This is a genomic window from Burkholderia sp. Nafp2/4-1b (assembly GCF_003635165.1).
GTDB lineage: Bacteria > Pseudomonadota > Gammaproteobacteria > Burkholderiales > Burkholderiaceae > Burkholderia.
Window position 1 is genome coordinate 567331 of the sequence record NZ_ML058597.1, and the last position, 57671, is coordinate 625001.

The following is a 57671-nucleotide window of genomic DNA, read 5'->3' on the forward strand; positions in this document are numbered from 1 at the left end:
ACACGAAGTAGTCGTCGAAGCGTTCCGACTGACTGCATTCGTGCTTCGGTTCGAATGGTCCGTCGAGCTTCAGCAGGCCCTGTGCATCGGTCTTGCCGGACGCGATTTCGTCGCCGTTGCAGTCCGACACGCGGATCTGCGCGTTCGGCACGGGCTTGCCCTTGTCGAGCGTCGTGACCCACACGAAGTTGTTCTCGCGGCCCTGTTTCAGGTGCACGCCGAGGTTCGTGACGAGCACGGTGGTGCGCACGTACATGCTCGACGGCTTCGCGAGCAGCGAGCGGCCGAGTGCGGGCGACGCGAGTTCGAGCACGTAGAAGCCCGGTTTTTCGATCGGCACGCCGACGATCTCGAACGGACGCAGCGTCTTCGGATCGGCCTTCGGCAGCGTCAGCGCCTGCGCACCCGGTTCGCCGGTGAGCAGCGACAGCGAGCGCACGTCGATGCGGCGATCCTGCGGCGCGGGCATCTTCTCGCCGGCCGCGAGCGGCACGTAGACCGGGTGCTGTCCCTTGCGCCGGAGCAGGCCCGGAATTCGCTCGTCGATCGTGCCGGCCGTCATCGACCAGTTGTCGAAGCGGTCGACGGTTCGCATCCATTGACGGATCGCGGTGTCGTCATCGACCTTCAGGTTCGCGAATTGCGCACCGCTCGTATTCAGGCCCGCTATATGGAGATCGGCTTCGACGTTGCGCAGCGTGACCGGCACGAGGGCCGGCGTATCGGGTTCGGCGAAGCGCTCGACGATCCCGAACGTGCCCGACGAGAATTTTGCCAGCGGCGGCATCGGGGCGGTGCGGGTCGCGAGCGGGAACAGGTCGGCGTTCGACAGCGAGCGGTCGGTCACGTCGTGCAAGCCGGACGGCAGCTCGAGCGTCAGGTTCGCCTGCGCGGGCAGCGGCGGATCGAACTTGACGGTCGTCACTTCGTCGCTGTGGTCGTCGGCCGCGAAGGCCGGCGAAAGCGAACCGTCAGGGCCGCGCAGCTTGATCGCCTCGGCGTTCTTGCGCGAGATCGGCGCGTTGAACGTCAGCGTCAGCGGACGCAGCGGCGTGCAGGGCGCCTTCGCGTTCTCGCGCTCGCACGAGAAGCTCGCGGCGAACGGCGCGCGCACGGTGAAGTCGAAGCGGCGCTCGGTGTCGTTCGCGATGCCGCTCGGGCTCGCGACGCCCTTGCCGTACACGAGTTGCATCTTCGCGCTCGCCGGCAGCGCCTGCGCGCACGACAGCGTCAGCACGCGCGCGGCGTCCTTCTTCAACCCGAAGTGATCGAGCAGCGCGTTGCGCGTCTCGTCGTCGGCGGCCGTGACGGGGATGCGGTTGCCGATGCCGGCCGCTTCGCACCAGATGTTCGCGAGCGCCGAACGCGGCTCGGCCGGGCCGTTCAGCTTCAGCACGAATGTCTGGCGTTCCTCGATTTCGCGCGAGCCGGGGCGCACCGTCACCGGGAACGGGCCGCCGGTTTGAAACGTGAAGCGGCGCGGGCCGCTGACCGCATTGCCGGCGACCGAGCGCAACGTGTCGTTGAGCGCGACCGAGCAACGGACGCCCGGCGGCAGGTCGTTCTCGAAGTCGTACACCCACGTCTTGTCGTCGAGCCAGTGGCCCTGGCCGCGTGCGGCGGTGGAATCGTTGCAGGTCATGCGCGCGGGATTCGGCGCGGATGCCGACCCGAACGCGACCATCGGTTCGTCGAACTTGACGACGCTCTGCCGCACTTCGGTGACGGTGCCTTGCGGCGACACGTTCACGGTGCGCGCCGCGCCCGCATGCAGCGACAGCGCGGTGGCGGCCGCGAGCGCGGCCACCGCGCCGATGCGCCAGAGCAGCCGAGTGGCGCGGTCGTTTCGATTCGTGTTGTTGTGTTTGTCGTGCGGCTTCATCGCTCGATGCCCTCGGGGGAAGCTTTCTGTTTGATTGCAGCACGCGATTCTAACCGACGCGCATGCGAGCGAATGGCCGGACGGCGCGTGTCGTCGCCTTGCGACACACCGGCATACCGATGCAGAATTGTCGCGTCGACGACACAAAAATGCAGCGAAATGTCGATTGTCTCGAATTGCGGAACATTTAATGGACTATAAAAGCATTGTCCGTTCCGGTTTGTGCGCGTACATTTCAGGGCCGCGCGAAAGTTTGAGAAATATCAAGCGTGGTTTTCCCGAATCCGGTGTTCGAGAGAAGGAAACATGCACAACGACAACACCCCCCACTCGCGTCGCGACAGCGACGCAGCCGCAACAGGCATCACGCGGCGTCAATGGCTGCAGGGCGCACTGGCGCTGACGGCGGCGAGTCTCACCGGCTCGCTGGCGTTGCGGGCCCTGGCCGACAATCCCGGCACCGCGCCGCTCGATGCGTTCATGACGCTCTCCGAAGCACTGACAGGCAAGAAAGGGCTGAGCCGCGTACTCGGCGAACGCTACCTGCAGGCATTGCAGAAAGGCGCGTTCAAGACCGCCGACGCGGTATCGCAACTCGCGGGCGCGCTTGCGTCCGGCTCGTTGACTCCCGATCAGGAAGCCGCTGCGCTGTCGACGCTCGGCGCGTGGTATCTCGGCATCGTCGACAACGTCGTGATTGCATACGAGGAAGCATTAATGTTCAGCGTCGTGTCCGATACGCTCATCATTCCATCGTATTGCCCCAACAAACCCGGCTTCTGGGCCGAAAAACCGACCGAGAGGCAAGCCTGATGGCCGATACCGATACGCAAAAAGCCGACGTCGTGGTCGTCGGGTCCGGTGTCGCAGGCGCGATCGTCGCGCACCAGCTCGCGATGGCCGGCAAGTCGGTGATCCTGCTCGAAGCAGGGCCGCGCTTGCCGCGCGGCGAGATCGTCGAGCGCTTTCGCAACCAGCCCGACAAGACGGACTTCATGGCGCCGTACCCGTCGAGCCCGTGGGCGCCGCACCCGGAATACGGCCCGCCGAACGATTACCTGATCCTGAAGGGCGAGCACAAGTTCAACTCGCAATACATTCGCGCGGTGGGCGGCACGACGTGGCACTGGGCCGCGTCGGCGTGGCGCTTCATCCCGAACGACTTCAAGATGAAGACGGTGTACGGCGTCGGCCGCGACTGGCCGATCCAGTACGACGACCTCGAGCATTACTACCAGCGCGCGGAGGAAGAGCTCGGCGTGTGGGGCCCCGGCCCCGAGGAAGACCTGTACTCGCCGCGCAAGCAGGCGTACCCGATGCCGCCGCTGCCGTTGTCGTTCAACGAGCAGACGATCAAGAGCGCGCTGAACGGCTACGACCCGAAGTTCCACGTGGTGACCGAGCCGGTCGCGCGCAACAGCCGTCCGTACGACGGCCGGCCGACTTGTTGCGGGAACAACAATTGCATGCCGATCTGCCCGATCGGCGCGATGTACAACGGCATCGTGCACGTGCAGAAGGCCGAGCAGGCCGGCGCGAAACTGATCGACAGCGCGGTCGTCTACAAGCTCGAGACCGGGCCGGACAAGCGCATCGTCGCGGCAATCTACAAGGACAAGACGGGCGTCGACCACCGCGTCGAAGGCAAGTACTTCGTGCTGGCCGCGAACGGCATCGAGACGCCGAAGATCCTGCTGATGTCGGCGAACCGCGATTTCCCGAACGGCGTCGCGAACAGCTCCGACATGGTCGGGCGCAACCTGATGGACCACCCGGGCACCGGCGTGTCGTTCTACGCGAGCGAGAAGCTGTGGCCGGGCCGCGGCCCGCAGGAAATGACGTCGCTGATCGGCTTTCGCGACGGCCCGTTCCGCGCGACCGAAGCCGCGAAGAAGATTCACCTGTCGAACATGTCGCGCATCAACCAGGAGACGCAGAAGATCTTCAAGGCCGGCAAGCTGATGAAGGCCGACGAACTCGACGCGCAGATCCGCGACCGCTCCGCGCGCTACGTGCAGTTCGACTGCTTCCACGAGATCCTGCCGCAGCCCGAGAACCGCATCGTGCCGAGCAAGACGGCCACCGACGCGATCGGCATTCCGCGCCCGGAAATCACGTACGCGATCGACGACTACGTGAAGCGCGGCGCCGTGCATACGCGGGAGGTCTACGCAACGGCGGCGAAGGTGCTGGGCGGCACCGACGTCGTGTTCAACGACGAATTCGCACCGAACAACCACATCACGGGGTCGACGATCATGGGCGCCGATGCGCACGACTCGGTCGTCGACAAGGACTGCCGCACGTTCGACCATCCGAACCTGTTCATCTCGAGCAGCGCGACGATGCCGACCGTCGGTACGGTGAACGTGACGCTGACGATCGCGGCGCTGGCGCTGCGGATGTCGGACACGCTGAAGAAGGAAGTCTGACCGTGCGGAAATCTACCCTGACCTTCCTGCTCGCCGGCTGCGTCGCGCTGCCGGGCCTCGTGCGCGCGGCCGATTCGGCCGATCCCGCGCAGATCAAGCGTGGCGAATATCTCGCGGTCGCGGGCGACTGCATGGCGTGTCATACCGTGAAGGGCGGCAAGCCGTTCGCGGGCGGCCTCCCGATGCCCGTGCCGAAACTCGGCAAGATCTATACGAGCAACATCACGCCGGACCCGGACACCGGCATCGGCAAGTGGACCTACGAGGACTTCGAGCGCGCCGTGCGTCGCGGCGTGTCGAAGAACGGCGACAACCTGTATCCGGCGATGCCCTACGTGTCGTACGCGAAGCTCAACGACGACGACGTGCAGGCGTTGTACGCGTACTTCATGCATGGCGTGGAGCCGGTCAAGCAGGCGCCGCCGAAGAACGAGATCCCCGCGCTGCTCAGCATGCGCTGGCCGCTGAAGATCTGGAACTGGCTGTTCCTGAAGGATGGCGCGTACCAGCCGAAGCCGGCGCAGAGCGCCGAGTGGAACCGCGGCGCGTACCTGGTGCAGGGCCTCGCGCACTGCAGCACGTGCCACACGCCGCGCGGCATCGCGATGCAGGAGAAGTCGCTCGACGAGACGGGCGGCAGCTTCCTGTCGGGCTCGGTGCTGGCGGGCTGGGACGGCTACAACATCACGTCCGACCCGAATGCCGGTATCGGCGGCTGGACGCAGCAGCAGCTCGTCCAGTACCTGCGTACCGGCAGCGTGCCGGGCGTCGCGCAGGCGGCCGGCCCGATGGCCGAGGCGGTCGAGCACAGCTTCTCGAAGATGACCGATGCCGATATCGGCGCGATCGCGACGTACATCCGCACCGTGCCGGCCGTCGCCAGCGGCGACGCGAAGCAGTCGCGTTCGTCGTGGGGCAAGCCGGCGGAAGACGGCCTGAAGCTGCGCGGCGTGCCGCTTGCATCGTCGGGCATCGATCCGGCGCGGCTGTATCTCGGCAATTGCGCGACGTGCCACCAGATGCAGGGCAAGGGCACGCCGGACGGCTATTACCCGTCGCTGTTCCACAACTCGACGGTGGGCGCGTCGAATCCGGCGAACCTCGTGCAAGTGATCCTGAACGGTGTGGAGCGCAAGGCCGGCAGCGAGGACGTCGGGATGCCCGCGTTCCGCAACGAGCTGACGGATGCGCAGATCGCCGCGCTGGCGAACTACGTGACGGGGCAGTTCGGCAACCCGGCCGCGAAGGTGACCGAGCAGGACGTGGCTAAGGCGCGTTGACGCCGGTGCGCGAGCAGTCAGCGCAACACTGACGAGAGGAGGAGCACAGCACATCGGGCGGGCCCCGATGCCGGTGGTTGCAGAGCGGGGCGGGCGGCGCGGTTCGCCGCCTGTCCCGGTTCACAGGCAATCCGGTGCGTGCGGTTGCGCGCATCGTTTTCGTTGATCACACCATGACACCGAATCAACCGTTTCTCGCGTCCCAGCGCGATGTGCTGCTGCTGTTGTCCCGAATCCTGCTCGTGATCCTGTTCGTGATGTTCGGCTGGCACAAGATCGCCAACTTCTCCGGGACGATCGCGTTCATGGGCAGCGAAGGCGCGCCGGCGCCGATCATCTCGGCGGCGATCGCCGTCGTGATGGAGCTGGTCGTCGGCATCGCGCTCCTCGTCGGTTTCCAGACGCGGCCGCTCGCGCTGCTGCTTGCGCTGTACACGATCGGCACCGCGTTCATCGGCCACCACTACTGGACGATGACGGGCGGCGAGCAGATGAACAACACGATTCATTTCTACAAGAACATCGCGATCTCGGGCGGCCTGCTCGCGCTCTGCGCGGCGGGCCCCGGGCGTTTTTCGATCGATCGCGGGTGAACGGACCGCCGGCCTGCGCATGGGGCGCATGCCGGACGGTCGAGACTCCGAGGGGGCATCATTTTGCGACTCAAACACTTCGCATGGCTGATCGCAGCCGCCGCACCGGCGGCCGCGTTCGCGCAGACGAGCGTGACGCTGTACGGCCGAATCGACGGCGGCGTCGAATACCTGAACCACATCGCGACGCCCAACGGCAGCTCGACGCGCTGGAGCGCGGAGGGCGGCGACTGGGGCACCAGCATGTTCGGCCTGAAGGGCGTCGAGGATCTTGGCGGCGGGATGTCGACGGTCTTCAACCTGGAGACCGCGTTCCAGGTGATGAACGGCACGACAGGCGGCGGACGCATGTGGTCGCGCCGTGCGTATGTCGGGCTGAAGAGCGATACGTGGGGGCAGCTGCAGGCCGGCCGCAACCTGTTCATCGACAGCGACGGCGTGTGGGAATTCGATCCGTTCGTCCAGCAGGCGTTTTCTTCGGCATCGCTCGTGCGCGGCCGCAACTGGCAGCAGAGCAGCAACAACATCGAATATCACAGCCCTGTGTTCGGCGGGTTCGACGTGCAGGCGCAGTATGCGTTCGGCAATCAGTCGCGCGGTTTCAACTACGGCGCGGCCGACGATTTCGGCCGCTCGGACGGGATCATGATCTCGTACCACTCGCCGGTGCTCGACGTGCGCGGCATCTACGACGAACTGCGCGACAACAACGGCAAGTTCAGCAACATCTTCACCGCGTCGCGCGAGTATTTTGTCGGCGCGAATGTGAAGGTGTCGAAGTTCAAGATCCAGGGCGCGTATACGCACTACCAGGCGCCAGACAGCCCGGCCGGCGTTGCCGATCGTGCGGATCACTACTGGCTCGGCGCGACCTATGCGGCGAATCCGCAATGGGCTGTGACGGGCGGCGGGTATTACGTGAAGGTCGGCGACGGTGGGGGCGATGCGTCGCACGACCCGTCGGGGCACGCGATCATGTACGTGTTGGGCACGACGTACAACCTGTCGAAGCGGACGTTCCTGTATGGGACCGTCGCGTATGTGCGTAACGGCGGGAATTCGAACTTCTCGCTGCTGGCGTCGCCGAGGGATGCGACGTCGGGCACGAGCCCGATGACGGGCGAGTCGCAGACGGGGGCGTATGTGGGGATGATGCATACGTTCTGAGCGGGAGCGTAGTGCAGGCAAGGCACGGGTGAGGGTGGCCCGTGCCTTGTTGCGTTTACGACCGACGGATGGGGCGGTGCGCTTCTGGTGCTGCCGCTTAGAACCCGCACGCCTCAGTCGTCGTCAGCACCGCAAACGGCCCGCCAAGCGTCGCATTGTGATGCGCGATGATCCGTTCGGCCGGCAGCGCGGGCGTGTCCATGCAGGTATGCGCATCGGTCGCGAGCACCGCACGAAAACCGAGATCGGCAGCCGCGCGGCACGCGGTGTCGATGCAGTATTGCGTCTTCATCCCCGCAATCACGATCTCGCCGATCCCTGTCGCGTGCAGCCATTCGGCGAGCCGCGTTCCCGCGAAGCAACTCGGCCGGGTCTTGTCGAACACGATATCGCGTGCGGTATCGATCGCGAGTTCCGGTAACAACGCGGCCAGTGGTGCGTCGGGCGCGATTGGCGAGCCGGCCGGGCCGGTGTGGCGCACGGCGAACACGGGTGCACCAGCTTCATGCGCGCGACGAATCAGTTGGTTGACGTTGGCCAACACGCGTTCACCGTCATGCGGACGATCGGGACCATGAAACAGCCCGACCTGCATGTCGATGACGAGCAGCGCACGTTTCGGGGAGGGGAGTTCGGACATTGCGTTTCTCCTGAAGGGCCGGTGTGGACGGAGAAACGACGAGACCCCGTCCGGAACCGGCGGGGCCTGTGGGAATCGGTGACGCTACGATCTTGCGCGCACTCGCCGCACGGGCCCGCCGAAGGCGGTCGTGCGCGTGCTCGTCGAAAGGGTGATCGTGGCGTTATGCATGGAGCGATCATGCCCGATGCGCGGGTGCGGCGTCAATGACACACGTCACGCACCGGACGCATCGAGCTCCGTTCAATCGAGCGCCTGCCCCGCCTTCTCGTCCATGCAGCGAATCGCGAGCAGCGTGAACGCGCCGCAGCCGATCGCATACCACGCAGGCGCATTCGGATTACCGGTCGCCGCGATCAGCCACGTGACGAAGAACTGCGCGAAGCCGCCGAAGATCGCGACGCCTACGCTATACACCAGCGCACCGCCGGTCGCCCGCACCGCACGCGGGAACAGTTCGCCGAGCATCGCACCGGTCGCACCGATGTTGATCGCATGCACGACCGACAGCGCGGCGATGATAGACAGCAGCGACGCGGCACCGGGCCAGCGGTTCAGCGCGATGAACGCCGGATAGATCGCGGCCATCAGCGCGATGCGCGTCCACCAGACGATCCGGTTGCGGCCGAACACGTCGGACAGGTGGCCGCCGATCGGCGTCACGAGCATCAGGATCGCGCCGGCGACACAGCCGGCCGTCATCGATAGCCACGTCGGCAGATGCAGCACCTGCACGCCGTAGATCGCCATGTAGAACACGATGATGTAGTGGATCGACGTGCCGCCGATCGTCACACCGAGGCCCGCGAACACGGCCTTGCCGTGATGGCGCAGCACGTCGGCGAGCGGCAGCGACGCGACCTTTTCTTCGGCGGCATGCGTGGCGGCAGGCGTCGCGGCCGGCACTTCCTCGACCGTATGACGCAGCCAGTAGCCGATCGGCACGAACAGCGTGCCGATGATGAACGGCACGCGCCAGCCCCAGCTTTCGAGCTGCGCGGCATTGAGCGTCGACGTGAGCGCGACGCCGGTCAGCGCGCCCGCGAGTGCGGCGAGCCCCTGGCTGGAGAACTGGAACGACGCGTAGAAACCGCGGCGATGCTGCGGCGCCTGTTCGAGCAGCAGCGTCGTCGATGCGCCGACTTCGCCGCCCGATGCGAACCCTTGCAGCAGGCGCGCGAGCACGAGCAGCAGCGGTGCGGCGAGGCCGATCTGGGCGTAGGTCGGCGCGACGGCGATCGTCGCGGTGCCGAGCGCCATCAGCAGCAAGGTGAGGATCATCGCCTTCTTGCGGCCGGCGCGATCGGCGTACATGCCGATCACGAGCCCGCCGAGCGGACGCGTGACGAAACCGACACCGAAGCTCGCGACCGCGAGCATCAGCTGCCCGAACGACGAATGCACCGGAAAGAACAGCTTGCCGATCAGGATCGCGAAGAAGCTGTAGACCGTGAAGTCGTAGAACTCGAGCGCGTTGCCGACGGCGGCGGCCGCGATCAGGCGGCGTTTCTTCGCGGCGGCGCGGGCGTCAGCCGGCGAGCCGGTGAACGAAAGGGCGGACGTTTCCATGAGGTTCCCCTGCTAAGGCGCGGAACTGCGTGATGAAGGGCCGTCAGGCCGCGAGCCAGGCTTCGGCGATGCGGACCCAGTAGCTCGCGCCGATCGCGAGGATGTCGTCGTTGAAGTCGTAGCCTGGGTTGTGCACCATGCAGCCGCCCTTGCTGCCGATTCCGTTGCCGATGAACGCATAGCAGCCCGGGCGCGCTTCGAGCATGAACGCGAAGTCCTCGCTGCCCATCAGCGGCGCGGCATCGGTCTCGACCCGCTCGGCGCCGAGCATCTGGCGCGCGATGTCGGCCGCGAACGCGGTCGGCTCCGCATGATTGACGAGCACCGGGTAGCCGTAGTCGTAATCGACTTCGGCGGTGACGCCGAAACTTTCCGCCTGGCCTTTCGCGAGCGCTTCGATGCGGCGTGCGAGCAGCGCACGCACGTCGGCATTCAGCGCGCGCACCGACAGTTTCATCACGACGGTTTCGGGAATGATGTTGAACGTCTCGCCGGCCTGCACGCTGCCGACGGTGATCACGGCCGCATGCTGCGCATCGACCTCGCGCGCGACGATCGTCTGCAGCGCGACCATGATGCTGCCCGCGGCCGACATCGGATCGCGCGCGAAGTGCGGCATCGCGCCGTGGCCGCCGACGCCGCGCAGCGTGATCGTCACGCGGTCGGCCGACGCCATCGCGGCGCCAGTGCGGAACGCCATGTCGCCGGCGGCGCGGCCCGGCATGTTGTGGATCGCGAAGATCGCGTCGCACGGGAAACGGTCGAACAGGCCGTCGTCCATCATCGCTTTCGCGCCGCCGAAGTTTTCCTCGGCCGGCTGGAAGATCAGGTTCAGCGTGCCGGAGAACTGGCGCGTGGCCGCGAGATGCCGCGCGGCGCACAACAGCATTGCCGTGTGACCGTCGTGGCCGCACGCATGCATCTTGTTCGCATGACGGCTCGCATACGGCAGGCCGGTGGTTTCGGCGAGCGGCAGCGCGTCCATGTCGGCGCGCAGGCCGACGGTGCGCGTGCCTTGCCCTTCGCGCAGCACAGCGACGACGCCCGTCTTGCCGATGCCGCGATGGACTTCGTAGCCCCAGCCCGCGAGCAACTCGGCGACGAGATCGCTCGTCAGCGTTTCCTCGAACGCGAGTTCCGGGTGCGCGTGGATGCGCCGGCGCACTTCGACGAGATCGGGGGCAATCGCGGCGATGCCGGGGATGACGGGGTTCACGGCTTGCAGCATGGTGTCTCCTGTGGGGCCGATGGGGCGTTTGACGCGCATGTGACGACAAAGGATATAAATTTCTTTTGCGTACCAGAAGCTGCTAAATTGCTTTGGTGCACACCGTCGGTTGCCGCTCGGGAATACCCTGAGCCAGCATGCGCCGCATCGCACAGGGTTTCCACGAATCACGCATGGCGCCATGAAATACCATCAGCTGAAAGCGTTCGTCACCGTCGCGGACGAAGGCAGCATCCGCGCGGCCGCACGGCGCCTGAACGTGTCGCCGGCGGCGTTGACGAAAGCGGTCAAGGAACTGGAGATCGCGCTCGGCGTGTCGCTCGTCGTGCGCACCGCGCGCGGCGTGCAGCTCACTGCGTTTGGCCAGCAACTGCAGGTGCGCGCGCGGCTGATCGTCGCCGAAATGCAGCGGGCGCGCGACGACATCGAGCAGGCGCAGGGTGCGATGACGGGCTCGGTCGCGGCCGCGATCACGCCGGCCGCCGCGGTGACGATCCTGCCCGACGCGTTTCGCGCGTTCCGGCGGCGCTTTCCGGTCGCGCGCGTCAATCTGGTGGAAGGGTTTCCGGGGGTCGCGCTGCCGCGCCTGCACGACGGCTCGCTCGATTTCGCGGTGGCCGTCGTCGTGCCCGAATTGCTCGCGGCCGAGTTCGATCATGCGGAACTCTATGCGAGCCGATCGCTGATCGTCGCGCGCAAGGGGCATCCGCTCGCATCGGCCACGTCGCTCGCCGATCTCGTCGAAGCCGACTGGCTGATGAATCCGTCGCCGGAAAGCTCGACTCAGGTGCTGTTCAATTCATTCGTCGCGTACGGGCTGCCGGTGCCGCAGCGGGTCGTCGAATGCCCGAGCTTCGGGCTCGCGCACAGCCTCATGACGGGCTGCGACCTGATCGCGTCGATGCCCGAACAGTTGCTGCAGGGCGAGTGGGCGCGCGACCAGCTCGCGGTGCTGCCGATCCGCGAGCGGCTGCCGGGCGTGTCCGTGCAGGTCGTCACGCGCCGCGACAGCCCGCTCACGCCGGCCGCGGCGATGCTGCTCGACTGCCTGCGCGATTCCGCGCGCCGCAAGGGGCTCCGGTGAATCATGCAGCGCGTCGCATAGTGATCCTGACCATCTGTCGCGGATCCTCGGCGAGTATCACGACTCCCGCTTGCGGCGCGCGCGCCGCGAGCCGGTATCATAGCGGCCGGCCTGCCGCCCCGGCCGGCTTCCAACCCCACGCCATCCGGCATCCAGCAATCAGAGGCATCACATGACCAGTGCAACCCAATTCGACAACGTATCGGTCGTCAAGCGCGCAAACGTCTATTTTGACGGCAAGTGCGTGTCGCACACCGTGCTCTTCCCGGACGGCACGCGCAAGACGCTCGGCGTGATCCTGCCGTGCGCGCTCAACTTCGGCACGGACGCGCCCGAATTGATGGAAGTGCAGGCCGGCAAGTGCCGCGTGAAGCTCGACGGCAGCAGCGAATGGCAAACCTACGGCGCCGGCGAGTCGTTCTCGGTGCCGGGCAAGAGCCGCTTCGACATCGAAGTGCTCGAGACGCTCGACTACGTCTGCAGCTACCTGTAAGCACGCAGGCAGCCCTCGCCGCGCTGAAAACGACAAAGCCCCGCCGAGCGGGGCTTTGTCGCATCTGGACGGCGCAAGGCCGTCCGGCGCGGGCCTGCGGGACTTACAGGCAGGCGTTGATGTCGCCGGCAGAAGCGGCATCGCCGCGCATGCCGACCCATGTCTTCGCGCCTTGCTGCGACGCCGGGCGAACCATCGCGGCCGCGCCGTTCGGTGGTTGCTGGCCCGGTGCGTAGACGTCGGTCGCGAGGCCGTTGGCGAGCACGTTCTGCGTGACCACCTGTTGCTGCGACTTGTCGGCCCAGGTTTTGGCGATGCAGGCGGAGACGTCCTCAGCGGACTTCTGGCTTTGTCCGACATTCTGCACGGCCGGGGCGGCTGCGTTAGCAGAAATTGCGACGGTCAGTGCGATGAGCGGTAAGTATTTCACGTTCACGTGTTATCTCCCTCGAGTCGTGATTGATTGAGTGGGATGCGCAGCGAAAACCAGGACTGCGTTCCTGTGTGAGTGCATCCGACAAACGCGGTTCCGGCGATTCCGCAACAAGTTGTTAACGCGCTTGCCAAACGGCAATCCGGATGCTGTCCGTTCTGCTGCGATGCGGCATGTGTCGCGCACGGCCTGCGTGGAGGCGGAAACGCAACTACGACGTCATGCGTCGTACGGTCGGCTCGCTGCCCGTTGATGTGGCGGATTGACGGCCGCGGCGTGCTGCATGTGTCTGCAGGTCGCGCCGCGACGCTTCGTTATTGGATGATGAAGTGGAACGGATGAATGATGGCCCCGTCGCATGAGGACCATGATGACAAACTTTCGTCCGACGAATTGTCAACGAAGTTTAAACGGTGCACGCGGGGGGAAGGCGACACGGTGCGCCGGATGTGCGCTGCTTCGGGAGCCGGGAGGAGTCGGTGCGAGCGGTGTGCTGCAGGCGGACGGTACCCGCACGCTGCGCACAGGTCAGCCGGCGTTGCGGGCGTCGGGATCGCGCAGGTTCGCCGGCACGACCGGACGGAAGCGCTCGCGCTTCTGTTCGTCGTCGAAATGCTGGAGCGCCGGTTTGATCAGGTCGCTGCGCGACACGATGCCGGTGATGCGCAGCGATTGCGGATCGTCGACGACCGGCAGGCGTTCGAGGCCGAGCACCGCGAGGCGCGACGCGACCTCACGGCAGGTCTCGTGTGCCTGTGCGACGGCCCGTGCACGGTCGGCGAACGCGCTCGCGAGCACCGCACCGGGGCCCGCTTGAGCACGCTGCGCGTCCAGCATCGCGCGATCGATGAAGCCGAGCAGGCGGCCGTCCTGCACGACCGGGTAGGCACGGTGCGTCTGTTTCGCGCCGAAGTATTCCGATTCGACGACGTCGAGCGTCTTCGCGCCATCGATCGCGACGAGCGCGTCGGCCGACGTCATCACTTCACCCACGTCATGCCGCTCGAGCGGATCGACGCCGTATTCGCGGTAGATGTGATAGCCGCGGCGCGCGATCTTTTCCGTCATGATCGAGCGCTTCATCACGATGGTCGCGAAACCGTGCGCGACGAGCGTCGCCGCGAGCAGCGGCAGCAGCGCGTTCGCGTCGTGCGTGAGGCCGAACGCGAACACGATCGCGGTCAGCGGTGCACCGAGGGTGGCGCCAAGCGTCGCTGCCATGCACACGAGCGGCCACAGTGCCGGGTCGCCGCCGGGCAGCATCGGCGACAGCACGGTGCCGAGGCCCGCGCCGAGCATCAGCAGCGGAGCGAGCACACCGCCCGACGTGCCGGAGCCAAGCGCGATCACCCACATCACGGCTTTCACGAACAGCAGCGCGAGCGCGATCTTCAGCGCGATGTGCTGGTGCAGAAGATCGCCGATCACGTCGTAGCCGACGCCGAGCGCGCGCGGCTCGAGCCAGCCGCCGATACCGATCACGATCGCGCCGAGCGCCGGCCACCACATCCAGTGCACCGGCAGCTTCGCGAAGGTGTCCTCGACGCGATACAGCGCGGCCGACAGACCGCATGCGAGCGCGCCCGACAGCAGGCCCGCGACGATGCACGACAGCAGCGCGACGGGCGTCGGCGCGGCGGTGGTCAGCGCAAACAGCGGACCGGTGCCGAAGAATACGGCGCGTGCGAAACCGGCGACCGCACAGGCGAGCGCCACCGGCAGGAAGCTGCGCGGACGCCATTCGAACAGCAGCAGTTCGACCGCGAGCAGCACCGCGGCGACCGGCGTGCCGAACACGGCGGTCATGCCGGCGGCCGCGCCCGCGACGAGCAGCGTCTTGCGCTCGGCAGCGGTCACATGCACGCATTGCGCGATCAGCGAGCCGAGCGCGCCGCCCGTCATGATGATCGGACCTTCGGCACCGAACGGGCCGCCACTGCCGATCACGACGCCGGACGACAGCGGCTTGAGCACCGCGACTTTCGGCGACATCCGGCTCTTGCCGAACAGAATCGCTTCGATCGCTTCAGGAATGCCGTGACCGCGGATCTTCTCCGAACCGAAGCGCGCCATCAGCCCGACGATCAGCCCGCCGATCACCGGCACGACGATCACCCATGCGCCAAGCGTGTTGCTGGCGGGCGAGCGTTCGGCGAACGAAAACTGTTGAAAGAAGAACAGGTTCGTGAACAGGTGAATCAGGCTCAACAGCACGAACGCCGCCAGCGTGCTGAGCAGGCCGATCACGGCAGCCAGCAACGCGATCCTGGGCAGGCGTTCGTTGGTGGAGAAATCGCGTTTGTGTGGTGCGTTCATCGGGGTGAGGTAAGGTCGGTAAAGCTTGGGTCAGTAATCGATCTGCGGAACCTGGAACGTGCCCTTCAGCGATTTCAGTTCCGCGCGATGCATGGCCGCGAGGTGGGCGAGCAGCGTTTCGCCGGCTTCCTCGAGGTGAACCTCGACCTGCCGGCGGTCCGCTTCGCTCGTCTTGCGCTTCACGAGCCCGAGCGCCTCGCAGCGCGTCACCAGCGCGACGACGCCGTGATGCTGCGCCTGCAGGCGTTCCGCGAGCTCGCCGATGGTGGCCCATTCGCGGTGCGGGTAGCCCTTGATGTGCAGCAGCAGCAGATACTGCAGCGGCGTCACGCCTTCGCTTTGCGCGGCGCGTTCGGAGAAGCGCTCGAAGCGGCGCATCTGGTAGCGGAACTCGGACAGTTGCTGAAAATCGCTTTTGGTCAGCGCGCGGCGGGTATCGGTCATTGCAGTCGGTCGGGCAGCAGTTTCGGTAACGTTAAATATATCACAATATGATATAAATGGCCAATTTTTAGCGGAATGGCCGGCATTCCGCTGTTCGTCGCGTGCTGTTCGTCGGCGTTACGCCGCCTCGAGCATCTGCGTCTGCCGATAGAGGCCGGTGACGAGATCCGTCTGCGTGATGATCCCGACGAGCCGGCGCGACGAATCGACGACCGGAATGTGGTGGTGGCCCGAGTGCGTAAACAGCGGCACCAGCGCGGTGATCGGCAGGGTCTGCGGTACTGACGCGACGTCCCGCGTCATCACGCTGCCGACGCTGGGCGGCTGGCCGCCGAACGACTGCGGCAGCCGCGCGGCCAGCCGCTGCCACAGCGGGGCCGGGCGGCGCAACTGGCGCGTGAGGTCGGCGCGCGTGACGATGCCGACCAGGCGGTCGTCGCCGTCGACCACCGGCAGCGCCTTCACGCGATGGCGGTCGATCAGTGTCAGCGCGGCGGTGACCGACGTCGACGGCGCGACTTCGATCGCGTTCTTCGTCATCAGGTCGGCGCACGTGAGCTGCCCGAACGTGCGCGCGTACGCCTGCATCTCGGTTTCGCGCAGCAGCATTTCGAGGTCGTCCGGATCGACGTCGAGCCATTCGCCGCGGCGCTTCAGCACCGCATCGAGATCCGCGCGCGTGAAGCCGCCGCGTGCGGGCGCCGCGCTGCCGCCTTGCGGCTTCGCGTCGGGGCGCACGCCGCCGTGCGGATAGCGGTGGCCCGTCAGCGCGTGGTACACGAGCGCGGCCGACAGCAGGACCGCCGATTGCAGCGCGATCGGCTCGACCACGAAGCCGAAACCGAGCGCGTGGATCGCCGGGCCACCGAGCACGGCCGTCAGCGCGACCGCGCCCGACGGTGGGTGCACGCAGCGCAGCGCGAACATGCCGCCGATCGCGAGGGCGACCGCGACCGCGGCGGCCGTGATCGGATCGGCGATCCAGTGCGCGCAGGCGACGCCGACGGTCGCCGCCACCAGATTGCCGCCGATGATCGACCAGGGCTGCGCGAGTGGACTCGCCGGCACCGCGAACAGCAGCACGGCCGACGCGCCCATCGGCGCGACGAGCAGCGGCACGAGGCCCGGCACGCCGGGCAGCAGCCGCATCGTGACGCCGACCGTCGCGATGCCGACGAGCGCGCCCGTGCACGAGCGCATGCGCTCGCGCCAGCCGAGCGTCATCGGATGGGGAATGAAGCTGTGCAGCCATTGCCGCAACGTGCGGCGCGACGGGGAGGAGCCTGACGACATGGGCGGTGGGCGGTAAAAACGACGATGCGCGAGAAAGGCTGAATTATATCGTGTTGTGATACAAATTGTCGCGCTGCATCAACACGTTGCACGCGCGGGGTGCGTGCGTCTTGCAGGAACCTTTCATTGGATGAAAGCGTGGCAGCCCTGTATTGCGCATATTTGTCTGCGGCGGCGTACAATTCGGCCACCGAATTCCCCGATATGCCACAACCACGCACGCGATGTCTGCTCTCACGCCTGTTTTCCGGCATGGCGATCGCGAGTGCGCGGCGTGCGCGCATGCGCCGGATCCCGTCTGACGCGAGCGCCGCCGACGTTTCCCCACCGACACTCCCCAAGCCCAAGCCTATCCAATGGACATGCTCGAAAACATGCGCCTGTTCGTGCGCGTTGTCGAAGCCGGCAGTTTCACCGCGGTCGCCAAAGAAATCGATGCGACCACCGCGCAGGTGTCGCGCGCGGTGTCGAATCTCGAAGCGCACGTACAGACGCGCCTGCTGCACCGCACGACGCGCCATCTCGGCCTCACCGAAAGCGGCGAGCGCTACTTCGAGCGTGCGAAATCGATCCTGGCCGAATTCGACTACGCGAACGCGGAGGCGCGCAACGCGCTGCTGCGGCCGAGCGGCAAGATGCGCATCCATGCGATGACGGGGCTCGGGCAGAGCCATGTCGTGTCGTCGATCGTGCGCTACCAGGAAGACAACCCCGACGTGTCGATCGAGCTGACGCTCGCGCAGCGGATGCCGAACCTCGTCGAGGAAGGCTACGACGTGTCGATCGTCACCGCGTCGCAGCTGCCCGATTCCGGCTACGTCGCGCAGACCTGCGGCACGAGCTGCAGCGTGCTGGTCGCATCGCGCGAGTATCTGGCGCGGCACGGCACGCCGACGACGCCGGACGACCTGCCGAACCACGTCTGCCTGCGGCTCGATACGCCCGCGTCGCCGGCGAGCGAGTGGCGACTGGAGCGCGGCGACGGAGAGGAGACGGTCTACGAACTGCAGCCGGCGCCGTTCCAGGTCAACGTGCCGGATGCGCTGTGCGTCGCGGTGCGGGCGGGGCGCGGCATCGCGTGCGTTGCGCTGTACACCGTGCTGGACGACATCCGCGCAGGGCGGCTGATCCGCGTGCTGCCGGAGTACCGGCTGCAGACGGTCAGCGTGTACGCCGTGTATGCGACGCGCCGCTATCTGGATGCGAAGATCCGCACGTTCCTCGACCATCTGCGCACGACGCTCACGCCGGCGCTGGAGAACGACCTGCGCGAACTCGACCGGCTCGCGGTCGAGCAGACGCCGGCCAGCCGCCAGCGCGCGTAACGCCGCCAGCATTCGCTCTCCCGGCGGCGGCGCGCGTCATGAAGGTCTAACATCCAAAGACCATCAATTGATTCAAGATTTGAATGATTGAACTGAACCAGCTGCGCTGCTTCGTCGCCGTCGCCGAGGAACTGCACTTCGGGCGCGCGGCGAAGCGCCTCTTCATGACGCAGCCGCCGCTCAGCCGGCAGATCCAGCTGCTCGAACACGCGCTCGGCATCGCGCTGCTCGAACGCAGCAGCCGGCAAGTCAGGCTGACCGCGGCCGGCGAGCGCTTCCTGCGCGACGCGCGGCACATCCTCGAATTTTCCGCGCGGGCCGAACAGGCTGCGCAGCGCGTCGCGCACGGCGGGGCCGGGCGCATCACGCTCGGCTTCACGGCGGTGAGCGCGTACCGGATGATTCCGGTGCTGCTCGCGCATGCGGCGCACGCGCTGCCGGACGTCGATGTCGAGCTGCGCGAAATGGTGTCGACCGTGCAGATCGACGCGCTCGCGTCGCGCATGCTCGACGCGGGTTTCGTACGCCAGCGCGCTGCGCGCCATCCGCTCGAATACCGGCTCGTGCAGCGCGAGCCGATGCTGGTCGCGGTCGCGCAGGGCGCGCCGCTCGCCGCGTACGAACGAATCGGCCCGGACGAGCTGGACCGGCAGCCCTTCATCGCGTATTCGCCGAACGAGGGGAAATACTTCCACGACATGATTTCGGGGATGTTCGCGAGCGCCGGACGCCTGCCGAACTACCTGCATTACGTCGGGCAGACGCATACGATTCTCGGCCTCGTGCGCGCCGGGCTCGGTGCGGCGCTGGTGCCGGCGTCGGCGCGCGAGCTGCATGTGGACGGCGTGGTGTTCCGGCCGCTCGCAGGCGTCGACGTGGCGGCCGAGCTGTATCTCGCATGGCGCGCGGACAACGACAATCCGGCGCTGCCGGTGTTCAACGCGATGGTCGAGCGGTTCCTGACGGAAGGGGCGGACGGCGGCAGCGTCTAGGGCAGGCGTACCGCTGGTGTCAGCGAGCGGAGCGTTACACACTTACCGTTCCGAAAGCTGACGCGCCGTGCACGCTTTCGAACGCGTAAGCCACGCACCGCGTCGACCGCTTGACGGTGCATGCCGGTCGGCGCAGGATACGTCGGTGCATTTGGGGCGGGGCGCGCCGGCCGCGCGTTCCCGCATCCGCGACGCGCAAAACAACAACGATGAGCCTTCACGCACTCCACGCACTCGTACCGGAATCCCGGCGCCGCATTGCTCGGCAGCCCGGAACAACGATGCTCCCGACGCCCGTCGCGTCACGTATCCGTCATCCCGTTCCGTACCGAGCGTCGGTACACTTTCCCGTCCGCGCGCCGGCCGCGACGCTGCACGGTGCCGATCGGTGCCGCCGCGTCGCGCCACCGCCTGCCGCACCCGAACGCCGTATCGCGCACGACGTTTACACCGGCGTCTGGTGACGCCGCCGGCGCACGTGCACGCAACGTGCCGCCGATCGCCGCGCCCGCGCGGCGGCACCCGAATCCGACGTATTTCGATTGAGCATGACGCAGCACACGCACGCGGTTCAGTTCGAGGTTCAAGGAGAAAAACTCATGTCGCAGCTTTCGAATGAAGCAAACGGCAGTTCGGGGAGTGGCAAGGTCAAGCTGATCAAATGGGCGATCATCGTCGCCGGCGTCGCGATCGCGGCTCCGGCCGCGCTGTTCATCCTGAAGGGGTTGGTCGCGCTGATCGCGGCGGCCGTGATCGGCCTGGGCGCGATCTATTTCGCACCGGTCGTCGCGATGAAGTTCGCGAACCAGAAGGTGAGGATGATCGTGGAAGAAGCGCAGGCGAATCCGATCGAGACGCTGATCAACCAGCTCGCGGAAAAGCGCCAGGCCGCGCAGAAATTCGCGGACAGCATCACCGCGTTCCGCACCGAGGTGAAGAACTTCGAGAGCAAGACCGAGCTGTTCGAGAAGCAGTATCCGGACGACGCGCCCCGCTTTCGCTCGCAGCTCGACACGATGAAGCAGCTGCTCGCGTTCCGCGAAGGCCGCTACAAGCAGGTGCAGGCCGAGCTGAAGAATTTCGCGTCGGCGATCGATCGCGCGAAGGCGATGTGGGACATGTCGCAGGCGGCGCAGCAGATGAACAAGCTCGCGGGCCGGCAGGCGGCCGACACGTTCGAGCAGATCAAGACCGACGTGGCCGTCGATTCGGTGATGCGCTCGGTCAACAAGGCGTTCTCCGAAATGGAGACGTCGCTGATGGACAACCCCGAGGTCAAGCAGGCGCTGCAGCAGGCGGTGATGAACGGCACGCCCGTGCCCGGCCCCGATGCGGCACATGCCGCCGCATTGCCGTCGAAACAACAATAACTTCCCGCAGGCACGCAACCATGAAAAAACTTCTCGGCGCAATCGCGTTTCTGGTGGTGCTCGTCGGCGTATGGATCGTCCATGAGGGCGGCCTGTCGACCCTGATGCACGCGCACGACTCAGCCTCATCGGGCACGACGTCCGCGCAATCGGCCGACGCGGGCCAGCCCGCGCAGCCGTCGACATCGGGCAACGTGGTGCCGGCCGGCTTCACGCCGCAGGCGAGCACGCTGAAGTCGATCGCCGAAAACGGCCTCGTGCGGATCTCGGTGCAGAACCCGAGCGAGCCGTTCTTCGGCGAGGACAAGGGCGCGCCGCACGGCTTCAACGTCGAGTTCGCGCGGCTCCTGTTCGCGGATCCGTCGTTCTCGCACGGCGGCAAGCCGGTGGTCGTCGATACGCGTCACGAAGTCGACACGTACCCGGGCGTGCCGAAGCAATTGCTCGACACCGACGCGAAGGGCAACCACGTCGTCGACGTCGCGATGGACGGGCTGACGTTCGCGGACAACACGCCGGCGGGCGTCGTCTACTCGGTACCGTACGTCGACGATTTCGGCTATTCGCTGATCGTGCGGCAAGGCTCGGCGATCCGCTCGGCCGACGATCTGGCCGGCAAGACGGTCGGCATCCTGAAGGGCGACCCGGACGTGCGGGCGTTCGTCACGCGCCAGTATCCGAACGTGCGGTTCGTCGACGTCGACGATTCCGACCCGGCGTTCATCGCGAAGAGCCTCGACGGTCGTGCGGTCGACGCGTTCATCTACGACTACCCGTTCGCGGTCAGCTCGATCAAGGGCACCGACCTGAAGTTCGCGGTGACCAAGCTCGACGGCTCGAACCTCGCGTACAAGATCGGCGTGCGCGCCGACGACCAGGATCTGCTGATCTACCTGAACGCCGCGATCGCGAAGCTCAAGCAATCGCCGCAGTATCTCGAACTGCTGCGCAAGTACTTCGTCAGCGACCAGACGATGACGACCGCGGCGGCATCGGGCGAGCTCAACTACGTGGTGAAGGCGGGCGATACGCTGAACCTGATCGCGGCCAGCAAGCTCGGCAGCGGCCAGCGCTATCGCGAGATCCAGCGCCGCAACAACCTCGCGAACCCGAACCTGATCCTGGCCGGCCAGCATCTGGTGATTCCGGTCCGCTAGCCGCGGCGCGAAGTGGCGAAAGAAGGCAGGGGAAAGTGAAGCGACACGCGAGGCCCGCCGGAGAAGATCCGCCGGGCCTCGCGCCGTTGGGCATCAGTGGGTGATCGACAGGAACAGGTAAGCGGCGAACAGCGCCAGGTGCACGACACCGTGCAGCACCGTCGTGCGCCCCTGGCTCAACGTCAGCGTACTGACCAGCAGCGTGAGGGCCAGCAGCACAGTTTCCATCGCGCCGATGCCGAGCGTGAGCGGCTGGCCGACCCAGATGAACACCGCCGCGACGGTCGGGATCGTGAGCCCGATGCTCGCGAGCGCCGAACCGAGCGCGAGGTTCATGCTGGTCTGCAGGCGATTCGCGCGCGCGGCGGTCACGGCGGCGAGCCCTTCCGGCAGCAGCACGAGCGCGGCGATCACGATGCCGACCGCGGCTTCGGGTGCGCCGAGCTTCAGCACCGCATGCTCGACGGCCGGCGACAGCAGCTTCGCGAGCAGCACGACCGACACGAGACTCGCGAACAGCAGCACCATGCTGATGACCGCGGTGCGGTTGCTCGGCGCCGCCGCGTGCACGGTTTCGTTCGCGCTGTCGTGCGCGGCGAGGAAGTAGTCGCGATGGCGCACGGTCTGCACGAACACGAAAGCGCCGTACAGCACGAGCGACGCGACGCCCGCGAACGCGAGCTGCGATTTCGAAAAGAACGGGCCCGGCGCGGCGCTCAGGTAGTTCGGCATTACAAGCGACAGCACCGACAGCGACGCGAGCACCGCGAGCGCCTTGCTCGCGCCGCGGCCCTGGAAGTCCTGTTCGCCGTGCTTCCACGCGCCGACCAGCAGGCAGATGCCGACGATGCCGTTGCAGATGATCATCACGGCGGCGAACACGGTATCGCGCGCGAGGCCCGACTTCTCGGGCCCGGCGCCGAGCATCACCGACACGATCAGCGCGACTTCGATGACGGTCACGGCGACCGCGAGCACGAGGGTGCCGAACGGCTCGCCGACGCGGTGCGCGACGACTTCGGCATGGTGGACGGCGGCGAACACCGCGCCGGCGAGCGCGGCGGCGAACACCGCGATGACGAGGCCTTCGGCCGGCACGACGCGCGACAGCGCGAGTACCAGCCATGCGGCAAGCGGGGCCCAGAGGGTCCAGCGCGGGAGCTGGTTGGACGAAATCGGCATGGACGGTTTTCCTATGCGAGTGGCGGCGCGCGACGCGCCGTCACGGGTTGACGAAGCCCGGCCGGATGATCCGCCGAACGAGAACGATGAAACTGATGGGCGGCAGCACGGAGCGGCGCTGCCTTGGGTTCGCCGCGTTGACGCGGCGAGGGCGCGGGCGGGCCGAAGCCCGTCGCTGGGTGAAACGGTTCGATGCGACCGGAGGCCGATGGCCGCGCGTGCTGACGTGATGGTCGCCGCACCGATAGTTCGGAACCGACCGCGGAAGAACGGCGGGCGATGGACGGCGGCGGCATGACACGCGGTTTCCCCCTGAAATCCGGCGATTTGTCGAATTTTAGCAGGCGTTTCGGGGTCACTATCTCATATTCGAACCCTTTCATTGACCTTTCGGTTTGCAAAAAGTGCCCCGAGCATTCGATTTTTTTGTCTTTGCACTTTGCATAACGGTCTCTTGCACGACAAATTCGGGCTCGCCCTGACATAAATATACCGACCGGTCGGTTTATAATCGCTCGCACTTCCACTTCATGACGGATCGCAAGCGATGGCTGTTTCTTCTGCACATTCGGTGAATTCGGGCGCGCTGGCGCCGTCGGCGGTCGTCGGCGTGATCGGCGCGGGTGCGATGGGCGCGGGCATCGCGCAGGTCGCGGCGGCCGCCGGTCATACCGTGTTGCTGTACGACCTGAACGAAGCCGCGTGCGACAACGCGCTGGCCGGCATCCGCGCGCAGTTCGCCCGGCTAGCGGAGAAAGGCCGGATGGAACCGGCGCAGGCCGATGCGGCCGGCAGCCGGATTCGCGCGGTGCGCTCGCTGGCGGAGTTCGCGGGCGCCGCGCTGATCGTCGAGGCGGCGGCCGAGCGGCTCGACGTGAAGCGCGAGATCTTCGCGACGCTCGAGCGCCATGTCGACGATGCGTGCGTGCTGGCGACCAACACGTCGTCGATCTCGATCACGTCGATCGCGGCCGGGCTGCGCGCGCCGCAGCGCGTGGCCGGCCTGCATTTCTTCAACCCGGCGCCGCTGATGGCGCTCGTCGAGGTGGTCAGCGGGCTCGCGACTGCACCGGAGGTCGCGCAGACGCTGTACGACACGGCCGCCGCGTGGGGCAAGCGGCCGGTGATGGCTAAATCGACGCCGGGCTTCATCGTGAACCGCGTCGCGCGGCCGTATTACGCGGAGGCGTTGCGCGTGCTGAACGAGCAGGGCGGCACGCCGGCGTCGATCGATGCGGTGATGCGCGAGGCCGGTGGTTTCCGGATGGGGCCGTTCGAATTGATGGACCTGATCGGCCACGACGTGAACTTCGCGGTGACGGAGTCGGTGTTCCGCGCGTACTTCAACGATCCGCGCTATACGCCGTCGCTGATCCAGCAGGAGCTCGTGAACGCGGGCTTCCTCGGGCGCAAGTCCGGGCGCGGCTTCTATTCGTATGCGGACGACGCGACGCCGCCGGCGCCTGAGCTCGAAACGCCGCACGCCGCGCCGGCCGACGTCGTGCTGTTCGAGCAGGACGGCCCGGCCGCCGCGCTGCATGCGCGCCTCGCCGACCGCATCGCGGGCGCGCGGCAGAACGGCGCGCATGCCGACGAACTGCTCGCCGTGGCCGGCCGCGCGTCGATCGCGCTGACGGACGGCCGCACCGCGACGGCGCGCGCCGCGCAAACCGGCGTGGCCGACCTCGTGCTCGTCGATCTCGCGCGCGACTACGCGCAGGCCGGCCTCGTCGCGCTGACGCGCGCGCTTCAGTGCAGCGATGCCGCCTATGCCGATGCGGTCGGCCTGTTCCAGCAGGCGGGGTTCCGCGTCGTCGGCGTGGCCGACGTGCCGGGCATGGTCGCGATGCGCACCGTCGCGATGCTCGCGAACGAGGCGGCCGACACGGTGAACCAGGGCGTGTGCTCGCCGGCCGATCTCGATCTCGCGATGGAGAAGGGCGTGAACTACCCGTGCGGCCCGCTCGCGTGGGCCGATGCGATCGGCATCGGCCGCGTGCACCGCGTGCTGTCGAACCTGGCGGCGAGCTACGGCGAGGACCGCTATCGCGTGTCGCCGCGCCTCGCCGCGCTGCACGCGGCCGGCCGCCCGTTCCGTTCGTAGCCACCGGCCCCGTTACTTCGAATACGACAACGACATCACTCCACTGGAGGAGCACCCGATGACTCACCCTACGCACCCCGCCGCCGCCCTCGACCCGATCGAGACCGCCAGCCGCGACGAACTGCAGGCGCTGCAGCTCGAGCGCCTCAAGTGGTCGTTGCGCCACGCGTACGACAACGTTCCGCACTATCGTCGGACGTTCGACGCGGCGGGCGTGCATCCGGACGACCTGAAGTCGCTCGCCGATCTGGCGAAATTCCCGTTCTCGACCAAGAACGACCTGCGCGACAACTATCCGTTCGGCCTCTTCGCGGTGCCGCGCGAGCAGGTCGTGCGCGTGCACGCATCGAGCGGCACGACCGGCAAGCCGACCGTGGTCGGCTACACCGCGCGCGACATCGACACGTGGGCGAACGTGACCGCGCGTTCGATCCGCGCGGCCGGCGGCCGTCCGGGCGACACGCTGCACAACGCGTTCGGCTACGGGCTGTTCACGGGCGGCCTCGGCATTCACTACGGCGCCGAGCGGCTCGGCTGCATGGTGGTGCCGATGTCGGGCGGGCAGACCGAGAAGCAGGTGCAGTTGATTCGCGATTTCGAGCCGAAGATCATCCTCGTCACGCCGTCGTACATGCTGAACCTGATCGACGAGATGGTGCGGCAGGGAATGGACCCGGCCGAGTCGTCGCTGAAGATCGGCATCTTCGGCGCGGAGCCGTGGACGCAGGCGCTGCGCGACGAGGTGGAGACGCGCGTGGGCATCGACGCGCTCGACATCTACGGGCTGTCGGAAGTGATGGGCCCGGGCGTCGCGTGCGAATGCGTCGAGACGAAGGACGGCCCGGTGATCTGGGAAGATCATTTCTATCCGGAGATCATCGATCCCGTGACCGGCGAAGTGCTGCCGGACGGCAGCGAGGGCGAGCTCGTGTTCACGTCGCTGACGAAGGAAGCGATGCCGGTGATCCGCTACCGCACGCGCGACCTCACCGCGCTGCTGCCGCCGACCGCGCGCGCGATGCGCCGCCTCGCGAAGATCACGGGCCGCTCCGACGACATGCTGATCGTGCGCGGCGTGAACGTGTTCCCGAGCCAGATCGAGGAAATCGTCGTCGCGCAGACGAAGCTGTCGGGGCTGTTCCAGATCACGCTGTCGCGCGACGGCCACATGGACCGGCTCGACCTCGCGGTCGAACTGCGCTCGGAGGCCGCCGCCGGCATGACCGACGGCGAGCGCGCGGCGATCGCGCGCGAGCTGCAGCACCGGATCAAGACGATGATCGGCGTGTCGGCCGGCGTGACCGTGCTCGCCGCGGGCGGCATTCCCGCGAGCGCGACCGGCAAGGCCCGGCGCGTGATCGATCGCCGGCAGGCCGCCTGAGTTCCGCCGTTCCCTGTACTCCCTGAGGAAACCTGTTCGATGGATGGATTGAAGACCCTGGCCGTCGCCGTCGATGCGCGCGGCATCGCGACCGTCGCGCTGCAGCGCGGCGACGTGCTCAACGCGTTCGACGAGACGATGATCGCCGAACTGACCGACGCGTTCACGACGCTCGGCCGGCGCGACGACGTGCGCGCGATCGTGCTGCGCTCGGCCGGCCGCGCGTTCTGCGCGGGCGCCGACCTGCAGTGGATGCAGCGCGCGAGCGCGAACGACGCGGCGGCGAACCTGCGCGATGCCGAGCGGTTCGCCGCGATGATGCGCGCGATCCGGCAGTGCCCGAAGCCGACGGTCGCGCGCGTGCAGGGCCACGCGTTCGGCGGCGGCGTGGGCCTCTGCGCGGCCTGCGACATCGTGATCGCGAGCGAGCACGCGCGCTTTTCGGTCAGCGAGGCGCGCTTCGGCATCCTGCCGGCGGTGATCGGCCCGTACCTGGTCGAAGCGGTCGGCCAGCGCCAGGCACGCCGGCTCGCGCTGACCGCGACGCAGCTCGCAGCCGCCGAAGCCGTCGCGATCGGGCTGATCCACCAGGCCGTGCCGCTCGACGCGCTCGATGCCGCGCTCGACCGGACGCTCGCCGAACTGAGCCGCAACGGCCCGAACGCGCTGATGGAGATCAAGCGCTTTTTCGATGCGATCGGCGAGTACCCGCCGTCGGACGAACGCGCGGCATTCACCGCGCAGACGATCTCGCGCGTGCGGGCGACGCCGGAAGCGAAGGAGGGTTTCGCCGCGTTCTTCGCGAAGCGGCCGCCGGCGTGGGAGCCGGGCGCCGAATAAGGCCGTCGCGCGGCCCGCCGGCGCGGGCCGCGATTTGCGTCTCGGGCGCGGGCGCTTGCTCTACAATGCGTGACCCCCGGCCCTGACCGTTGCCGGCCCAGCCCCGACCGCTTGTTCGCCCCGATGATCGTCAACCGCCTTATCTCCGAGATCCTGTTCGGCTTCACCGGCCTGATCGGCATCATCAATCCGATCGGCATCGCGTTCCTGTTTCTCGAGCGCACCGAGGCGCTGACCGAGCACGAGCGCAACCTGCTCGCGAAGAAGGTGGCGTTCAACGCATTCATCGTGTTGCTGGTCGCGTTCTTCGCCGGCACGCCGGTGCTGCATTTCTTCGGGATCTCGATGGAAGCGCTGCGGATCGGCGGCGGCTTCGCGGTCGCGGTGGCCGGCTGGCAGATGCTGAACGAGCCGGACGGGCCGGCGGGCGGTGGCGACACGCCGATCAAGCCGATCGACGCGAACGCGATCATGACCCGCGCGTTCTTCCCGCTGACCGTGCCGCTGACGGTCGGCCCCGGTTCGATCGCCACCGCGATCGCGCTGAACGCGAACCGCACGCACAAGCTGTCCGAATTCATGCTGTCGAGCATCGTGTCGATCGCGGTGTCGGCGCTCGTCGCGGTGGTGATCTGGCTGACCTACAGCCGCGCCGCGCTGCTGTCGCGCTACCTCGGCATCGAAGGCACCAAGGTCGCGAAGCGCGTGTCGGCGTTCCTGCTGCTGTGCATCGGCGTGCAGATCATGCTGACCGGCTTCTCCGAATTCCTGCGGCCGCTCGCCGACCAGATCAAGTAAACCGTTCGTCCTTCAGCGCGTGACCCGGCGCGGAACTGCGCTGCGCGTCCGCGTGTTTGCTCCTGCACGGCACGTCGGCCTGTCTTCGAAACCGTGCTTCGTCGCGGCAAACCTGCGGTTCCCGTTCGTCCGTTCGGCCTGACCGGATAACAGACGGGCGTCGAATACGCGTTTGCGCGTCGCGCGCTACCATGCGACGTCCGGCGGATGCCTGATGCGGGGTGGGTGCCCGATGCAGCACCCGCGCCGCGCATCCGGCCGCAACCCCACTTCAAGGAGAGGCGTGCGATGGAATACGTGAAATTCGGGTCGACCGGGATGGACGTGTCGAAGCTGGTGCTGGGCTGCATGACGTTCGGCGAGCCGTCGCGCGGCACGCATCCGTGGACGCTGCCGGAAGCGGAAAGCCGCCCGATCATCCAGCGCGCGATCGAGGCCGGCATCAATTTCTTCGATACCGCGAACATGTATTCGGACGGCACGTCGGAAGAGATCGTCGGCCGCGCGCTGCGCGACTTCGCGAAGCGCGACGACGTCGTGATCGCGACCAAGGTGTTCTACCGGATGCGGCCGGGGCCGAACGGCGCGGGGCTGTCGCGTAAGGCGATCATGACCGACATCGACCAGAGCCTGAAGCGGCTTGGCACCGACTACGTCGACCTGTACCAGATTCATCGCTGGGATTACGGCACGCCGATCGAGGAGACGCTCGAGGCGCTGCACGATGTCGTGAAGGCCGGCAAGGCGCGCTACATCGGCGCGTCGTCGATGTACGCATGGCAGTTCGCGAAAGCGCTGTACACGTCGAAGCAGAACGGCTGGACCCGCTTCGTCAGCATGCAGAACCACCTGAACCTGCTGTATCGCGAGGAAGAACGGGAAATGCTGCCGCTGTGCGAGGCCGAGGGCATCGCGGTGATTCCGTGGAGCCCGCTCGCGCGCGGCCGTCTGACGCGCAACTGGGACGAGTCGTCCGGGCGGCAGCAGAGCGACGAGGTCGGCCAGCGGATGTACGACGCGACGGCCGATGCCGATCGCGCGATCGTCGAGGCCGTCGCGGCAATCGCCGCCGCACGCAACGTGCCGCGTGCGCAGGTCGCGCTCGCATGGGTCGCGCACAAGCGCGGTATCACCGCGCCGATCGTCGGCATCTCGAAGCCGCATCATCTGGACGATGCGCTCGGCGCACTGCAACTGAAGCTTACGGCCGACGAACTCGCGACGCTCGAACGCCCGTACGTGCCGCACGCGGTGGCCGGTTTCAACTGAGTTCGACCGGGCGGCGAAACCGGCGGGATGTCGCGGCCGTGCGCGCCGGCGGGCCTTCGGCCTTCGGCGTTCAGCGCGCGGCGGCGAGCATCGGGTAGGTGAAGAGGGCGAAGTGGATCGCGTTCAGCCCCGCGTGCGCGAGCGCGGCCGCGAGCAGCCCGCCGCGCCGCCATGCGAGGCCGTAGCCGATGCCGGCCACCGTGCCGAGCACGATCCAGTGCCAGCCGGCGGCCGCGTGCGCGGCGCCGAACAGCATCGCGCCGATCGCCAGCGCGACCCACGGCCCCCAGCCGAACTGGCCGAGCACGCGCGTGAGCCCGCCTTGCACATAGCCGCGGAACAGCGCTTCCTCCGCGAGCGTCACCAGCAACACGTTGTTGACGAGCCACATGCCGCCCGACGCCGGCCATTTGGGCGCCCAGCCGACCATCCCGACCGCGAGCGCGCCGATCAGGCAGGCCGCCGCCGTCGCGACGCCGGCCACCAGGCCGATGCGCAGCGCGCGTGCCGGCGGGACGTCCGGTGCCACCCACGGCAGCACCCACAGCAGCCACAGGCCGACGAGCGGCTTGTCGAAATTCAGGTACATCGAAAACGGCACGGCGTCGGGCGTGAAACGCGTCGGCTCGATCACGCGCGGATTGTGGAAGCCGGGAATCAGGTGCAGGCTCAGCGCCACGGCGAGCGCGGCAAACAACACGTGTGCGGCGATCCGCACCGCGCGCGGCCGGGCCGGCGCGACGCCCCAGGCGGCGGCCACGAGCAGCGCGAGCGGCGCGAGCACGATCGGCGACAGCTTGCCGAATGCCAGCGCACCCGCATAGCCGAGCGCGGCGACGGCGATGCTCAGGCCATGCAGCGGGCGCTGCCACGCGAACGCGGCGGCTGCGAACAGTGCAAGCCAGATCGTGGCACACGGGAGAAGCGAAAGAGACATGGGGCGATGCAGGGGCGAATGAGACGCCGCGCATCATACCCCAGCAACCGTGACCGGCTGCGGCGCCTGCCGCCCGGCGCGGGCGGCCCGGCGATCAGCGGCCGGCGACCTCGGTGACGCCGTCGCGGGTCGGGATGTCGACGCTGTTGCGCTCGCGCATCCGCCGCCGGTACCAGAAGGTCCACAGCATCAGCGTGCCGAACACCGTGTAGCCCATGATCGGCGACACGACGAGCACGCGCTCGACGGGCCAGGTAACGACCATCCACAGGCGCACCAGCATCTCCAGCGTCATGCACGCGCCCCATACGAAGGTCATCAGCCGGAGCATCTGGCGAAGCCCCGGCTGCTCGGTCCAGACGGCCTCGAAACGCGCGGCGCCGCCGGTCATTTCGCGCGCCACCGTCGCACGCGCGAGATAGAAGATGAGAGGGCGCTCGCGGAACAGCGAGAGCAAGAACACGACGCCGATCGTGCCGGACGCGAGCGATTCGCGCATCAGCAGCGTGCGTGCGCTGCCGCCGAGCGCCATGCCGGCGATCGACAGCGCGATGCCGAGCAGCACGACGGCGGCGACCGCGTCGACGCGGCGCGAGCGGATGAATTCGACGATGGTCCAGACGATCGGCGGAACCGCCGACGCGTACAGCGCGCCGGTTTCGCCGAAATACGGGTGCGCGACCCGGTAGGCGACCCAGGGCAGCAGCAGGTTGACGACGAGTTCGAGGATCAGGCCGGCTCGTGGTTTCACGGATGCAGGCGCGCGGGTGGCGCGGAGCGGTGATGGCGCTTCGAGTATATCCAAGTCCGACCCCGCGCGTGGTGCTTTGCGCCGTTGTGCGTGCATCGAAATCGGGCGGGAACACGCGGCGCCCGGACGGCCGGACAGCGCCCGGCGTCGCAGGCCGCCGGGCGCCGCGTCCGGCCGTCACGCGGCGGTCATCGGTTCGTCGCGCCGGCGATCAAGCGGCCCGTGAAGGGGGCAGTCAACCGGCCAGTCAAGCGGTCGCCGGCTGGACGATGATCTTCACGTTGCGGTCCTTGTGGTTGACGAGTTCCTCGAAGCCGTGCGTGACGATGTCGCCGAGCGTGATGCGTCCGGTGATCAGCGGTTGCACGTCGATGCGGCCGTCCGCGATGAAGCGGATCACGTCCGCGAATTCGCCGTTGTACGCGAGCGAGCCGATCACTTCCTTCTCGGTCGACACGATATCGAAGAAGTTGAACGACGTCGGTTCCTCGAAGATGCCGACCATCACCGACTTGCCGGCCTTGCGGATCACGTCGATCGCGAGCTGCGCGGTGGCCGTGTGCCCGATGCACTCGAACGACACGTCGGCGCCGTAGCCGCCTGTCAACGCCTTGACCTCCGCGATCGCGTCGGATGCCTTCGGGTCGATCACGACCGTCGCGCCCACCTCGAGCGCCTTCTGCTTGCGCGCGGCCGACATCTCCAGCGCGATCACGCGCCCGGCACCCGCGGCCTTCGCGCACATGATCGTGCACAGGCCGATCGTGCCGGCGCCGACCACGACGACGGTCTGCCCGACGATATTGCCGGCCTTCTTCACCGCATGCAGCCCGACCGCGAGCGGCTCGATCAGCGCGCCGGCTTCGGTCGGGAAATTGTCGGGCAGTTTGTACAGCAGCTCGGCCGGCACGTTCACGAATTCGGCGAACGCGCCGTTGTTCATCAGCCCGGTGAACGCGAGGTTCTCGCAGATGTTGTACAGCCCGTGCCTGCAATACCAGCAGGTGCCGCAATGCTGGCACGCGTCGGCCGTCACGCGCTCGCCGAGCGCGAAGCCCGTCACGCCGGCGCCGAGCGCCGCGATCTCGCCGCTGAACTCGTGGCCGAGGATGCACTGGCCCTTCAGGCCCGTCAGCGGATGCGGCGCGTCGACGGGGATGAACACGGGCCCTGCGACGTATTCGTGCAGGTCGGAGCCGCAGATCCCGCACCAGTGCACGCGGATCTGGACCCAGCCGGCCGGCGGGTGCGCGGGAACGGGAACCTCTTCGACGCGGATGTCGTTGCGGCCGTGCCAGACGGCGGCCTTCATGCTCGGTGCGGTGTTCAGTGCCGGTGTACTCACGTTGCTGTCTCCGTCAGGTTGTCGTCGGACACGCGCGGCAGGGGCCGGTGCGTCCGTTGCGCGATTGCGCGAGCGACCGATATGCAGGAACGGGGCCAGCTTCGGATGGCGGCTGTGCGGCAACGGAGCAGCGTGGGGCGCTGTGCGGCGCAGCAAGCGAGCCGGCTTTGGTATCGAACGCTGTTGCCTAGGGGCAGCGTGGAAATTGCTGCGCTTGCGAGCGTGCGGCCTGCTGAGACGCCGGGACATTCGTCTCAGCCGTTTGAGACGAAACGTGAGACGCGCGGCCCGCGTCGGTGCCAGGCGCGCCGGCGACGGTGTCATGTTGCTCAGCCCAACGGCGAGGACGCGGATCCGGGCGACGCGCTGGGCCGCGCCGACCGGCTGCATTCGCGCGTTACTTGAGGTCCTTCCGGTACTGGATGAACCCCGCGTTGCTCGCGAGCTTGTCGTACAGCGCGCGGGCGGTCGTGTTGGTGTCGTGCGTGAGCCAGTACACGCGGCTCGCACCGGCTTCGCGGGCGCGCTCGTACACGGCTTCGATCAGCGCGCCGCCCGCGCCCTGGCCGCGTGCGTCGGCCGCCGTGAACAGGTCCTGCAGATAGCAGTACGGCCCTTCGGTCCAGCACGAGCGGTGGTAGATCGCGTGCACGATGCCGACCAGCGTACCGGCCGCGTCGAAGGCGCCGAGCACGAACATCGGTTCGGCGGGATCCATCAGGCGCGCCCATGTCGTCGCGAACACGGCGTCACTCAGCGCGGTGTCGTAGAACTTCTGATAGCCCTGCCACAGCGGGCGCCACGCGGCTTCGTCGGCGGCCACGAGCGGCCGGACCGTGACGCGTGTCGCATCCTTCGAGCGGCCGGCCGCATCGCGTGCCCGCGCCTGCGCGTGGCGGATCGCGACGAGCGACTCGCGCTGCGCGCCCTGCGCGTCGAAGTTCTCCGGCGCGAGCCACGCTTCGAACGCGGCGCGCACGTCCGGCCATTCGCCGTCGACGATCGAGAACCATGCGGTGTCGCGATTGCGGCCCTTGTAGACGATGGCCTGCCGGAACGTGCCTTCGTAACGGAAGCCGAGCCGGGCGGCGGCCTTGCGCGACGGTTCGTTGAGGTCGTCGCACTTCCATTCGTAACGGCGGTAGCCGAGCGTGTCGAACGCGTACTTCATCAGCAGGTACTGCGCTTCCGTCGAAATCGGCGTGCGCTTGAGCAGCGGCGAGAACGTGACGGAACCGACCTCGATCACGCCGTTGGCCGGGTCGATGCGCATCAGCGCGAGCGTGCCGACCGCGCGGTTGGTCGCGCGGTCGATCACCGTGTAGTGCAGCGGATCGGCGCTCGCCGCCGCGCCGCGCGCGTAGTCGCGGTAGCTCGACTCGTCGGCATACGGACCGTGCGCGAGATAGGTCCAGTCGCCGCCGTCGGGTGCCTGCGCGTACGCGGCGTACAGGTCGGCGGCGTGGCGGTCGGCGTCGAGCGGTTCGAGGCGGCAGTAGCGGCCTTCGAGCACGATGCGCTCGGGGCGCGGCCGCGCGGACCAGTCGGGAACGGGGCGGCCGATGGGCTGCTGGAAGTCGTTGGTGAGCGTGGACAAGGTCGATCTCGCTTCGGTTGGCGGCCGGCGACATGCCGGCATGCAGACGATCGTAGTCCCGGCGAGGTACCATGAGAAGCGCCAGACTATCGCAAATTTATGGTGCCACGATGGTGCTGCGACGGTGCCGATGGCGCTAGGTCAGCGCCACGATCGACGCGCCATCCACCGACACTTCCACGCCGCGACCACCCGATGACGACTGCCTTTCCTCCTGCTGACGCGCCGCTGGTGCCGCTCGACGCGCCGCTCGCGCGCACGGCCGGCGCGCCGTCCTTGCAGCGGCAATTGCTGCGCCGCGTGCGCGACGCGATTCTCGGCGGCGCGATGCCGGCCGGCACGCGGCTGCCGGGCACGCGCGCGCTGGCCGAGACGCTCGGCGTGTCGCGCAATACGACGGCGGCCGTTTACGAGCAGCTCGTTGCCGAAGGCTTCCTGCAATCCGACCGTCGCGGCACGCGAGTGGTCGGCCTGTCGCGGCCGGCCGCACCGCGCCGGCGGGTCGCGCCGCCGGCCGTCGCGCAGCGGCTCGGCCGGATGCGTCCGAGCCTGATCGGCACCGGCGAGTCGGAGGCCTTCCGGCCCGGCGTTCCCGCACTGGCGCATTTCCCGGTGGATGCGTGGCGGCACGCGATCGATCGCGCGCTGCGCCGCGCCGGCCGCGACCTGCTCGCATACGGCGACCCGCTCGGCGAGCGCGCGCTGCGCGAATCCATCGCGCGCCATCTGGCCGTGACGCGCGGCGTGCGCTGCGATCCCGAGCAGATCGTGATCACCGAAGGCGCGCAGGGCGCGATCGCGCTGTGCGCGCAATTGCTGACGAATCCCGGCGACCGGGTCTGGGTCGAGGAGCCCGGCTATCGCGGCGCGCGCACCGCGATGCAGGCGGCCGATCTCGACGTCGTGCCGATGCCGGTCGACGCGGAGGGGCTGCGCGCGGACGATGCGGACTGGCGCGAACGCACGCCGCGGCTCGTCTACACGACGCCGTCGAACCAGTTCCCGACCGGCGCGGTGCTGTCGATCTCGCGCCGGCTCGCGCTGATCGATGCCGCGCGCCGGCATCGCGCGTGGATCATCGAGGACGACTACGACAGCGAGTTCCGTCACACCGGCGAGCCGATCGGCGCGCTGCACGGGCTCGCGGCCGATTCGCCGGTCGTCTATCTCGGTTCGTTCAGCAAGACGATGTTTCCGGCGCTGCGGATCGGTTTTCTGGTGCTGCCCGACGCGCTGCTGGCCGCCGTGCGGCCGGCCCTGCCGGAGATGCTGCGCGGCGGCACGCGCCACGTGCAGCTCGCGCTGGCCGATTTCATCGAGACGGGCGAATACGGGCGGCATCTCGGGCGGATGCGCCGGCTGTATCGCGACCGGCGGCGCCTGCTGCTCGCCGCGCTGGACGACGCGTTCACCGTGCCGCATCAGGTCGAGGGCGGGCCGTGCGGGCTGCATCTGGCGCTGCGGCTGCCGGCGCGTTATCGCGACCGTGGGATCGTCGAAGCGGCGCGCGAGCACGGGATCGGGCCGTTTCCGCTGTCCGGGTTCTCGATCCACGCGACGTCGTCGGCCAACGGGCTCGTGCTGGGGTTCGGCAATACGCCGGCCGATGCGTTCGCGCCGGTGCTGCGGACGCTGTCGACGATCGCGCATCGGGTCGCGGGGGATTGAACCGCGTTCGCGCCGCTGCGATACACGGGGCAGACAGCGACGCGCAACACGGGGGGCGATCAGCGCATCGCGGCAACGAGACCGAGGACTTATGACAAGCCGGTGCAACGAATCGTGAAGGCGTTCACCGCACGCGGTCCGCGCGCATGATCCGGCTTGCGGCCGCGAGGCTCAGCACGAGCAGCACCGCGACGAACGCGACCACCGCACCCCACGCGCCGTGCTGCCAGAACGTGCCGCCGACCGAGCCGAGCACGCTCGAGCCGAGGTAATAGGCGAGCAGATAGAGCGACGCGGCGTGCCCTTTCGCCGAACCGGCAAGCTGCCCGACCCAGCCGCTCGCGACCGCATGGGCGACGAAGAAGCCGATCGTGATCAGCACGATGCCGACGATGATCGCGACGAGCGAATGCGACAGCGTCAGCGCAAGGCCGGTCGCGAACACGAGAATGCCGGTGACGAGCACCGGCGCGCGTCCGAGCCGATCGGCGAGGGCGCCCGCGCTCGACGACGACACCATCCCGAACAGGTACGCGCCGAAGATCAGCCCGCATGCGGTCGCGCTCAGGTTGAACGGCGCGGCCATCAGCCGGAACCCGGCGTAGTTGTACACGGTCACGAACGCGCCCATCACGAGGAAGCCGATCGCGAACACGAACGGCAGCCGCGAATGATGCAGTTGCGCGTTCCACAGGCGCAGATGGTGACGCAGCGTCAGGTCGGTTCGCTTCACGAAGCGCCGCGACTGCGGCAGCAGCATCACGAACGCGAGCGCCGCGACGAGGTCGATCACGCCGATCGTCAGCATCGCGGTGCGCCACGAGAAATACTCTTCGAGCGCGCTCATCCCGATCCGGCCGATCATGCCGCCGAACGCGGTGCCGCCGACATAGAGCCCCATCGACAGGCCGAGCCCGTCGGCGGCGATTTCCTCGGCGAGATAGGCCATCGCCACCGCCGGAACGCCGCCGAGCGCGAAGCCTTCGAGCGCGCGCCAGACCAGCAGCAGGTTCCAGTTCGGCGAAATCGCGGCGAGCAGGTTGAACAGCGCGGCCAGCGTCATCGACGCGAACATCAGCCCGCGTCGTCCGACGCGTTCGGACAGTGCGCCGGCGCACAGGATCGAGACGGCCAGCATTCCGGTCGACAGCGACAGGGCCAGCGAGCTCGATGCCGCGCCGAGGTTGAACTCGCGTGCGAACGCCGGCAGCAGCGGCTGCACGCAGTACAGCAGCGAGAAGGTGGAAAAGCCGGCCAGGAACAGCGCCAGCGCAATGCGCTTGTACGCCGCGGAGCGCGGCGAAACGCCGGCCGGCAGCGTATCGGCGGCGGCGCTCGGGACGCGAGTCGCGGCAGGCGAAATCGCAGGAGTAGACATGGTGTGCACCCGATGTGCGAGGGAATACGCGAATTCTTGCGCACGGTCATACATATGTCCAATATATGAAATGAACCGCAGCGATACGTTTTACGACTGGCTCGTAACCCGCTGCCAGCTTTCATCCCCTTCGAGGCACCCTGACGCATGGAACTTCGGCATCTCCGCTACTTCCTGGCCGTGGCCGCCACGTCGAATTTCACGAAGGCCGCGGAAACGCTCGGCATGGGGCAGCCGCCGCTGAGCCAGCAGATCAAGGCGCTCGAAAGCGAACTGGGCGTCGAACTGCTCAAACGAACCGCACGCGGCGCCGAACTGACCGTGGCCGGCGAGGTATTCGCCGAAGAGGCACGCCGCGTGCTCGACGACGCGGAGCGTGCCGCGCGGGCGGCGAAGCGGGCCGCGCGCGGCGAGATCGGGCAACTGCGGGTCGGGTTCACCGGCACGGCTGCCTTCAACTCGAAAGTGGCCGACCTGATTCGCCGCTTTCGCGAAGCGTTTCCGGATACCGAACTGACGCTGCAGGAGGCGACCTCCGGCGTGTTGCTCGACGCGCTCGCGGCCGGGCGGCTCGACGTCGCGATCGTGCGTCCGGAGCGTCGTATCGCCGACACGCTGGTCGCGGCGGATTGGGACGAGGAGCCGATGTTCGTCGCGATGCCGGTCGCGCATCGGCTCGCGCAGCGTCGTCGGATCGATCTGGCGGAACTGGCCGACGAGGCGTTCGTGCAGGTGCCGCGCGCAGCGGGCAGTGCGTTGTTCGACGACATCGTCGCCGCATGCAATGCCGCCGGCTTCCAGCCGCGCATGGCGCAGCCGGCGCCGCAGATCGCGTCGGCCGTCACGCTCGTGGCTGCCGGGCTCGGTGTATCGATCGTGCCGAAGGCCATTACGCAGGTGCAGGTCGCGGGCGTCCTGTATCGGCCGGTCGCGGGCAAGGGTCTGCGGGCGCGGCTCGCGATCGCGTCGCGGCGCGACGATCCGTCGGCGGTCGTGCGGAATTTCCTGGAACTGGCCTGGTAGCGCGGGAACACGGAGTGCGTCTCGGTCAGCTGCAGCGCCATCGCGTGCGGTGAATGTTCCGATTGACGAACCGCGCACTTTGTCCGGAACGAACGCTGGCGCGGTTCCGCCGCCTCGCGGCCATCCGGCATGCGGGTTTGATTCGGCTCTGGCCCGAGGCGGGGTGGACTATAAATGGATGCGTGTACCGGTAATTGTCGGGTGCCCGCGCGTCTCGCGCGAGTTGGCGCCGCCACTGCCGGGGGAGGTGCACCTTGGTTCGCCAGACGCTTGCTCGCGCCGTGCTTCGCACCGCGTTGATCGGGGGCGTATTTGTCGCCTTTTTGTCTTCGCCGTCGCCAGCCGTCGCCGGGACCGTCGCGCCGCCTGCTGCATCGCCTCCCATGAAGAGCCGGCCCGCCGCGTCGCCTTACTCGATGTCGGTCGACTTCCCGGCGATCGTCGACCGCTACGGCCCGGCGGTCGTGACGGTCATGACCGCCGCGCCCGACCAGCAAGCCGGCGGCCCGTACTTCGCGATCCTCGAAACCGACGATCCGCTCGCCGCGTTCTTCCGACGCGGCGCGCCGCTCCCGCCTGCCCAAGGCACGCAGGCGCCGCCGCCCGATACGTTGCCGCGCGCAATCGCGGGCAGCGGCTCGGGTTTCATCGTCAGCCCTGACGGACTGATTCTGACGTCCGCGCACGTCGTTGCCGATGCAACCGACGTGACGGTGCGGCTGGCCGACCATCGCGACCTGAAGGCGACGGTGCTGGCCGTCGATCCGCAGAGCGACGTCGCCGTGCTGCACGTCGACGCGACGCGGCTGCCGGTCGTGCGCATCGGCGATTCGTCGCGGGTGCGCGCCGGCGAACCGGTGATGACGATCGGCGCGCCGGACGGCTCGGGCAACACGGTCACGGCCGGCATCGTCAGCGCGACGTCGCATGCGCTGCCCGACGGCACCCCGTTTCCGTTCTTCCAGACTGACATCGCGGTGAATCCCGACAACTCGGGCGGCCCGGTGTTCAACCGTGCGGGCGACGTGATCGGCATCGCGGTGCAGGTCTATACCGGCGCCGAGCGCTACGCGAGCACGACGTTCGCGATTCCGATCGCGTTCGCGACGAAGGTGCGGGGGCAGGTGCGGGCGCAGATGCGCGCCAACGCGCAGGCGCAACGTGCGTCGTCCGGCAATGTGCTGGGCGTCGACGTGCAGGATGTCGGCGCGGGGCTGGCTGCCGCGTTCGGTTTGCCGCGTGCGGCCGGTGCGCTCGTGAACGGCGTGGATCCCGGCTCGCCGGCTGCCGTCGCCGGTGTGAGGGCTGGCGACGTGATCGTGCAGTTGGGCGCGAAGCCGATCGGCCGGTCGGCCGAGCTGAACGAGGTGGCCGCCGCACTGCCGCCGGGCAAGAAGGCGGCGCTGCGGCTGGTTCGCAACCGCACGCCGATGGTGTTGATGGTCACGGGGACCGGGGCGGGGATGGGGGCGGGGCCGGGACTGGGGCCGGGCGACGCGATCGACAACGCGGCCGCGGCCGGTAGCATGGGTGCGGTCGGTGCGGGCCCGGTTGGGGCGGCCGGGGGTGCTGGTGCCGTGGGTGCTGCGGGTGCCCCCGGTGCCCCCGGTGCCGCCGGTGCTGCTGGTACTGTCGGTGCTGCTGGTGCTGCTGGTGCTGCTGGTGCTGCTGGTGCTGCTGGTGCCGCCGGTGCGGCCGGTGGCCCCGGTGCCGCTGGTCCCACCGGCATGACGATGGCCGCCGCACGCACGCCCGAAACCGGCGATCGACTCGGGCTGACGATGCATGCGCTCAGCGACGCCGAACGGCGCTCGACGGGGCTCGCGGTCGGGATGATGGTGGACGCGGTGCACGGACCGGCCGCGCACGCGGGTATTCGGCCCGGCGACGTTGTCCTCGAACTCAACGACACGCTGCTCGAAACGCCGGACGACGTGCAGTCGCTCGAAGCGAGCGGTGGCGTGATCTCGGTGCTGATTCAGCGCGACAACGCGCGCAGGTTCGTGTCGGTGCGCGCGCGGTAGGCGTTGACGGGGGGAACGCGCACCGATAACGCGGCTTACGCGCCGCTCGTCATGATGTCGGTATCCGCAGTATTCGCATTGGCGGCCGCGGCATGCGTACGCGACTTCGACGCACGCGAACGGGCCACATGATCGAACGCACATGAACGACATGCCGATCCGGCGAGACGGCTTCGCCGCCCGGATCGGCACGAATCAACGACACGCGACACGCCGCGTCGGCCGCCGATGAACGGCCCGACGCGCGTGCCAGCGCAACCTCTCAAGGCTTCCCGCCCACGACGAACTCGAACGTCGCCACGCCATCGACGCCACCCGTCACGCGATCGCCCGGCTGCAGCGCGCCGACGCCCGCCGGCGTGCCGGTGAAGATCAGGTCGCCGGCCTTCAGCTCGACCGAGCGCGACACATACGCGATCACGTCCGGCACGGGCCAGATCATGTCGGCGAGATCGCCTTGCTGGCGCGTGTCGCCGTTGACCGCGAGCCAGATCCGCCCGCTTGCCGGATGGCCGGTCGCGGTTGCCGGACGCAGCGCCGTCACGGGGCCCGACGCGTCGAAGCCCTTCGCCCAGTCCCACGGACGGCTCAGCTTTTTCGCTTCGGCCTGCAGGTCGCGGCGCGTGAGGTCGACGCCGACGCCGTAGCCCCACACGTGCGACAGCGCATCGGCGGGGTCGATCGACCGGCCATCCTTGCCGATCGCGACGACCAGCTCGATTTCATGATGGAGGTCGCCGGTCAGCGGCGGATACGGGACGGTGCCGCCGGCCGGGACGATAGCGTCGGCCGGCTTCGTGAAGAAGAACGGCGGTTCGCGGTCGGGATCGGCGCCCATTTCGCGCGCGTGGTCGGCGTAGTTGCGGCCGACGCAGAACACGCGGCGCACCGGAAAGCGCGCGGACGACTGGTCGACTTCGACGGAAGGACGCTCGGCAGCGTCGATGACGTATGCGGACATCGGAGGGCCTCGTTCGATGGAAAGACGGATGCCTCGCCCGCAGGGTCCACCGCGGGCCGGCATGCATGGAACGATACCCGACGCATCCGCGCGCGGATGCGACGCAACTGCGCTTTAACTGGACAAAACTACGCGGACAAGACTACGCGTCGCCGCCCGCCGGCGCTTCGTCGGCGTCAGGCAGCGCGGCGTTCGCGTCGCGGTACGCCTTCGGCGACACGCCGACCCGCGCGCGGAAGCGCCGCGCGAAATATCCTTCGTCGCGAAAGCCGACGGAACGCGCGATGTCCGCGATGCGCCGGCTCGTATGCGCGAGCAGCGATTGCGCGAGCGCGATCCGGCGTTCGGTCACGAGATCGGTGAAGGTGCTGCCGGTTTCCTTGCGCACCAGGTGCGCGAGGTAGTTCGGCGACAGGAACGCGGCCTCGGCGGTGGCCGCGAGCGTCAGGTCCTCGCGAGTGAGGTTTGCGCGCACGTGGCGCAGCACGCGCGCGAGCGCGTCGCGCCGGCCCGCACGCTGGGCGCCGCGCTGTGCGAGCTTGTCGAGCGCGCCGGCGTACTGCGTGCAGACGAGCCCGATCAGCTGCAGCAGATAGCCGCGCAGCAGCGTGGTCGAGCCGAAGGTGCGTACGCGGTCGGCGTCGAGCATGCACAGCGCGAGGCGGCGTGCCTCGTCGAGTGCGTCGCCGGTCAGGATGAAGTCGAGATGTTCCTGGAAGCGGAACGGCGTCAGCTCGGGAAAGCGGTGCGCGGGGACATCCTCGAGATCGAGCGGATCGACGTCGAGATCGGCGCGCAGGAACGCCTGGCTGAAATTGATCACGATGAAGTGCGCGCCTTCCGGATGCGGAATCAGGTGCTCGCGGTGCGGCAGCACGAACGCGAGCGCGCCGCGCGGAAACGGCCGCGTGACGCCGCCGATCCGCTGCTCGGTGTCGCCGCCGAGGTTGAACTGGATCTGGAAATACGCGTGCCGGTGCGGCTCGGTGATCGCCTGGCGCGACGCCTGGTCGCGGATGTAGAAATCGAGCCGGTCGCTGCGTTCGGGCATCCCGTACAGGCGCGGCGGGGCGGTGGAGGGCATGAAGGATTGTGCTGTTCGTGGCGCGGTTGAGCCGCGATGGTACAGCGAAATCGGTCTGCCTCAGGCTTCGGCCGGAATCGGGGGCCGCAAGCACCTCCGTAGCCGACCGGGGCGGGGTGAACGGCCCGGATCCCGCAAACGTCCGGGCCGCATCGCTGGCGCGGTACGCTCGCAGCCGGCCGCGGCAGCGGCCGGACCCGAACGCCGCTTACTGGGCCGTGTAGCCGCCGTCGACCATCAGCGACGCGCCGTTGACGAACGACGCCTCGTCGCTCGCCAGGAACAGCACGGCGTTCGCGACTTCCTCCGCTTTGCCGAGACGCCCGATCGGATGCAGCGCGATCAGCGCCTCTTTCTGCGCATCCGGCAGGTGTTTGAGCAGCGGCGTGTCGATGTAGCCGGGGCACACGGCGTTCACGCGGATGTTGTGCTGGCCGTAGTCGATCGCGAGCGTCTGGGTGAGGAGCTTCACACCGCCCTTCGCGGCGGCATAGGCCGTCACGCCCGATTTTCCGACGTGGCTGTGGATCGAGCCGCAATTGACGATGACGCCGCCGCCTTGTGCATGCATTTGCTGAATCGCATATTTATCGCAAAGATAAACGCCGGTCAGATTGATATCGATCGTCTTTTGCCATGCGGATTCGTGGAGTTGTTCGATCCGATCGTCGTCGGCAATGCCGGCATTGGCGAACATGATGTCTACGCGACCATAAGCCTGCACGGTTCTCGATATCAGGTTCTGGACGGATTCGCTTTTCGTGACGTCGGTCTGAATGTAGAGCGCCTGCCCGCCGTTTTCGCCGATGTCGGCGGCGAGCCGCGCGCCCTTGTCGGTCAAATCGGCAATGACGACCTTGGCGCCTTCCCGCGCAAATGAGCGGACGGTGGCCTCGCCGATGCCGCTTGCCCCGCCGGTTACGATTGCGACTTTGTTTTCGAAACGCTTCATCGGATTCCTCGAGTTCATGTTGTTCGTTTGAAAGGAAGTCAGGCTAGCAAAATCCGGGAGGAGGCGTACTGAGGCGTGCGCAAGGCGGCGCTTTTCCATGCACATCGATAAAGCGGGCCGCTGTTTGTATGGCGGCATATTTGCCGGTAACGGCACTTCCGTGGGCGGGCCGCATGCAAGGAATGCCGCGCATTTCCCAAGCGGGGATGCGAGCGTGACTGGAGAGGAAAGTCGAGCACAGTCAAAAAGTGTTACGGCGGCCCGAGTCAAACACCCTGAAGCGCAATGAGCGTCTGCGTCCGCATTGGGCGGAGGCGCTATTGACGATGCGCTTGAAATGGAGAGTGGCCTGGGTTTCGGAGCTCAATGACAGACGAGCCGAGCAGCCATGCGACGTGGTGTCCGACTTGCCGTTGAAGTAGTCGTATCGCCGATCAACGGTACGCCGCGCCCATCCTTCATCGGTCGACCAGCGGCGCGACGCGCCGGCGCAGTTCGGGCACGACGTCGGCGTCGAACCACGGATGGTGCTTGAACCAGGCCTGGTTGCGCGGCGACGGATGCGGCAGCGGCAGCACGTCGGGGCCGTAGTCGCGCCATGTGTGCACGGTATCGGTCAGCGTCGCCTTGCGCGTGCCGCGCAGGAAATGGCGCTGCGCGTACTGGCCGATCAGCAGCGTCAGCCGGATCGACGGCAGTTCGGCGATCAGCCGGTCGATCCACAATTGCGCGCATTCGGGGCGCGGCGGGTTGTCGCCGCTCGCGCCGCGGCCCGGGTAGCAGAAGCCCATCGGCACGATCGCGAAGCGCGTCTCGTCGTAGAACGTGTCGGCATCGACGCCGAGCCAGTCGCGCAGCCGCTTGCCGCTCGCGTCGTCCCACGGGATGCCGCTCGCATGGACGCGCGCGCCGGGCGCCTGGCCGACGATCAGGATGCGTGCGTCGCGATGGGCGCGCACGACCGGGCGCGGGCCGAGCGGCAGGTCGGCTTCGCACGCGCGGCACGCGCGGATTTCGGTGAGCAGCACGTCGAGCGGCGTGCGCGTTCGTTTCGGCATCGATTCTGAACGGGGACGGAGTGGCGCCACGGATCTGAAAGCGTCCGCGCGGCGCGGCGCCGGGGCGGCCCGGCGCGTCGTGTCGGGCGCTGCGTCACACCCGGCAGGCATCGCGCGGCCGGCGCATCTGCGGCTCCGCGGAGGCGGCTTCCCGTGTCGGAATTCACTCGCCCGCTTCACCGCCTTCGGCGACCGCAGCATCATACAACGCCGTCTGCGCGATCGCCGCGGCGATCGCCGCGTCGTCGTGCGTGCCGTCGAGCATGCCCCAGCGCCGGTATTGCAACAGGAACCACCTGCCTTCCAGCGGATCGGGCCGGTTCACGGCGCCGCCGTCGTGGAAGCGGATCGGCAGCGGCGGCTGAGCGAACGGTCCCGGGCCGTAGTCGCCGAGCAGGCGCGGCGCGATCAGCCGGGCCGGCACGCCGAGCGCGTCGGGCGACGCGAGCCACGCGGCCGCATCGCGACGGTGCGCGGTGCTGTCGAGCCACGCGCACGCATCGACGAGCGTGCGGATCAGCGCACGCGCGGTGGCCGGATACAGCGCGACGAAATCGCGCCGCGCGGCGAGCACCTTCTCCGGATGGTCGGGCCAGATCTCGCTGGTGACGGCGACGGTGCGGCCCGCGCCGCACGCTTCGGCCACCGCATGCCACGGCTCGCCCGCGCAGAAGCCGTCGAGCTCGCCGCTCGCGAGCGCCGCGACCATCTCGGGCGGCGGAATCACGACGCTGCGCACGTCGCGCAGCGGATCGACGCCGTGCGACGCGAGCCAGTGGTTCAGCCACATCGCATGCGTGCCGGTCGGGAAAGTCTGCGCGAGCAGCGGCTTGCGGCCGAGCGTCGCGAGTGCCGCGCGCACGTCGCCGCTGGCGCGGTATGCATCGGCGAGGCCGCGCGCGAACGTGATCGCCTGGCCGTTGCGGTTCAGCACCATCAACGCGGCCATGTCGGCCTGCGGGCCGCCGATGCCGACTTGCAGCCCGCACACGAGCCCGTACAGCGCATGCGCGGCATCGAGCTCGCCGGTCAGCAGCTTGTCGCGCACGGCGGCCCACGACGGCTGGCGGCTCAGTTCGAGCGTCAGGCCGTGGCGCGCGCCGAGCTCCAGATGCTGCGCGACGATCAGCGGGGCCGCGTCGCTCAGCGCGACGAACCCGAGACGAAGATGCGCGCGTTCCGGCGCGGCGGAAGATGAAGTGTTCATGGCGATCAGTGAGGTGGCGCGTCGAGCAGTTGCCGCGCGATGTCGACGATGCGCAGCCCCTGATCCATCGCGCGCTTGCGCAGCAGCGCATACGCATCGTGCTCGGACAGTTTGCGCTGATCCATCAGTTGGCGCTTCGCGCGGTCGATGAGCTTGCGTTCGGCGAGTTCGCGCTCGACCTCGGCGAGGCGGCGGCGCAATGCGTCGTCGTGCGAGAAGCGCGCGAGCGCGACTTCGAGGATCGGCGCGAGCCGCTCGGCCGACAGCCCTTCGACGAGATACGCGCTGACGCCCGCGCCGACCGCCGCGTGGATCAGCGCGTGGTCGGCGTCGTGGCTGAACATCACCACCGGGCGCGGGGCGGTCGCATGCATCACGGCGAGTTGCTCGAGCGTGTCGCGCGACGGCGAATCGGTATCGATGATCACGACGTCGGGGCGTTGCTCCTCGACGGCGGCCGGCAGGCGCGCGGGCGTCGCGACATCGTTCAGCATGTCGTAGCCGAGGCGCGCGAGCGCGTCGCCGAGCTCGCCGATCGGCTTGTCGGTATCGGTGACGAGCAGCACGCGCAGGCGTGCGGATGGGGCAGACGAACTCATGACGCGAACGCAGGCGGACCGGCTTCGGTGCCAGGGATGAAGGGCGGTTGTGCGGCGCGGACGCAAGCCGCCGGATGCGTGGCCTTGCGTTCACGTCCCCGGCAGCCGGCGCGAACGCGGCTGCGGTGAACGAAAAGGCCGTGCGGGCAGCGCCGCGCGATGACGCAATGCATTACGCCACGCATTACGCCGCCCGCGACAACATCGCTTCGCCGGCCGCATCGATGCGCTGCACGGCGGCTTCGCCGATCGCGCCGCCGACGAGCATCACGGCCGGGCTGCCGAGCCCGGCTGCCGCGACGCCGCTTGCGAGGCCGCCGAGCGTTCCGGTCCAGCGGCGCTCGTGCGGCGTGCCGGCCCACTGCACGGCGGCGGCCGGCGTCGACGCGGGCAGCGCGGCGAGCAGGCCGGCCGCGATGCTGTCGACGCGGCTCATTCCCATATAGATCGCGAGCGTGGTGCCGGTTGCCGCGAGCGCGACCCAGTCCGGCTCGCCGTGATCCTGGCGATGCGCGGTGACGAACGTGACGCCCTGGCAGTGCTCGCGGTGCGTGAGCGAGATGCCGAGGCTCGCGGCGGCCGCGAAACCCGACGAGATGCCGTTGACGATGTCGACCGGAATCGCGGCGGCGCGCAGCGACGCGAGTTCCTCGCCTGCGCGGCCGAACAGCAGCGCATCGCCGCCCTTGACGCGCACGACGTGCGCGCCGCGCAACGCGTAGCGGCGCATCAGCTTCTCGATGAACGCCTGCGGCGTGGAGCGGCAGCCGCCGCGCTTGCCGACGCGGATCACGCGCGCGTGCGGTGCGAGTTCGACGATGCCGGGCGCGACGAGATCGTCGAGCAGCAGCACGTCGGCGGACGCCAGCGCCTTCGCGGCCTTCAGCGTGAGGAGATCGGGATCGCCGGGGCCGGCGCCCAGCAGCGTGACTTTGCCTGTCGTCATGTCGTGTTCCAGTGCCGCGTGCGGCGGTCGATTGGGTGTTGCGCGGCGGCGGCGGGCGGTCGAGGCGACCACGGCATCCGGCCGTGCCGTGCACGGGGGACGTCGTTGTCCTGATCTGCTGTGCCCGCCTGCGATGGCGGGCCTGCTCTGCGGGGAATGCCCACCGGCGCCGTTGCCGGTGTGTGTGAAGATTCAGCAATATCCGGGCCAACGTGCGCGAACCGGGCGGCGCGCACGGCGGCGCGCGTGACGGCATCCGGCGCGCGCCGGTTCACATCGGCCGCGAACACGCGGGCAGCCGCGCGGCGATAGCGCACGCGATGCCGCATCGACGTGCATCGCGTTCCGCCTGAACGCACCGCGATGTCGCACGCCGACAGTGCTGCAGCGCACCACATCTGTGCCTCCATGCATGCTGATGCGTCGCGCGCGGCACACCGCAGTGACGCGGCCAACGGCGCGCGAGCCTTGTACGGCGGGGCTTTGCGCGCGATTCGCGCCGACATGGCATGGCGTTTGCGTTAGCTGGTTCGGGCGGATCAATGGCGATCCGTCCGCAGTACCGAATACTGACGCGCCCGGCAACGGGCTTCATGGGCAACGGCGTCCTACGCATCGAGTCTCGCAACGAGACCGGCTGCGCAGGACGCCGTTTTTCGTTTGGCGGATGACATGACCGACAAAGCTACCCGTATCGATCTCTTCAGCTTCCGCACCGCGCCGATGCGCGCGTTCCACATGACGTGGATGGCGTTCTTCGTGTGCTTCTTCGCATGGTTCGCGTGCGCGCCGTTGATGCCGTTGATCGCACGCGAATTCCACCTCACCGCGGCACAGGTCGCGAACATCAACATCGCGGCCGTCGCCGCGACGATCGCCGTGCGCCTGCTGGTCGGCCCGATGTGCGACCGCTTCGGCCCGCGTCGCGTGTACGTCGGCCTGCTCGTGCTCGGTGCGATTCCGGTGTTCGCGGTGTCGTTCACGCACGACTACCTGTCGTTCCTGATCTGCCGGCTCGGCATCGGCGCGATCGGCGCGGGCTTCGTGATCACGCAGTACCACACGTCGGTGATGTTCGCGCCGAACGTGGTCGGCACCGCGAACGCGACGACGGCCGGCTGGGGCAACGCGGGCGCGGGCGCGACGCAGGCGATGATGCCGCTGCTCGTCGCCGCCGGCCTGATGCTCGGCTTCGGCGACGCTTCGTCGTGGCGCATCGCGCTCTTCGTGCCGGGCGTCGCGATGCTCGCGATGGCGTGGGCGTACTGGCGCTTCACGCAGGACTGCCCGCAAGGCGACTTCGTCGCGCTGCGCAAGCAGGGCGTGACGGTCGACAGCGGCAAGAAGGGCGGCTGGGCGAGCTTCTTCGCCGCGTGCGGCAACTATCGCGTGTGGATGCTGTTCGTCACGTACGGCGCGTGCTTCGGCGTCGAGGTGTTCATCCACAACATCGCCGCGCTGTACTACGTCGATCACTTCAACCTGTCGCTGAAGGACGCCGGCTTCGCGGTCGGGATGTTCGGGCTGCTCGCGCTGTTCGCCCGCGCGCTCGGCGGCTGGCTGTCGGACAAGATCGCCGCGCGCCGCAGCCTCGACGTGCGCGCGACGCTGCTGTGCGCGCTGATCATCGGCGAAGGGCTCGGGCTGATCTGGTTCTCGCATGCGCAAGGCATCGGCATGGCGCTCGTCGCGATGCTGACGTTCGGCCTCTTCACGCACATGGCGTGCGGTGCGACTTACGCGCTCGTGCCGTTCATCGACCGCAAGGCGCTCGGCGGCGTCGCGGGGATCGTCGGCGCGGGCGGCAACGTCGGCGCGGTGGCCGCGGCCTTCCTGCTGAAGGGTGTCGGCGACGTGCAGCACACGCTGAGCCTGCTCGGCCTGGCCGTCACCGCGACCGCGCTGTGCGCGATGGCCGTGCGCTTCAGCGAAGAACACAAGGCGCGCGAAGCCGAGCTGCGCGATCGCGCGCTGGCTGCCGCCGGCGCCGCGAACTGATCGACCGAAGGAACCGTCACCATGAAACTCATCGTCATCGGCCACGGGATGGTCGGCCACAAGCTGCTCGAGTGCGTCGCGGCGCAAGCCGGCACGACGGACGCACTGCAGGTCACGGTGCTCGGCGAGGAGCCGCGCCCGGCGTACGACCGCGTGCATCTGTCGGAATTCTTCGCGGGCAAGTCGGCGGACGACCTGTCGCTCGTCGAACCCGGTTTCTTCGAACGGCATCCGCAGTTCGACCTGCGCCTGAACGCCCGGGTCGCGTCGATCGACCGTGCCGCGCACACGGTTACGCTCGCGTCGGGCGAAACGCTCGCGTACGACAAGCTGGTGCTCGCGACGGGCTCGCGTCCGTTCGTGCCGCCGGTGCCGGGCCACGACCGGGCGGGCTGCTTCGTGTACCGGACGATCGAGGATCTCGAAGCGATGCAGGCATGCGGCACGCACGCGAAGCGCGGCGTGGTGATCGGCGGCGGGCTGCTCGGCCTCGAATGCGCGAAGGCGCTGCGCGACATGGGGCTTGAAACGCACGTCGTGGAATTCGCGCCGCGGCTGATGGCGGTGCAGGTCGACGATGGCGGCGGCCGGATGCTGCGCGCGAAGATCGAGGCGCTCGGCGTGACCGTGCATACGGGCAAGAACACGCTCGAGATCGTCGATGGCGTCGACGGCACGCACCGGATGGTATTCGCCGACGGCGCGCACCTCGACGCCGACATGATCGTGTTCTCGGCCGGCATCCGCGCGCGCGACGAACTGGCCCGCGCGTGCGGCCTGGAGATCGGCCCGCGCGGCGGCGTCGCGATCGACGACGCCTGCCGCACGAGCGACGCCGACATCCATGCGATCGGCGAATGCGCCGCCTGGAACGGGATGGTGTACGGCCTCGTCGCGCCTGGCTACGACATGGCGCGCGTGGTCGCGAAGCAGCTCGCGGGCGACGCCGGCGAAGCAGCCGACGCCGCGTTCGCGGGCGCCGACATGAGCACCAAGCTGAAGCTGATGGGCGTCGACGTCGCGAGCATCGGCGATGCGCACGGCACGACGGCCGGCAGCCGCACCTACCAGTACGCGGACGAGCGCCGCCAGGTCTACAAGAAGCTGGTGGTGTCGGATTGCGGCAAGTTCCTGCACGGCGCGGTGATGGTCGGCGACGCGGCCGAATACGGCACGCTGCTGCAGATGATGCTGAACCGCATCGAGCTGCCCGAGCAGCCGGAATTCCTGATCCTGCCGTCATCGGACGGCGCGGCGAAGCCCGCGATCGGCGTCGAGGCGTTGCCGGAAGGCGCGCAGATCTGTTCGTGCAACAACGTGTCGAAATCGCAGATCTGCGCGGCGGTGGCCGGCGGCGCGACGAGCCTCGGCGCGCTGAAGTCGTGCACCGGCGCGGGCACGTCGTGCGGCGGTTGCGTGCCGCTCGTCACGCAGATCATGAAGTCCGAGATGAAGAAGCAGGGCCTCGCGGTCAACAACCATCTGTGCGAGCACTTCCCGTATTCGCGCCAGGAGCTGTTCCACCTGATCCGCGTCGAGCGCATCACGACCTTCGACGCGCTGCTGGCCAAACACGGCCACGGGCTCGGCTGCGACGTATGCAAGCCGGCCGTCGCGGGCATCCTCGCGTCGTGCTTCAACGAATTCGTGCTGAAGAAGGAGCACGCGGGGCTGCAGGATTCGAACGACTACTACCTCGCGAACATCCAGCGCGACGGCACGTATTCGGTCGTGCCGCGCATGGCGGGCGGCGAAGTGACGCCGGAAGGGCTGATCGCGGTCGGCCAGGTCGCGAAGAAGTACGGTCTCTACACGAAGATCACCGGCGGCCAGCGCGTCGACCTGTTCGGCGCGCGCGTCGAGCAGCTGCCGTCGATCTGGGAAGAACTGATCGCGGCCGGCTTCGAATCGGGCCATGCGTACGGCAAGTCGGTGCGCACGGTGAAGTCGTGCGTCGGTTCGACATGGTGCCGCTACGGCGTCGACGATTCGGTCGGCCTCGCGATCGACATCGAGAACCGCTACAAGGGCCTGCGCGCGCCGCACAAGATCAAGTTCGGCGTGTCGGGCTGCACGCGCGAGTGCGCGGAAGCGCAGGGCAAGGACGTCGGCATCATCGCGACCGAGAAGGGCTGGAACCTGTACGTGTGCGGCAACGGCGGGATGAAGCCGCGCCACGCGGAACTGATCGCGTCGGACCTCGATCGTGACACGCTGATCCGCTACATCGACCGCTTCCTGATGTTCTACGTGCGAACGGCCGACCGGCTGCAGCGCACCAGCGTGTGGCGCGACAACCTCGAAGGCGGGCTCGACTACCTGACCGACGTCGTCGTGCACGACACGCTCGGGATCGCGGCCGAACTCGAGGCCGACATGCAGCACGTGGTCGACACCTACGAATGCGAATGGAAGAAGGCCGTCACCGATCCGGAAACCCGCAAGCGCTTCCGCCACTTCGTGAACAGCGACGCGCCGGACACGACCATCGCATTCGTCGAGACGCGCGGCCAGATCCGGCCTGCCACGCCCGACGAGCGCGTGCGCGGCAAGCCCGTGGCGATCCCGGTCGTCGCCGAACCGGCGACCGTGTGACCGTGACCGACACCAGCGTCTTTTCCAAGGAGCCCATCATGAACGATCGTCTTCCGCTGTCCTGGACCCGCGTGTGCCCGCTCGACGACATCGTGCCGAACACCGGCGTGTGCGCGCTCGTCAACGGCGAGCAGGTCGCCGTGTTTCACGTCGCGCATGCCGAAGCAGGCGGCGTGTTCGCGATCGACAACGTCGACCCGGTGTCGCGGGCGGCCGTGATGTCGCGCGGGCTGATCGGCAGCCTCGGCGAGCGTGTCGTCGTCGCGTCGCCGCTGTACAAGCAGCATTTCGACCTGCGGACCGGCGAATGCCTCGAAGCGCCCGAGCAATCGGTGAGCGCGTATCCGTCGCGGGTCGAGGACGGATTCGTGTGGATCGCCGCCTGACCATCGAGGAACACGCATGACCGCTACCCCCGTCAAGAGCGTGTGCCCGTACTGCGGCGTCGGCTGCGGGATGGTGCTGCACGTCGAGGACGGCGAGGTCGTCAAGGTGTCCGGCGACTCCGACCATCCGACCAACCTCGGGCGGCTGTGCACGAAGGGCTCGTCGGCGCACGTCGCGCTGCGCCGTTCCGGGCGGCTCGATCGCGCATTCGTGCGGCGCGCCAGAGAAGCGGACCTCGTGCCGCTGCCGGCACGCGACGCGATCGCCGAGAGCGCGCGGCGACTGCGCGCGGTGCTCGACGCGCACGGGCCCGACGCGCTGTCGTTCTACGTGTCGGGGCAGATGTCGATCGAGGCGCAATACCTCGTGAACAAGCTCGCGAAGGGCTTCGTCGGCACCAACAACATCGAGTCGAATTCGCGCTTGTGCATGGCGAGCGCGAGCACCGGCTACAAGCAGTCGCTCGGCGCGGACGGCCCGCCCGGGTCGTACCAGGACTTCGATCGCGCGAACTTGTTCTTCGTGATCGGCGCGAACATGGCCGACTGCCACCCGATCCTGTTCCTGCGGATGATGGATCGCGTGAAGGCCGGCGCGAAGCTGATCGTGGTCGATCCGCGCCGCACCGGCACCGCCGACAAGGCCGACCTGTTCCTGCAGATCCGGCCGGGCACCGATCTCGCGCTGACCAACGGGCTGTTGCACCTGCTGCACGCGAACGGCCGCACCGACGCCGCGTTCATCGACGCGCACACCGAAGGCTGGGACGCGATGCCGGCGTTCCTCGCCGACTACACGCCCGAGCGCGTGGCCGACATCACGGGGCTCGCGGAAGCCGACCTCCGTACGGCCGCGCAATGGATCGGCGACGCGCAGGAATGGATGAGCTGCTGGACGATGGGGCTCAACCAGAGCACGCACGGCGTGTGGAACACCAACGCGATCTGCAACCTGCATCTCGCGACGGGGAAGATCTGCCGTACCGGGAGCGGCCCGTTCTCGCTGACCGGCCAGCCGAACGCGATGGGCGGGCGCGAGATGGGGTACATGGGCGCGGGTCTGCCGGGCCAGCGCTCGGTGGCGTCCGACGACGACCGGCGCTTCGTCGAGAACCTGTGGCGCGTGCCGGCCGGCACGCTGCGCGAGGACACCGGCAACGGCACGGTCGACCTGTTCGAGCGGATGGCGGCCGGCGGCATCAAGGCGTGCTGGATCGTCTGCACCAATCCAGTCGCGACCGTGCCGAACCGGCAGAACGTGATCGCCGGGCTGCAGGCCGCGGAACTCGTGATCGCGCAGGACGCGTTCCTCGACACCGAGACCAACCGCTACGCGGACATCCTGCTGCCCGGCGCGCTGTGGGCCGAGGGCGAAGGCGTGATGACCAACTCCGAGCGCAACATGACGCTGATGCGCGCGGCGATCGCGCCGCCCGGCGATGCGCTGCCCGACTGGCGCATCATCGCGGAAGTCGCGCGCGCGATGGGCTTCGGCGCTGCGTTCGACTATGCGTCGGCGGCCGACGTGTTCGACGAGATCGTGCGCTTCTCGAATCCGGCGACCGGCTACGACCTGCGCGGCGCGAGCCACGCGGCGCTGCGCGACGGCCCGGTGCAATGGCCGGTCGCGCCGGGCACCGCGCGTGAGCGGCACCCGATCCGCTACCTGAACGACGGCGTGAGCCAGACGCCGCGCGCGGCAGCCGACGGGCATGACGCGCCGCGGCTCGCGTTCCCGACGCCGTCGGGCAAGGCGCGCTTCTTCGCGCGGCAGCACGTCGCACCGGCCGAGTTGCCCGACGACACGTTCCCGATCGTGCTGAACACCGGCCGGCTGCAGCATCAATGGCACACGATGACGAAGACGGGCAAGGTCGCGATGCTGAACAAGCTGAACCCGCGCCCGTTCGTCGAACTGCATCCGGACGACGCGAGCGCGCTCGGCATTGCGGCCAAGGACAGCGTCGAGATTCGCTCGGCGCGCGGCCGCGCGGTGCTGCCGGCCGTCGTGACCGAGCGCGTGCAGCGCGGCAACTGCTTCGCGCCGATGCACTGGAACGACGTGTACGGCGACGACCTGTGCATCAACGCGGTGACGAGCGACGCGATCGACGCGGAATCGCAGCAACCCGAACTGAAATATTGCGCGGTCGCGCTGACGCGGGTCGACACGGATGCGTTCGCGTCCGCCGACGACGCAGCCGATGCCGCGCGCTCCGACGCATCCGCTGCCGACGCGCGACCTGCGCCGGCAACGGTGCCGATCGCGGCCTCACAGGAATCCGACATGGCAGACCTCGACACTTTCGCGGCCGCGCTCGGCGTGGCCGATCTCGCGCCGCCGTCGCTTTCCGAGGCGGAGCGCCTGTACGTGGCCGGCCTCGTCAGCGGGCTGAAGGCGAGCGCCGGCCGGCGCGAAGGCGGCGTGCCGGTGCTGCCGGCCGGCGCGCCGCTCACGCCGCCGGTCCGGTTCTGGCTCGACGGGATGCTTGCGGGGCTGTTCAGCCGCTCGCTGCCCGCGCACGCAGCCCAGGGCGCCGCGCCCGCGCTGCCGGCCGAGGCCGCCGCGCCCGGCGGCGTGCGGATCGTGCGCGCGCGGCCGAAGGTCACGCTGCTGTGGGCCTCGCAGACCGGCAACATCGAATCGCTGACCGAGGACTACGCGACCCAGCTGATGAACGCGGGCTTCGACATCCGCACCGCGTGCATGTCCGACTACCCGGTCGCGTCGCTGGCCGGCGCGCAATACGTGCTGCTGATGACGAGCACGTTCGGCGACGGCGATGCGCCCGACAACGGCAGCGAGTTCTGGGATGCGCTGCAGGCAGGCAGCGCCGCGCGTCTGGAAGGCGTGCACTTCGCGGTGCTCGCGTTCGGCGACCGCAACTACGACCAGTTCTGCGGCCACGGCCGCCGGCTCGATGCGCGACTTGCGGAACTCGGCGCGGCACGCCTCTGTGCGCGCGTCGATTGCGACGTCGAATTCCAGCGCGATGCCGACCAGTGGCTCGAACGCGTGGTCGCGCGGATCAAGGAAGCCGATGCGGCGCTGCACGCGGTGCCGTCCACCGGCATGACCGCGTCGGGGCTGCTGCCGAGCAAGGCGCATCCGGCGCCGTCGAAGCTCGTCGCGAACCTGCGGCTCAACCGGCCGGGCGCCGCGAAGGACACGCGCTACGTGTCGCTGTCGACCGAGGGCGCGAACCTCGAATACGAAGCCGGCGACGCGCTCGGCGTGTGGCCGACCAACTGTCCGGAACTCGTTGACGAGTTGCTGTCGGTCACCGCGCTGAAGGCCGACACGCCGGTGTCGGTCGCGGGCATCGGCGACGTGCGGCTCGGCGATGCGCTGGCACGCCACTTCGACATCACGCGTCCGCATCCCGACACGCTGGCATTCATCGCGTCGCGCAGCGCGAACGGCGCGCTGAAGGCGCTGCTCGGCGACGAGCGCAAGGCCGACCTGAGGCAGTGGTTGTGGGGGCAACAGCTTGCGGACGTGCTGCACGAGTTTCCGGTCGAGCTGTCGGGCACGGAGCTGGTGTCGATGCTCAAGCGCATGCAGCCGCGCCTGTATTCGATCGCGTCGAGCCCGAGCGCGCATCAGGGCGAGATTCACCTGACGGTGTCGACGGTGCGCTATCACAACGGCCGGCGCGCGCGCAAAGGCGTCGCGTCGACGTTCCTCGCCGATCGTGCGGACGACGGCCGCGTGCCGGTGTTCGTGCAGAAATCCGCGCATTTCCGGCCGCCGGTGAACGGCGACGTGCCGGTCGTGATGGTCGGGCCGGGCACCGGCGTCGCGCCGTTCCGCGGCTTCCTGCACGAGCGGCAGGCGCGCGGCGCGCGCGGACGCAACTGGCTGTTCTTCGGCGAGCAGCATGCGCAGACCGATTTCTACTACGGCGACGAACTCACCGCGATGCGCGACAGCGGCTTCCTGACGCGGCTCGATCTCGCGTTCTCGCGCGACCAGGCCGACAAGATCTACGTGCAGGACCGGATGCGCGAGCAGGGCGCCGAGCTGTACAGGTGGCTGGAAGAGGGCGCGCACTTCTACGTGTGCGGCGACGCCGCGCGAATGGCGAAGGACGTCGACACCGCGCTGAAGGCGGTCGTCGCCGAGCACGGCGGCATGTCGGACGAAGCCGCAAACGACTACGTCGCGAAGCTCTCGAAGGCGCGGCGCTACATGCGCGACGTGTACTGAGTGCGTGCGGCGCGACATGAGGCGACATGACGCGACTCGTCGCGACCGCGCCCCGCTTGCCGGCCGCCGTGTCAGCCCGGCGAGCCGAACCGCCGGCGGCCCGGGCTGCCGGCATGGAGACCTGTCCCCATTCCCCGAAACCGGCGTCCGGTCGCGGTTTTGCGCTCGCGTGCGCGGGCCAGCCGGGAGGATTTTTCCCGAATCCGCAGTTCGTCATTCATCCGATGGGAAAACCGCTTCCGTTCCCGGTATGATGCGCACCTTCCGCATGATTTTGCCGGTGGCTTCGACGCGCCATTCATTCACGCGGCCTACAAAACCGCACAAAGCCAGCCTGCAAGATTTTGTAATATAAGTTCCGTATAATCGTAAGTTCTGACCCAGGCGCCGCCTGCCGCCGTTCCAGGCCGGCCGCCCACGCAGAACAACCAGATTTGTCGCCGCCCGGCCTCCCGCGCCGCGACATGCTATGCACCACCACTGAACCATCTATGTCTTCCCGCCACCCTGGTCCGCCCGGCCGTGCCGCGGCGGCGATCGCCCGTGTGTCGACGCTGATCCGCAATGAGCGCGTACTGTCGCCGCTGCTCGCGCTCGGCATCGGCCTGCTGCTGATCGTGGTTTTCCAGCACCTGTCCGAATCCGTCGACTACCGGTCGGTGATCCGCCAACTGCGCCACATGTCCGTCGGCGAATGGGGCGCGTCGCTGGCCGCGACGGCGCTCAGCTATCTCGCGCTCGTCGCGCGCGATGCGGTCGGCCTGCGCTACGTCGCCGCGAAAGTGCCGCGCGCCGCGCTGTGGACCGGCGCGATCGCCGGCTCCGCGCTCGGTAACGCGACCGGCTTCGGCGCGCTGACGGGCGGCGCGGTGCGCGCCCGCGTGTACGGCGTGTCGGGCGTCACGCCCGCGCAGATCGGCCGGATGACCGTATTCACCAGCGGCACGCTGGCGCTCGCGCTGGTGCTGATGACGGCGGTCGGCATGGTCTGCGTGCCGCAGACGCTCGCCGCGATGCTTCACGTCGCGCCCGGCGTGCTCGCGTGGAGCGGCGCCGCGCTGCTCGTCGTGCTGGCAGCGATGGTCGTGCTGTGCGGCAACACCGCGCGGCCGGTCGTCACGCGCTTCAAATGGCTTTCGTTCGACGTGCCGGCGCGGCGCGACCTCGTCGCACAGGTCGTATACGCGGTGCTCGACGTCGTGGCCGCCGGCCTGACGCTGTGGGTGCTGCTGCCGGCAGCGCCCGTCGGCTTCCCGACCTTCATCACCGTGTACGCGGCCGCGCTGCTGCTCGGGATGATCGGCCATACGCCGGGCGGGATCGGCGTGTTCGAGGCCGCGATGGTATTCACGCTCGGCCGCGAAGTGCCCGCACACGCGATGGTCGCCGCGCTGATCGCCTATCGCGCGATCTACTTCGGCGTGCCGCTCGTGCTGTCGGCAGGCCTGCTGGCCGGTTTCGAAGGGCGCGCGCTGCGCCGCCGGCTCGTGACGCGGCAGGCCGCGCGCGTGTCGCTGCTCGCGCCGCTGTTCCTGAGCCTCGTGACCTTCGCGGTCGGCGGGATGCTGGTGATCTCGAGCGCGACGCCCGCGTTCTGGCACCGGATCGCGATCCTGCGCAACATCGTGCCGCTGTGGGTGCTCGAAGGCTCGCAGGTGATCTGCAGCGTGCTCGGCGTCG

The 57671-nt window shown here is 68.3% G+C and carries 46 protein-coding genes (2 of these 46 only partly in view); 24 read left to right on the top strand and 22 right to left on the bottom strand.

Annotated features, from left to right (window positions below):
• Positions 1-1882: the beginning of an MG2 domain-containing protein gene (locus C7H84_RS02660; RefSeq protein WP_121857281.1), read on the bottom strand. The gene continues 4157 nt to the left of window position 1, outside the view; the window shows 1882 of its 6039 coding nt (coding positions 1-1882); its start codon is at positions 1880-1882; the stop codon falls past the left edge of the window.
• 306 nt (positions 1883-2188) lie between these two features.
• Between C7H84_RS02660 and C7H84_RS02670 the strand changes: the two genes are divergently transcribed.
• The 5 genes from C7H84_RS02670 to C7H84_RS02690 all read left to right on the top strand — a co-directional run bounded on the left by C7H84_RS02670 (position 2189) and on the right by C7H84_RS02690 (position 7354).
• A complete protein-coding gene (locus tag C7H84_RS02670) occupies positions 2189-2695 on the top strand; it encodes a sugar dehydrogenase complex small subunit (RefSeq protein WP_121857282.1) in 507 nt (168 codons plus the stop codon).
• Positions 2695-4314 (top strand): GMC family oxidoreductase, encoded by a 1620-nt coding sequence (locus tag C7H84_RS02675; RefSeq protein ID WP_121857283.1) that lies wholly within the window; start codon positions 2695-2697, stop codon positions 4312-4314. Before C7H84_RS02670 ends, C7H84_RS02675 begins: the two co-directional genes overlap by 1 nt.
• Positions 4315-4316: 2 nt before the next feature.
• On the top strand, positions 4317-5594 hold the full coding sequence (locus C7H84_RS02680; RefSeq protein ID WP_121857284.1) for a cytochrome c: 1278 nt from the start codon (positions 4317-4319) through the stop codon (positions 5592-5594).
• A 173-nt stretch (positions 5595-5767) separates the two neighbouring features.
• A complete protein-coding gene (locus C7H84_RS02685; RefSeq protein WP_121857889.1) occupies positions 5768-6187 on the top strand; it encodes a DoxX family protein in 420 nt (139 codons plus the stop codon).
• A 63-nt stretch (positions 6188-6250) separates the two neighbouring features.
• A complete protein-coding gene (locus tag C7H84_RS02690; RefSeq protein ID WP_121857285.1) occupies positions 6251-7354 on the top strand; it encodes a porin in 1104 nt (367 codons plus the stop codon).
• A gap of 97 nt (positions 7355-7451) precedes the next feature.
• On the opposite strand, the gene C7H84_RS02695 is transcribed toward C7H84_RS02690, so the two are convergent.
• The 3 genes from C7H84_RS02695 to C7H84_RS02705 form a co-directional block, all read right to left on the bottom strand.
• Complete coding sequence (locus tag C7H84_RS02695; RefSeq protein WP_121857286.1) at positions 7452-7994, bottom strand: cysteine hydrolase family protein; 543 nt, start codon at positions 7992-7994, stop codon at positions 7452-7454.
• A 243-nt stretch (positions 7995-8237) separates the two neighbouring features.
• Positions 8238-9563 (bottom strand): MFS transporter, encoded by a 1326-nt coding sequence (locus C7H84_RS02700; protein ID WP_121857287.1) that lies wholly within the window; start codon positions 9561-9563, stop codon positions 8238-8240.
• 43 nt (positions 9564-9606) lie between these two features.
• Complete coding sequence (locus tag C7H84_RS02705; protein ID WP_121857288.1) at positions 9607-10791, bottom strand: M20 aminoacylase family protein; 1185 nt, start codon at positions 10789-10791, stop codon at positions 9607-9609.
• A 181-nt stretch (positions 10792-10972) separates the two neighbouring features.
• On the opposite strand from C7H84_RS02705, the gene C7H84_RS02710 reads away from it, so the two are divergent.
• Positions 10973-11875 carry a LysR substrate-binding domain-containing protein gene (locus tag C7H84_RS02710; protein ID WP_121857289.1) on the top strand — a complete coding sequence of 301 codons (903 nt, stop codon included), beginning with the start codon at positions 10973-10975 and terminating at the stop codon, positions 11873-11875.
• Between the two features lie 172 nt (positions 11876-12047).
• The gene (locus C7H84_RS02715; RefSeq protein WP_006478890.1) at positions 12048-12368 is read left to right on the top strand and encodes a pyrimidine/purine nucleoside phosphorylase; all 321 of its coding nucleotides are present in this window, start codon (positions 12048-12050) and stop codon (positions 12366-12368) included.
• A 103-nt stretch (positions 12369-12471) separates the two neighbouring features.
• On the opposite strand, the gene C7H84_RS02720 is transcribed toward C7H84_RS02715, so the two are convergent.
• The 4 genes from C7H84_RS02720 to C7H84_RS02735 form a co-directional block, all read right to left on the bottom strand.
• Positions 12472-12804, bottom strand: coding sequence for a hypothetical protein (locus tag C7H84_RS02720; RefSeq protein WP_205611384.1), 333 nt, complete (start codon positions 12802-12804; stop codon positions 12472-12474).
• A gap of 525 nt (positions 12805-13329) precedes the next feature.
• Positions 13330-15117, bottom strand: coding sequence for a chloride channel protein (locus C7H84_RS02725; protein WP_121857290.1), 1788 nt, complete (start codon positions 15115-15117; stop codon positions 13330-13332).
• A 30-nt stretch (positions 15118-15147) separates the two neighbouring features.
• Positions 15148-15561: a helix-turn-helix domain-containing protein gene (locus C7H84_RS02730; protein ID WP_121857291.1), complete on the bottom strand. Its 414-nt coding sequence runs from the start codon at positions 15559-15561 to the stop codon at positions 15148-15150.
• Between the two features lie 117 nt (positions 15562-15678).
• On the bottom strand, positions 15679-16854 hold the full coding sequence (locus C7H84_RS02735) for an HPP family protein (protein ID WP_121857292.1): 1176 nt from the start codon (positions 16852-16854) through the stop codon (positions 15679-15681).
• A 356-nt stretch (positions 16855-17210) separates the two neighbouring features.
• On the opposite strand from C7H84_RS02735, the gene C7H84_RS02740 reads away from it, so the two are divergent.
• The 4 genes from C7H84_RS02740 (at position 17211) to C7H84_RS02760 (ending at position 21698) form a co-directional block, all read left to right on the top strand.
• Positions 17211-18179 carry a LysR family transcriptional regulator gene (locus C7H84_RS02740; protein ID WP_121857293.1) on the top strand — a complete coding sequence of 323 codons (969 nt, stop codon included), beginning with the start codon at positions 17211-17213 and terminating at the stop codon, positions 18177-18179.
• A gap of 83 nt (positions 18180-18262) precedes the next feature.
• Positions 18263-19171 (top strand): LysR substrate-binding domain-containing protein, encoded by a 909-nt coding sequence (locus C7H84_RS02745; RefSeq protein ID WP_121857294.1) that lies wholly within the window; start codon positions 18263-18265, stop codon positions 19169-19171.
• 599 nt (positions 19172-19770) lie between these two features.
• On the top strand, positions 19771-20541 hold the full coding sequence (locus C7H84_RS02755; protein ID WP_121857296.1) for a hypothetical protein: 771 nt from the start codon (positions 19771-19773) through the stop codon (positions 20539-20541).
• Between the two features lie 20 nt (positions 20542-20561).
• On the top strand, positions 20562-21698 hold the full coding sequence (locus tag C7H84_RS02760; RefSeq protein ID WP_121857297.1) for a transporter substrate-binding domain-containing protein: 1137 nt from the start codon (positions 20562-20564) through the stop codon (positions 21696-21698).
• A 93-nt stretch (positions 21699-21791) separates the two neighbouring features.
• Here C7H84_RS02760 and C7H84_RS02765 read toward each other — a convergent pair whose 3' ends face one another.
• Complete coding sequence (locus C7H84_RS02765; RefSeq protein WP_121857298.1) at positions 21792-22880, bottom strand: ionic transporter y4hA; 1089 nt, start codon at positions 22878-22880, stop codon at positions 21792-21794.
• A gap of 547 nt (positions 22881-23427) precedes the next feature.
• Between C7H84_RS02765 and C7H84_RS02770 the strand changes: the two genes are divergently transcribed.
• The 5 genes from C7H84_RS02770 (at position 23428) to C7H84_RS02790 (ending at position 29272) form a co-directional block, all read left to right on the top strand.
• Positions 23428-24984 (top strand): 3-hydroxyacyl-CoA dehydrogenase, encoded by a 1557-nt coding sequence (locus tag C7H84_RS02770; RefSeq protein ID WP_121857299.1) that lies wholly within the window; start codon positions 23428-23430, stop codon positions 24982-24984.
• A gap of 58 nt (positions 24985-25042) precedes the next feature.
• Positions 25043-26365, top strand: coding sequence for a phenylacetate--CoA ligase PaaK (gene paaK, locus C7H84_RS02775; protein ID WP_121857300.1), 1323 nt, complete (start codon positions 25043-25045; stop codon positions 26363-26365).
• A 39-nt stretch (positions 26366-26404) separates the two neighbouring features.
• Positions 26405-27205, top strand: coding sequence for an enoyl-CoA hydratase-related protein (locus tag C7H84_RS02780; RefSeq protein WP_121857301.1), 801 nt, complete (start codon positions 26405-26407; stop codon positions 27203-27205).
• Between the two features lie 123 nt (positions 27206-27328).
• A complete protein-coding gene (locus tag C7H84_RS02785; RefSeq protein ID WP_121857302.1) occupies positions 27329-28003 on the top strand; it encodes a MarC family protein in 675 nt (224 codons plus the stop codon).
• A gap of 288 nt (positions 28004-28291) precedes the next feature.
• Positions 28292-29272: an aldo/keto reductase gene (locus tag C7H84_RS02790; protein WP_121857303.1), complete on the top strand. Its 981-nt coding sequence runs from the start codon at positions 28292-28294 to the stop codon at positions 29270-29272.
• Between the two features lie 70 nt (positions 29273-29342).
• Here the strand turns inward: C7H84_RS02790 and C7H84_RS02795 are convergent, their stop codons facing one another.
• The 4 genes from C7H84_RS02795 to C7H84_RS02810 form a co-directional block, all read right to left on the bottom strand.
• Positions 29343-30209, bottom strand: coding sequence for a CPBP family intramembrane glutamic endopeptidase (locus tag C7H84_RS02795; protein WP_121857304.1), 867 nt, complete (start codon positions 30207-30209; stop codon positions 29343-29345).
• Positions 30210-30303: 94 nt separating this feature from the next.
• Positions 30304-30960, bottom strand: coding sequence for a VC0807 family protein (locus C7H84_RS02800; protein WP_121857305.1), 657 nt, complete (start codon positions 30958-30960; stop codon positions 30304-30306).
• 247 nt (positions 30961-31207) lie between these two features.
• The gene (locus tag C7H84_RS02805; RefSeq protein ID WP_121857306.1) at positions 31208-32272 is read right to left on the bottom strand and encodes a 2,3-butanediol dehydrogenase; all 1065 of its coding nucleotides are present in this window, start codon (positions 32270-32272) and stop codon (positions 31208-31210) included.
• Between the two features lie 430 nt (positions 32273-32702).
• Complete coding sequence (locus tag C7H84_RS02810; RefSeq protein ID WP_121857307.1) at positions 32703-33902, bottom strand: GNAT family N-acetyltransferase; 1200 nt, start codon at positions 33900-33902, stop codon at positions 32703-32705.
• A 195-nt stretch (positions 33903-34097) separates the two neighbouring features.
• Here C7H84_RS02810 and C7H84_RS02815 point away from each other — a divergent pair, with 195 nt between their 5' ends.
• On the top strand, positions 34098-35570 hold the full coding sequence (locus C7H84_RS02815; protein ID WP_121857308.1) for a PLP-dependent aminotransferase family protein: 1473 nt from the start codon (positions 34098-34100) through the stop codon (positions 35568-35570).
• Between the two features lie 124 nt (positions 35571-35694).
• Here the strand turns inward: C7H84_RS02815 and C7H84_RS02820 are convergent, their stop codons facing one another.
• Positions 35695-36948, bottom strand: coding sequence for an MFS transporter (locus C7H84_RS02820; RefSeq protein ID WP_121857891.1), 1254 nt, complete (start codon positions 36946-36948; stop codon positions 35695-35697).
• A 147-nt stretch (positions 36949-37095) separates the two neighbouring features.
• On the opposite strand from C7H84_RS02820, the gene C7H84_RS02825 reads away from it, so the two are divergent.
• Together C7H84_RS02825 and C7H84_RS02830 are read left to right on the top strand one after the other, a co-directional pair.
• Positions 37096-37971 carry a LysR family transcriptional regulator gene (locus tag C7H84_RS02825; RefSeq protein WP_121857309.1) on the top strand — a complete coding sequence of 292 codons (876 nt, stop codon included), beginning with the start codon at positions 37096-37098 and terminating at the stop codon, positions 37969-37971.
• A 254-nt stretch (positions 37972-38225) separates the two neighbouring features.
• Positions 38226-39995 (top strand): trypsin-like peptidase domain-containing protein, encoded by a 1770-nt coding sequence (locus C7H84_RS02830; RefSeq protein WP_121857310.1) that lies wholly within the window; start codon positions 38226-38228, stop codon positions 39993-39995.
• A 262-nt stretch (positions 39996-40257) separates the two neighbouring features.
• On the opposite strand, the gene C7H84_RS02835 is transcribed toward C7H84_RS02830, so the two are convergent.
• From C7H84_RS02835 to C7H84_RS36170, 8 genes are all read right to left on the bottom strand, one after another.
• Positions 40258-40956, bottom strand: a complete 699-nt coding sequence (locus tag C7H84_RS02835) for a fumarylacetoacetate hydrolase family protein (RefSeq protein WP_121857311.1) — start codon at positions 40954-40956, stop codon at positions 40258-40260.
• Positions 40957-41098: 142 nt separating this feature from the next.
• Positions 41099-42040 (bottom strand): helix-turn-helix transcriptional regulator, encoded by a 942-nt coding sequence (locus C7H84_RS02840; protein WP_121857312.1) that lies wholly within the window; start codon positions 42038-42040, stop codon positions 41099-41101.
• Between the two features lie 208 nt (positions 42041-42248).
• On the bottom strand, positions 42249-42992 hold the full coding sequence (locus C7H84_RS02845; protein ID WP_121857892.1) for a glucose 1-dehydrogenase: 744 nt from the start codon (positions 42990-42992) through the stop codon (positions 42249-42251).
• Positions 42993-43450: 458 nt separating this feature from the next.
• Positions 43451-44050: a uracil-DNA glycosylase family protein gene (locus tag C7H84_RS02850; protein WP_121857313.1), complete on the bottom strand. Its 600-nt coding sequence runs from the start codon at positions 44048-44050 to the stop codon at positions 43451-43453.
• Between the two features lie 163 nt (positions 44051-44213).
• Positions 44214-45257, bottom strand: a complete 1044-nt coding sequence (locus C7H84_RS02855) for a CmpA/NrtA family ABC transporter substrate-binding protein (RefSeq protein ID WP_121857314.1) — start codon at positions 45255-45257, stop codon at positions 44214-44216.
• A gap of 5 nt (positions 45258-45262) precedes the next feature.
• Positions 45263-45856 carry an ANTAR domain-containing protein gene (locus C7H84_RS02860; RefSeq protein ID WP_121857315.1) on the bottom strand — a complete coding sequence of 198 codons (594 nt, stop codon included), beginning with the start codon at positions 45854-45856 and terminating at the stop codon, positions 45263-45265.
• A gap of 184 nt (positions 45857-46040) precedes the next feature.
• On the bottom strand, positions 46041-46802 hold the full coding sequence (cobA, locus tag C7H84_RS02865) for a uroporphyrinogen-III C-methyltransferase (RefSeq protein WP_121857316.1): 762 nt from the start codon (positions 46800-46802) through the stop codon (positions 46041-46043).
• The gene (locus C7H84_RS36170; RefSeq protein WP_162999190.1) at positions 46799-47212 is read right to left on the bottom strand and encodes a hypothetical protein; all 414 of its coding nucleotides are present in this window, start codon (positions 47210-47212) and stop codon (positions 46799-46801) included. Before C7H84_RS36170 ends, cobA begins: the two co-directional genes overlap by 4 nt.
• Before the next feature lie 262 nt (positions 47213-47474).
• Here C7H84_RS36170 and C7H84_RS02875 point away from each other — a divergent pair, with 262 nt between their 5' ends.
• From C7H84_RS02875 to mprF, 5 genes are all read left to right on the top strand, one after another.
• Complete coding sequence (locus C7H84_RS02875; RefSeq protein WP_121857893.1) at positions 47475-48800, top strand: MFS transporter; 1326 nt, start codon at positions 47475-47477, stop codon at positions 48798-48800.
• 21 nt (positions 48801-48821) lie between these two features.
• Positions 48822-51395 carry a nitrite reductase large subunit NirB gene (gene nirB, locus C7H84_RS02880; protein ID WP_121857318.1) on the top strand — a complete coding sequence of 858 codons (2574 nt, stop codon included), beginning with the start codon at positions 48822-48824 and terminating at the stop codon, positions 51393-51395.
• Positions 51396-51433: 38 nt separating this feature from the next.
• Positions 51434-51781, top strand: a complete 348-nt coding sequence (gene nirD, locus C7H84_RS02885; RefSeq protein ID WP_121857319.1) for a nitrite reductase small subunit NirD — start codon at positions 51434-51436, stop codon at positions 51779-51781.
• Between the two features lie 16 nt (positions 51782-51797).
• Entirely contained in the window at positions 51798-55991 is a 4194-nt protein-coding gene (locus C7H84_RS02890) for a bifunctional nitrate reductase/sulfite reductase flavoprotein subunit alpha (protein ID WP_121857320.1), read from the top strand.
• Positions 55992-56482: 491 nt separating this feature from the next.
• On the top strand, positions 56483-57671 hold the 5' portion of the coding sequence (gene mprF / locus C7H84_RS02895; protein ID WP_121857321.1) for a bifunctional lysylphosphatidylglycerol flippase/synthetase MprF. The gene runs 1406 nt beyond the window's last position; only the first 1189 of its 2595 coding nucleotides appear in the window; the start codon lies at positions 56483-56485; the stop codon falls past the right edge of the window.

What these genes read in the sequence shown, in the direction of transcription:
- C7H84_RS36170 (WP_162999190.1), bottom strand. Translation starts at nt 47,212, where the DNA reads ATGGAGGCACAGATGTGGTGCGCTGCAGCACTGTCGGCGTGCGACATC.
- C7H84_RS02860 (WP_121857315.1), bottom strand. Translation starts at nt 45,856, where the DNA reads ATGAGTTCGTCTGCCCCATCCGCACGCCTGCGCGTGCTGCTCGTCACC.
- C7H84_RS02790 (WP_121857303.1), top strand. Translation starts at nt 28,292, where the DNA reads ATGGAATACGTGAAATTCGGGTCGACCGGGATGGACGTGTCGAAGCTG.
- C7H84_RS02820 (WP_121857891.1), bottom strand. Translation starts at nt 36,948, where the DNA reads ATGTCTACTCCTGCGATTTCGCCTGCCGCGACTCGCGTCCCGAGCGCC.
- C7H84_RS02760 (WP_121857297.1), top strand. Translation starts at nt 20,562, where the DNA reads ATGAAAAAACTTCTCGGCGCAATCGCGTTTCTGGTGGTGCTCGTCGGC.
- C7H84_RS02875 (WP_121857893.1), top strand. Translation starts at nt 47,475, where the DNA reads ATGACCGACAAAGCTACCCGTATCGATCTCTTCAGCTTCCGCACCGCG.
- C7H84_RS02735 (WP_121857292.1), bottom strand. Translation starts at nt 16,854, where the DNA reads ATGTCGTCAGGCTCCTCCCCGTCGCGCCGCACGTTGCGGCAATGGCTG.
- C7H84_RS02855 (WP_121857314.1), bottom strand. Translation starts at nt 45,257, where the DNA reads ATGAACACTTCATCTTCCGCCGCGCCGGAACGCGCGCATCTTCGTCTC.
- C7H84_RS02715 (WP_006478890.1), top strand. Translation starts at nt 12,048, where the DNA reads ATGACCAGTGCAACCCAATTCGACAACGTATCGGTCGTCAAGCGCGCA.
- C7H84_RS02785 (WP_121857302.1), top strand. Translation starts at nt 27,329, where the DNA reads ATGATCGTCAACCGCCTTATCTCCGAGATCCTGTTCGGCTTCACCGGC.
- C7H84_RS02685 (WP_121857889.1), top strand. Translation starts at nt 5,768, where the DNA reads ATGACACCGAATCAACCGTTTCTCGCGTCCCAGCGCGATGTGCTGCTG.
- nirD (WP_121857319.1), top strand. Translation starts at nt 51,434, where the DNA reads ATGAACGATCGTCTTCCGCTGTCCTGGACCCGCGTGTGCCCGCTCGAC.
- C7H84_RS02770 (WP_121857299.1), top strand. Translation starts at nt 23,428, where the DNA reads ATGGCTGTTTCTTCTGCACATTCGGTGAATTCGGGCGCGCTGGCGCCG.
- C7H84_RS02745 (WP_121857294.1), top strand. Translation starts at nt 18,263, where the DNA reads ATGATTGAACTGAACCAGCTGCGCTGCTTCGTCGCCGTCGCCGAGGAA.
- C7H84_RS02740 (WP_121857293.1), top strand. Translation starts at nt 17,211, where the DNA reads ATGGACATGCTCGAAAACATGCGCCTGTTCGTGCGCGTTGTCGAAGCC.
- C7H84_RS02755 (WP_121857296.1), top strand. Translation starts at nt 19,771, where the DNA reads ATGTCGCAGCTTTCGAATGAAGCAAACGGCAGTTCGGGGAGTGGCAAG.
- C7H84_RS02675 (WP_121857283.1), top strand. Translation starts at nt 2,695, where the DNA reads ATGGCCGATACCGATACGCAAAAAGCCGACGTCGTGGTCGTCGGGTCC.
- C7H84_RS02850 (WP_121857313.1), bottom strand. Translation starts at nt 44,050, where the DNA reads ATGCCGAAACGAACGCGCACGCCGCTCGACGTGCTGCTCACCGAAATC.
- C7H84_RS02815 (WP_121857308.1), top strand. Translation starts at nt 34,098, where the DNA reads ATGACGACTGCCTTTCCTCCTGCTGACGCGCCGCTGGTGCCGCTCGAC.
- C7H84_RS02700 (WP_121857287.1), bottom strand. Translation starts at nt 9,563, where the DNA reads ATGGAAACGTCCGCCCTTTCGTTCACCGGCTCGCCGGCTGACGCCCGC.
- C7H84_RS02765 (WP_121857298.1), bottom strand. Translation starts at nt 22,880, where the DNA reads ATGCCGATTTCGTCCAACCAGCTCCCGCGCTGGACCCTCTGGGCCCCG.
- C7H84_RS02695 (WP_121857286.1), bottom strand. Translation starts at nt 7,994, where the DNA reads ATGTCCGAACTCCCCTCCCCGAAACGTGCGCTGCTCGTCATCGACATG.
- C7H84_RS02705 (WP_121857288.1), bottom strand. Translation starts at nt 10,791, where the DNA reads ATGCTGCAAGCCGTGAACCCCGTCATCCCCGGCATCGCCGCGATTGCC.
- C7H84_RS02825 (WP_121857309.1), top strand. Translation starts at nt 37,096, where the DNA reads ATGGAACTTCGGCATCTCCGCTACTTCCTGGCCGTGGCCGCCACGTCG.
- C7H84_RS02780 (WP_121857301.1), top strand. Translation starts at nt 26,405, where the DNA reads ATGGATGGATTGAAGACCCTGGCCGTCGCCGTCGATGCGCGCGGCATC.
- paaK (WP_121857300.1), top strand. Translation starts at nt 25,043, where the DNA reads ATGACTCACCCTACGCACCCCGCCGCCGCCCTCGACCCGATCGAGACC.
- C7H84_RS02890 (WP_121857320.1), top strand. Translation starts at nt 51,798, where the DNA reads ATGACCGCTACCCCCGTCAAGAGCGTGTGCCCGTACTGCGGCGTCGGC.
- C7H84_RS02725 (WP_121857290.1), bottom strand. Translation starts at nt 15,117, where the DNA reads ATGAACGCACCACACAAACGCGATTTCTCCACCAACGAACGCCTGCCC.
- C7H84_RS02670 (WP_121857282.1), top strand. Translation starts at nt 2,189, where the DNA reads ATGCACAACGACAACACCCCCCACTCGCGTCGCGACAGCGACGCAGCC.
- C7H84_RS02840 (WP_121857312.1), bottom strand. Translation starts at nt 42,040, where the DNA reads ATGCCCTCCACCGCCCCGCCGCGCCTGTACGGGATGCCCGAACGCAGC.
- C7H84_RS02805 (WP_121857306.1), bottom strand. Translation starts at nt 32,272, where the DNA reads ATGAAGGCCGCCGTCTGGCACGGCCGCAACGACATCCGCGTCGAAGAG.
- C7H84_RS02710 (WP_121857289.1), top strand. Translation starts at nt 10,973, where the DNA reads ATGAAATACCATCAGCTGAAAGCGTTCGTCACCGTCGCGGACGAAGGC.
- C7H84_RS02835 (WP_121857311.1), bottom strand. Translation starts at nt 40,956, where the DNA reads ATGTCCGCATACGTCATCGACGCTGCCGAGCGTCCTTCCGTCGAAGTC.
- C7H84_RS02795 (WP_121857304.1), bottom strand. Translation starts at nt 30,209, where the DNA reads ATGTCTCTTTCGCTTCTCCCGTGTGCCACGATCTGGCTTGCACTGTTC.
- C7H84_RS02730 (WP_121857291.1), bottom strand. Translation starts at nt 15,561, where the DNA reads ATGACCGATACCCGCCGCGCGCTGACCAAAAGCGATTTTCAGCAACTG.
- cobA (WP_121857316.1), bottom strand. Translation starts at nt 46,802, where the DNA reads ATGACGACAGGCAAAGTCACGCTGCTGGGCGCCGGCCCCGGCGATCCC.
- C7H84_RS02845 (WP_121857892.1), bottom strand. Translation starts at nt 42,992, where the DNA reads ATGAAGCGTTTCGAAAACAAAGTCGCAATCGTAACCGGCGGGGCAAGC.
- nirB (WP_121857318.1), top strand. Translation starts at nt 48,822, where the DNA reads ATGAAACTCATCGTCATCGGCCACGGGATGGTCGGCCACAAGCTGCTC.